This is a genomic window from Almyronema sp. (assembly GCF_052168255.1).
GTDB lineage: Bacteria > Cyanobacteriota > Cyanobacteriia > Phormidesmidales > Phormidesmidaceae > Sphaerothrix > Sphaerothrix epifaneia.
Map to the genome: position 1 here is coordinate 47,289 of NZ_JBQLZL010000064.1, position 53,640 is coordinate 100,928.

Here is a 53,640-nt window from a genome sequence, read left to right on the forward strand (position 1 = left end):
TTAAAACACTTCAATTGCGGAAAGCCGCTGACAGAAAAGCTTTGCTTCTACCCGCTGCTCCTTTCTTAGCTGTAAGTAAACGCTCAATTAACCGTTAGTTAAAGCAAAATAACCTTATTTTATCGTCCCATTAAAGCTAGGCTGATAGTCTTCTCCGTGGAAATAGGTATGTAAATACACGTAGGCTACAGCTTTTGTCTCTGTAGCTAGCCGATCTGCCTAATCCACCTAATCAATAGCCAAGAGAGGAGAAACACCGTGTCTTTTTCAAGACGTAAGTTTTTGACGATGGCAGGCGCGACTGCTGCCGGGGTTTCGATGGTTGCCCCCCTAGAAGCTTTTTATGCACGGGTTGCCCAAGGGCGTGAACTTGAGTTTGCAGGCGGCTTCAAATACGGCCCTCTGCGGCCTCGCTTACCTCAAAACACGGCGGCTTTAGCCAATACGGTTGTGGGCGACCTGCGCAACATTCCTTTACTCGAACTACCTCGCGGCTTCAGATATACCGCTTTTTCAATTACAGGCCAAACGATGAGCGACGGTACCTTAGTACCGGGCGATCACGATGGCATGGCAGCTTTCCCCGGCCCTCGCGGTACCACCATTTTGGTGCGTAACCACGAACTCAGCCCTGGTGAAGACGAGTTTGGCAACCTCAAAGGGGTAGATGCTCCGCCTGAAAAGCGCTACGCGCCTAACGCCACTGGCGGAACGACGACGCTAGTCGTCGATCGCCGTCGCCGTTTGGTGAAAGATTTTGCTTCTCTTTCGGGAACCGTCCGCAACTGTGCGGGTGGGCCTACCCCGTGGGGATCGTGGATTAGCTGCGAAGAAACCTTCTCTACCACTCCCGACAACAACGGCAACCTCATCTACCACGGCTATAACTTTGAAGTTCCGGCTGGCACCAATACTGGTTTGGTGACGCCTGTGGCGCTAACCGATATGGGTCGCTTCAGCCATGAGGCCGTAGCGGTTGATCCGCGTACAGGCTACGTTTACGAAACTGAAGACAGCGGCGATAGCTGCTTTTATCGCTTTGTGCCCAATGTCAAAGGCCAACTTGCCCAAGGTGGCAGCCTCTATGCCCTCAAAATCAAGCAGTATCCTGACGGGGTCAATACCTCTAACAACCCCAACCTAGGCGGGCAGGAAGGTTTGATTCCAGTTGGGCGCGAGTACCGGGTAGAGTGGGTAAAAATCGACAATCCTAACCCCATTCCAGAAGAAAACAGCAACGACCAGCAGGTACGCGCCCAAGGGCAAGCCAAAGGGGCGGCTGTCTTTTTCCGGGGCGAAGGTGCTTGGTATGGCAATGGGGTGATCTACTTTATTGCGACCCAAGGTGGCCCCCCTGCAGTGGATGATGCGCGGGGGAATGGTCAGGTTTGGGAATACAACCCAGCAAAAGAAACGCTGACGCTGCTTGTAGAAGCGCCGCCGTCAGGGGAGTTTTTAGATGAACCTGACAACATCACGGTGGCTCCGTTTGGCGATCTCATCCTCTGTGAAGATGGCGGTGGAGAGCAGTTTGTTGTGGGGGTTGACTTAGATGGCTTGCTCTATAAGTTCGCCCGTAACTTGATTGACAATACGGAGTTTGCAGGTGCTTGCTTCTCGCCAGATGGCAGCACCTTATTTGTCAATAGCCAAGGGCTAGGGGTGACTTATGCCATCTGGGGACCTTGGACATCGCCAGATGGCGAAGGCGGTGAAGGCGGCGAAGGCGGCGAAGGCGACAACGACGGCGAAGGCGATGAGGACTAAACCTCACCTGTCGCTTCACGCCTGCTCAAACCAGATGCTACGGTGAGATCAACGCGATCGCCGCTGTTTAAGCTTTCTCTCGGCTGGCAGAGAATCGCCTGTGGTTGCCTGGGTTAGGCGATCGCTCGTTTGTTACTTTTCTACCAGCCTTTGAGCTTGCCTCTAGCACTAAAGGTGGAAAGCCGAAGGCAGAAGGAAAGCTTTTCTGGCAGCGGCTTGCAGCCCTTGAAGTGTCCCAGCGCTGGGGGCTACAGCATAGATCCGCTCACCGCTTGTTTGCTCCGCTTAAAACGCTGTGGGTAACTCGCTTTATCCACAGCGTTAAATACAAAACTTTTAGAAAAATCTTCGTTTAGTCAGCTAGATTAGCCGTATGCAATCCGCACCTCAACCTTTATCTGCTTGGAAACAGCTCAAAACAGGCAAACTCACCTGCACAGCAGCGCTCAATCTTTTAATCAACGAGCAGGGCAAGCTCAACCTGGCAGCTTTAGATGAAGAGGTCAGCCGCCGTTTCTTTCAGCTTTTTCCGGATCGTAAGTTGCCGCCTGTAGTACCGCTATTGCTCTGGCAAAATTGCTATTACCTGGGCAGCCCGGTGGCGTTGGACGAAGAAGAAATTAACAAACTTAGCGATCGCACCCAAACCTGTATTGAGATCAGGCCGATTTCGCCTAAGTGCTACCGCGCCTGGCACCACACCCGCCACTATGACCCCAGCCAGATTTTTGCGGGGCCGCTGATCGATCCGCTGACAGGCGAACAGCTTTCAGAAGATATTTCTGAAACAACCGAGCTGTCTTTAGCCAAAGCCGATGGCCAAATCGAGCGAATTAAAACAATTATTGCCAGTGCCTTGCGTAACCGAGCCAGCGATATTCACCTGGAACCGACGCTAGAAGGGCTACGGGTGCGCTACCGCATTGATGGCGTGCTGCGCGATGTCACCAGGCTGCCGCTAGAAATTAGCCGCCGGGTAGTCGTAGCGCTCAAAGTGATGGCGGATATGGATATTTCTGATAGCCGCCGCCCCCAAGATGGCCGCATTGGTGAGCAGTATGCGGTAGATCGCGAAGCCGACTTAGGCATGGATATGCGGGTGAGTACGCTGCCTTGCGTAGGCGGTGAAAAAGCAGTTGTCCGACTTTTGCCGCGCAAAAACCCGTTTTCCACGATTGACAAGCTAGGGTTTGAGCCACAAACGCTGACGGCTTATAAAACCTGGCTGCAACAACCCCAGGGCATGATCATCTTTACGGGGCCAACCGGATCGGGAAAAACCAGCACGCTTTATACCAGTTTGCAAGAGATCGCTACCGAACACGTCAATGTGGTGACGGTTGAAGATCCGGTGGAATATGTGCTGCCGCGCATTACCCAAACCCAGGTCAACGAGGCGGCAGGAATGACGTTTGCCGCGGGTCTGCGCTCAATTTTGCGCCAAGACCCAGACATTATTATGGTGGGAGAAATTCGTGACCACGAAACGGCAGAGACGGCTGTTCGAGCAGCGCTCACTGGGCACCTGGTATTTACAACGCTGCATACTAACGACGCCGTAGGGGCTATTCCTCGGATTAAAGACATTGGCCCTGATCCAGGCTTGATTAGCGATGCGCTGTTGGGGGTAATTGCACAACGTTTGATTCGGCGGGTCTGCCCTCATTGCGCTGAGTCGTATACCCCACGGGCTGAAGATCTGGCTATTTTGGGTTTAGAGATTAAGCAGGCATACACAGCCAACTGGCAGCGGGGTCAAGGCTGCGCTCACTGTTTTCAGTCGGGCTATCTGGGGCGAGAGGCGGTGGTTGAACTGCTGGAAATTGACGATCGCATTCGTGAGCTAATTTACGAAGGCACCATCAGCCAACTACATCGCTATTTACACAAAATTGGCTTTATGTCGTTTCGGTTGGCGGCGATTGAAAAAATCTTGGCGGGTAAAACCACGGTTGAAGAAGTGATTCGGGTGCTGCCGCGTAGTGCGCTGATGCGCGGGTCTGGTAGCGAGGCGGATCTTCATTTGGTGCAAAAGTTAGGCTAGCACAGCCATCTCCCCAGATCTGTTGTAGCTAACAGATCTGGCTCACCCTATTGCTATTAATCTTCAGGCTGTCCTAGATAAAGCTCAACAAACGTCGTTGCTGCGTTTGGGTCAATTTGGTGCAGCGCATCTCGCAGTTGAATAACCATCTCCGCCCCCGGATCGCGAATTTCGTTTACCCAACGATATACATTGGCTCGACCAATTCCCATTTTCACGGCAACCTGGTTTTGACTAATGCCGTAGTCTTCTAAAACCTGCTTAAGCGCTTTTCCTGCACGTCCCATGCCCCTGATTCTGTCAGAGGCTTATAACGGCGTAAATGACACCGATTAGTCTACGGATAGTAAAGTTAGTGTAGACTAATCGGCAACATCTTGTTTGAGAGATGCAGCTTCAGCAAAGGCTAAAAGCCAGCAGCCAAAGTTTTCGAGGCTCGGTGTGCTGGCTTTAGCTCCCTAATTTCCTCAGGAGACTAACTGATTATGACTTATCAAACCCGTCTTTATCACTGGGCGATCGCGCGTTTAATTCCTCCCGTTCGCTGGGTGATTATTGGCCGTTGCCGCAATCGCTCAGACGCCGACGGTCATCTCCAGCTATTGCGACAGCGCCTTCCCCACGTTCGCTTTGAAATTGTGTTTGATCTAGCGATCGCTCCCTAACCCCTGAGGCTCTGCTGCTGACAGGTAGCAGAGCCGTCCTTTCGCCTCACCTTTTGCCATTTTTGCTGCCGCTTAGCCAAAAGCCGCTATAGTCGCTACAGTTATACCGATTCTTCAACGTAAAGGTACAGATGAGAATGCCGAAACGTCTGCAGATCAGAGACTGTTCAATTCAAAATCTAAAATCTAAAATCGAGAATTGATATTAGACTGCCGTAGCTAGGCGTTTATTATGGGCAAACTCAGCGTCAAAGTCGTGCCGTCTTCTGCTAAAAATGCGATTGTCGGTTGGTTAGGGGACGCCTTAAAAATTAAAGTGCAGGCTCCTGCCGAAAAAGGTAAAGCCAACGCTGCTGTGATCAAACTGCTGGCTGCTCAACTGGGGTTGCCCCAAGACGCTATTGAAATTGTCAGCGGCCAGACCACAGCTACCAAAGTTTTAGCCATTCACGGCTTAGAAACGGCTCAAATTGTCGCCCAACTTCAGCAGGCGATCGCCTGAGCCAGTTTTTCCCCAGGCAAGCTAGCAGTCTAGCGTTGTTTCCCGTTCCCAAGGGGTAACTTGGGCGTTGAAGTCGCGCCACTCTTGTTGCTTTAGCTGCAAATAAGACTGCACAAACCCAGTCCCCAAAGCGCGTGGCAAAACCGAGTCTTGCGCTAGCTGTTGTAAAGCCGCTTGCAAATGGGTTGGCAACGCCTTCGCCGTACCAGATGGTAACGGCTCGGTGTAGTTGTTGTTGTCACAACGAGGCCCCGGATCGCGTTTGTGTTCAATGCCGTCTAAGCCCGCTGCAATCAGCGCTGCTGGTAGCAGATAAGGGTTAGCAGCACCATCGGCCAAACGCAGCTCAAAGCGCCCCGCTTCAGGAATACGAATGGCATGGGTGCGATTGTTGCCGCTATAGCTAACTGCATTGGGCGACCAGGTAGCGCCCGATAGCGTTGCCGGGGCATTGATGCGCTTGTAGGAATTAATCGTGGGGTTGGTAAAAGCGCAAAGTGCCTGAGCAGAGTGCAGCACCCCGCCAATAAACTGGTAAGCCAGATCCGACAATCCCAATTCTCCTGCCGGATCGTGAAACAGGTTAGTGTTGCCTGCCCCATCCCAAACCGACAGGTGCATATGGCAGCCGTTGCCCGTGAGGTGGGCAAAAGGCTTTGGCATGAAAGTAGCGCGAAATCCGTGCTTTTCAGCGATCGCTTTTGTCATGTACTTAAAGAAAGCATGGCGATCGGCTGTCACCAGCGCATCCGCATACGTCCAGTTCATCTCAAACTGACCGTTGGCATCTTCGTGGTCGTTTTGGTAAGCACCCCAGCCCAGGGCTAGCATGGCGTCGCAAATCTCAGCGATCACCTCAAACCGTCGCATCAGGGCTTGTTGGTCGTAGCAGGGTTTCATTTGGCGATCGCGCGGATCTGAAAGCATTTCACCATCGGGCGATAGCAAAAAATACTCGCATTCCACTCCGGTCTTTACCCGGTAGCCTTGCTCCTGCGCCTGTTGCAGCACCCGTTTTAATACCAGCCGTGGGGTTTGCTCAATTGGGTTGCCCGCAGGCGTTACCAGATCGGCAGGTAGCCATGCCACCTCTGGTTTCCAGGGCAATTGAAATAGGCTACTGGTTTCGGGCAGCGCCAGCATATCAGCATCGGCTGGGGTCATATCTAGCCAGGTAGCAAACCCGGCAAACCCGGCACCATTCGCCGCGATCGCGTCGATTGCCTCAGTCGGCACCAGTTTGGCTCGCTGAGTGCCAAACAAATCGGTAAACGAAATGAGAAAGTAGCGAATCTCTTTCTGGCGGGCGACTTCAGACAGGATGGTTGGCATAGCAGTTTGTCTATAAATTTGTCTATAAAAGCGATAAAAGCGATTGGCTTAAGACCTGAGCCAGTCTTGCACTGACTGCCGAATAAAAGCGGCATCTTCCGGATTTTGATAGGGGTTGCCAGCCCGATGTCCCCAAATCGAGGGAATGGGGCAATACTCGGCTTGGGGTATGAGGGCGGCTTCTGCGGCGCAGTCTTCAGGGGTGAAGTAGAGATCCGTCGTCGCAGGCATTACCAGAGTTTTGGCTTGAATCGCCGCCATTGCTTGCCGATAATCGCCCTGGTAGGTCGGATTTTGGCTAATATCGCAGCGCCACCAGGTATCCAGCATGGCAATCAGGTTACGGGGATCGCGTTTGCGGTAGTTGACTTCCCAGCCCCGCCAGAGATAGTCGGCCAACGTGTCATAGCCGAGCTGAGTGTAAACCCGTTCTCGGTAATAAGCCTGCGACGCCGCCCAGCTAGCATAAATGCGGGCAAAAGTACGAAAGCCCCGTTCAGGGATGCCTGTAAAGGTTTTACCGTTCCAGGTGGGATCTGCCGTCAGCGCCGATCGCAAACTTTCCAAAAAAATTTGGTTATGTTCAGTGGTACGAGCAGTACCGCAGATAGCTACAATTCGCTGCACCCGCTCAGGATACAGTGCCCCCCAGTGGTAAGCTTGCTGCGCTCCCATCGACCAGCCATAGACCAAGGCCAGTTGCTCAACGCCAAAAACGGCTTGCAGCAAGCGCTGCTGCACCGTGACGTTATCTAAATGGGTAAAGTAAAGCCCCTGCTCAGCTAGCCCTGGTAAGTCGCCGTTGCTAGGGGAGCTAGATAGGCCATTACCCAGCATATTGGGGATGACAATAAACCAGCGGGTCGGGTCGAGAATGCCCTCAGGCTGAATCAGCCAGTCAATATCGCTGTGTTGGGCACCGTAAGAGGTGGGATAGAGAATGACATTGTCGCGATCGCGCGATAACTCCCCGTAGGTTTGATACACCACCCGAATTTGCGGCAGCGTGACGCCACACTGCAACACAAAATTTTCTGCCTGCCAACAGCTTGCCTGCCTCATGGGGCGTTGCCAAATTGAGCCACAATCTCACGATTGGCGGCAATATATCCCGGCGTTACCTGGGTTAGCCGATCGGCTAGCTGGACGTGCGCCTGAGGCAGCGCATGAAACGGAATCGAGGCATAGAGATGATGCTCGGCATGAAACGGCATATTCCACATTAAGCGTCGCAGCGGCCAGACGGTCAGCGTGGTGCGGGTATTGGTTAATGGATTGTCGTCTTGGGTGCAACCTGTGTGTTCGGCCATCAAAATGAAGCGTAGAATGGGCTGCCCTACCGCTAAAGGCAGCAGCCAGTAAGTGATAAACCAGGGGCGCTGAAAGGCAATCGAAAGGGCGATCGCGCCGCCATAAACCGCTAGCTGCCATGCGGTTGACCGCATCACCTCCTGTCTGGCGGCGGCTGAGATGTAAGGACAGTCCTCAAATTGCCCTCGCGCCGCCCGGATATGCCCCTGTACTTTGCCGATCCACCAGGGAATGCTGCTGAGCTGCCACAGGTAAGCCGCCCAGCTACTAGGAGGAGCCTCCGCTAGCTCAGGGTCTTTCCCCGGAAGTTGGGTATAGCGGTGATGCCACTTGTGGTAACGCCGATAAAACGTACTGTTGTAAAACGATAAAACCCCTGCAAACCAAGCCACGCCATCATTCAACCGCTGGCTGGCAAAAGCAGTACGATGCACGCACTCATGCAGCGTGGCAAACATTGCCGCCAAACTAAAGCCATAGACCATCAAAGCCGGAATCGCCAACCCCCAAGCCTGCTCCCGGCTCCAAGCCCAAATACTGCCACTGATGGCGATCACAGCCAAATGCCAGATCAATTGTTGCCAGCCTTTAAGATTCGATCGCCCGTTTAAATCGGCCAGAACAGATCCGGGCAAAATTGCTGAGGGTTGGGTCGGCGGGGATAATGGCGAGATTGCTGGCAGAGGGGAGGCGCTAAGCGCTTCAGGCGGCGTAGACTGCGTAGACATAGTTAGGCGTTAAGACAACTGTTTACGACAACAGTAGCGATAAAGCAGAAGATTAAGCTTTCGTGTACTGGTATATCGCTGACATTTCATCGCTCGTTGTTACACAGGCTACGATTTTTCCGGTGAATTTAGAATTGGCCTGTTGTCAGGGGGGTGTCGTCACAAGGTTAAAAACATTTCAAAGGTTGGTTGTATGGCTAGCCAGTAGCTTAGGGCAGGCGTGGCTGAAAGAGCAGCAAAATAAAGCCGAACATGGTAAAAGCAATCAAGGCCGATATAGTGAGAGAGACGACATGCCTGTACAGCCAATTGAAACCTTAGAAAGACCGGAAGCCGCCGCTGCCTCTACCCTACACGTCAGCGGGCTAAACTTTTTCTACGGCGAAAGCCACATTTTGCGTAACGTTGAGCTAACCGTCCCTCCCGGACAAATGATTTGCCTAATTGGCCGCAACGGCGTAGGCAAAACTACCCTGCTAAAAAACGTCATGGGGCTGTTGCGCCCTCGCAGCGGTGATATTCACTATCAAGGCCGCTCGATTGTCCACCTGTCTCCTGATCAGCGGGCGCGGCTTGGTATTGGCTATGTGCCTCAAGGGCGAGAAATTATTCCCCGGCTAACGGTCAAAGAAAACTTACTGATTGGACTAGAAGCCAGACGTGATCGCGTGGGCAACCTCGCCAGTCAAACTGTCCCTGAAGAAATTTACGAACTGTTTCCGGTTTTAAAAACAATGCTCTCGCGTATGGGGGGTGACCTCAGCGGCGGCCAGCAGCAGCAATTGGCGATCGCGCGCGCCCTCATGGGACAGCCCAAGCTATTGGTGCTTGACGAGCCGACCGAAGGTATTCAGCCTTCTATCATCCTAGATATTGAAGCGGCTGTGCGACGCATCATTGAGACAACCGGGATCTCGGTGCTGCTGGTGGAGCAACACCTGCACTTTGTTCGTCAGGCCGACTATTACTACGCTATGCAAAAAGGCGAAATTGTTTCTTCCGGCCCTACCAGCCACCTCAGCAACGAAGTCATTCAACAATTCCTGGCTGTTTAACGCTGCCCTGGCCTGCTCAGGTTCACCCCATCAGGCAGGTCTAGCCGCTGCCACCAGGGTTGCCACCTTTCAAGGGCTATCAGCGATTGATCCATCGCTTTTAAAGCCGCGAATGCCGCGAATAAGGTAGGGGTTCATCTGCAAACCCCTACCCCACCAGGCAGGCAAAAACCCTGCCACCCTGTGAGTTACGACTCAAACAAAGTTATGACTCAAACAAATCCAGATCGGTGACTGCGCCACGGCTGCTAGAAGAAACCAGCTTGGCATATTTCGCCAATACCCCCTGGGTATAACGGGGTGGGCGGGGTTGCCAGTTTTGTCGTCGCTGAGCCAGTTCAGCGTCTGAAACCTCAAGCTGTAGCTGCCGACCATCAGCATCGATCGTAATCGAATCGCCTTCTTTCACCAAAGCGATCGCTCCACCGACGGCTGCTTCAGGAGCCACATGACCAACAACCATGCCATAGGTGCCGCCAGAAAAACGGCCATCGGTAATCAACCCGACCGAATCGCCCAGCCCCGCGCCAATAATGGCTGATGTCGGTGCTAGCATCTCGCGCATACCCGGCCCGCCTTTTGGCCCTTCATAGCGCACAACAATCACGTCCCCGGCCTGAATTTTGCCTGCCAGAATCGCATCGAGGCAGTCTTCCTCAGAGTCAAACACACGGGCTGGCCCGGTAATGCTGCGCTTTTTGATGCCCGTTAGTTTGGCAACTGCACCCTCAGTCGCCAGATTGCCCCTGAGAATACCCAAGTGGCCTTGGGCATACATCGGCTGGTCAAAAGGCCGAATCACGTCTTGGTGGGCGGGGGGCTGGTCGGGCACCTCTGCCAGCACTTCTGCGATTGTTTGACCGCTGACGGTTAGGGCATCTCCGTGCAAAAGTCCCTGGTTGAGCAGCATTTTCATTACTTGAGGAATGCCGCCAGCCCGGTGTAAGTCGGTTGCTACGTAGCGCCCCGACGGTTTGAGGTCGCAGAAGACGGGTACTTTGGCTCGAATGGTTTCAAAATCGTCTAGCGTTAGCTCAATGCCTATAGCATGGGCGATCGCCAGTAAATGCAAGACCGAATTCGTCGAGCCACCCACCGCCATAATCACAGCGATGGCGTTTTCAAAAGCTTGACGGGTCAAAATTTGCTGAGGCAAAATTTGCCGCCGCACCGCCTCAGCCAAAACAAACGCCGACTTTTCGGTACTTTGCGCTTTTTCCTCATCTTCAGCCGCCATCGTCGAAGAATAGGGCAAGCTCATGCCCATAGCTTCAAAAGCTGACGACATCGTATTGGCGGTATACATACCACCGCAGGAACCCGCACCCGGACAGGCATGGCGCTCAACGGCTACGAGTTCGGCTTCGTCAATTTTGCCAGCGCTGTACTGACCGACGGCTTCAAAAGCGCTGACCACGGTTAAGTCCTGGCCGTTGTAGTGCCCTGGCTTGATGGTGCCCCCGTAGACAAACACGGCTGGAATGTTCATGCGGGCGATCGCAATCATCGCTCCCGGCATGTTTTTATCACAACCGCCAATGGCCAAAACCCCATCCATACTTTGACCCATACAGGCCGTTTCAATCGAATCAGCAATGACCTCCCGCGACACCAGCGAATACTTCATCCCCTCAGTGCCCATCGAAATACCATCGCTGATGGTAATCGTGCCAAACATTTGGGGCATCACCCCAGCTTCTCTTAAAGCGACTTCGGCTCGCTGAGCCAGCCCGTTAATGCCCATATTGCAGGGCGTAATCGTGCTGTAGCCATTAGCCAAGCCGACGATTGGTTTTTTGAAGTCTTCATCTTGAAACCCCACAGCCCGCAACATGGCACGGTTTGGAGTCCGCTGAACTCCTTGAGTTACAACCTGACTTCGGCGGTTATCCGACATAATGCTTATCCTTCACAGTTCACTAAGACATCCTTGGGGAGTTAATCCTAATCTTTACCCCGGCTGACTCGCTAGCCCTTGTCTGCGCCTTCAGTTCCAATACGACATTCAGCGAAAGCGATAGTGCAGACTTGATGGGCTTGCCTTTCGTTGATTGTCTGATCAGAACCGTAATAAACCTATTGAAGCAGACAATGGATTTAATAATTCGCAGCTATCTAACCGATCACTTGTATCTCTTGTTACCTCCATGAGAGAATGCTTACTCTCTTGCTGCTGTGCTTAATCAAGGCTGGGTAAGCTAAGTAACGAGAGGCAAGCACCCGTTTTCTCTTGCTAGCTCATCCAATTGGGTCAGGTTGAAGCTACCATCACCGAAGTCTCTGTAGAATTAGCAGCCACAGGTTGAAATATTTGTTGAAAGGCTGAAGCTGGCAAGAAAAATTGACGACTGAAACAACACTTATGGATGCAGAAGAACTGCTGAATCGCTATACAGCAGGAGAACGCGATTTTCGCAGCGCCAACTTGGCTAATGTCAACTTAGCTAACTGCGATTTGCCCGATATCAATCTCCGACGAGCCAATTTGCGGCAGGCGAACCTCTCCGGCGCTAACCTGGTAGGCGCTAACCTGCGAGAGGCTGTTTTGAGAGGCACCCATTTGGCTCAGGCTGTCCTGCGTTTGAGCAACCTGATTGGCGCTGATCTCACCGATGCCAACTTGCAACAAGCTGATCTCTCTGAGGCGGGTATTCGCAGCGCCAATCTAACGCGGACTCAGCTTTTCCAAGCCAACTTAAAGGAAGCCAACCTCAGCGAAGCTAATCTAGACAGTGCCGCTTTGCGAGAAGCCAATCTCAGCGAAAGCAGTTTGAGCCGAACCAAAATGCTGGGCTGCGATCTAACGGGGGCGGTTTTAGACAATGCCAATCTCACCAGCGCTCTGCTAAATGGTGCCATTTTAGAAAATGCCAGCATGGTGGATGCTGTTCTTAGCGGCGCGACCTTAGAAGGGGCTGACCTGCGCGACGTTGACCTCAGCCGCGCCCGCCTCAAGGGAGCCAACCTGGTTAACGTCAATCTCAGCCGTGCTAACTTACGCGGCGCTAACTTGAGCTGGAGTTCGCTACGGGGAGCCAATCTGCGAGGCGCTACGCTTTATCGCGCCAAACTCAACTGGTCTAATTTGAGCGGAGCGATTTTGACTGAAGCGGTCATGATCAATGCCAGCTTGACCTACACCAACTTGCGCAATGCCGACTTGAGCGGAGCGATCTTACCCGATGGCATGACCCATGAGTAAACTAGCTTTGGTGCAGTTGCTCCAAAGGCCAGTTCAACACAATTAGCGGCGGATAGCTCAGGCGCAGGTAGGCAAAGACATGGTGCTGTAACCGCCCTAAACGGTTGTTCACCTGAATCACCTCTAAGTGCATCAAAGAAGCTAGCAGCCGCGTTGGGCTACGGGTTTCGCTAGAACTGCTGCCCGTTAGGCGTAACCAGTTTGTCAGGCTGTTGGGCAGCTCAGTGCTAAAGCGAATCGGCAAGTTGGGCGTAGACATCGACTGGGCATAGGCCGCACTTAGAAAGGGAGCATAAAGGTCGGCCTCAGCGGTTTGCTGTTTGACAAAGCTGAGCAGAAGCCCTTGCAAAAATTGCCGCACATTTTGAGTTTCTTCGCCCTGCAACTCTGGCATAAAGGGAATCTGCTGTAGCGCGGGATTGATATTGTCAGGGTCGCCTACGCTTAGATGGGTGCCGCCAATCACTGCTACTAGGTACTTTGGCCCTGCTAGCTGAGAAAAGGGTCTAATTTGTTGCTTAATCGTTGGGGTGACGCCGTCGTTGGTGCTGGTCAAGATCAAGGTGGGAACCGTTACTTGCGCTAGCCCCTGGCGGCCAAACAAGTCGCCGATGATCGGATTCATCGCCACCACTTGCTGAATTCGATCATCGCTTAGATCGCCGCTATAGCGCGGCAGGTCTACCGCCGCACATTGCAGCCAATCGGCGGGGGAGAGTCCTACCGGCACGAGGTCGCTACAGGCACGCTGTAAGGCGCGAATATCGAGCGGAGCCCCTGCCAGGGCTAACCCCGTGTAGCCGCCCAGTGAGTGGCCAATGAGCGTTACCTGATCGGTGTTGAGCTTGCCCCGCAGCGCAAAGGAATGGCGATTGAGTCTGGCTAGCTCGTCTAACACAAAGCTGACGTCTTTGGGGCGATCGATAAATTCTGTGGCAGGCAGAATGCGGCTGGGTTCGCGGCTAGCTCTGGGGTCTAACTCAGTGGCAGAAAGCGCGGCTACGTTGCTACCAGGATGCTCGATCGCCACTACGGTTAAACCGTGAGAAGCCAGATGTTTGGCTACGTAAGCCAAAAAGCGGCGATCGGCTCCAAACCCATGAGAAAGCACGACCAAGGGCCCGGTGCTTTGTTCGCTCCAGTAAATATCAACTGGGACGATGCGATCGCGATCGCGATCGCGTAGCCGTAATTCCCACTGTTCAACTGTTGCTGGCCCAGGAGCCGCCGGGTCAAAAGTGCTGGGCAAAGGATCAATTTCTTCGTCAACCAGTTCGTAGTCTAAAACGCTACCCAAAGCGTGACTTTCTAACCGCGATAAGTTGAGTTGAGAAATTAGCGCGATCGCTGCACTGGCATCAACTTCAAGGTTTTCTTGGGGCAACGCTCTCAAAATACCCAGCACACTCAGCCCATCGGTACTCATTGCGGCCAAGCGAATAGCCGCCCGCAACTGGTCTACGGAGAGATCAGGGGCAATGGTTGAGAGGGTGTTGAGCAGCATTTCCCCATTAGCCGACTGCAAAATATCGTCAATAATGCGATCGCTAATGTCTGGATTAAGTGACAGCTGATTTTGCAAAACCTGCCGTACTTGAGGTGTCAACACAGTGCGATAAAGCCGGAGTCTGGGTGGCACTTCACCCGTGCGGGCAAACGCTTCTAAATCTTCTACCTCAATGGTTTGAGCAATTGGCCCAATCCGAATGGTGAGGCGGTTGAGCGCAATTCCTGGCGATCTCAAGCTCCACGCTGTCGCCAGGATGCTCCCAATCAGTAAAGAGCTACCCCATTTCCAGGCGTATTGTTTTAAGCGAAGCTGGCGGACAAACGTCTTGGCTAGAAACAAAAGCTGCACAGTTCTTTCAATCGTATAGGACTAGATGAAGTAAGCAGGCTAGTGCATCAACTCCGCTACATGAGCAAATCTAAAGCAAGCCCTATCATTACAACAATTTAATCGACGAAAATAGTAAATGTGGAGAGCCCAGCATCAAGTTTTTTATCAATTGGGACTCAATGCCATGCCTAAACACCTGATTGGCGTCATGGGGCCGGGGAACGGCGCTAGCCCCTTAGTGGAAGAGACTGCCTACGCCTTAGGGCAGCACATTGCTCGTCGAGGCTGGGTTTTGCTTACGGGGGGGCGTAATGTTGGCGTTATGGACGCGGCCAGCCGGGGTGCCCAGTCTGCGGGTGGTTTAACCGTGGGCATTTTGCCGACAGCCGACACCACCGTCCTTTCACCAGCGGTAGACATCCCGATATTGACCGATTTGGGCAACGCTAGAAACAATCTCAACGTCCTCTCTAGCCAGGTAGTGGTGGCCTGTGGTATTGGTTTGGGAACCGTTTCTGAAATCGCGTTAGCCTTGAAGGTGGGTAAGCCAGTTATTTTTATGCGTGTGCCCGCTGAAGCAGTGGCTTTTTTTGCCAGACTCTCGGTTCACTCGCTAACGGCAACTGATTCTGTCAAAACCGCGATCGCCTGGATTGACGAACAGTTGCGGCTATAATCCTCTAGCCCGGCTAACAGGGTAGGTAGAAAGCGGGCATTCCACAGTTGTCAGTTGAACGGTTGCCAGGTGAACGGTAGTGGCTGCTCTTAACGTTCTAGCTGCTTGTGCCCTAGCCGGAGAACCGTCAACCGCTCAGCCCTCGCGGCCTAAAAACGAGTAAGAGAATGAGCGCAAACACCGGGAATGCTGTCGGTATTGCCTCAGGTTGAGCCAGCGACGCCAAACAGAAATCTGGCATTCTCTGCTGATTGGAAGTTGAAAACACCGAGACGATAAGCTTAGCTGAATAAAAACTCGGCGTAACTTCTGTAATTTTTCTGGCTCACACGGCTCAAGCCGCCAGGGAAAAATGAGAGTACTGGACGCGCTCGGATGGCTTTTACATTGTTATTTTATGGTGAGGTTTCTATGGTTAATCCCAATTCTCGTGATAAAGAAGACTTTCTCTATCCGCGTAGTAAATATCGAGGCGAATTTACCCCCGGCAACTTAGCGTTTAACGCCAACCTGCAAGAGTTTGCGCAGCGGGTGGTGATTATTTGTGGTTTAGAAACAGGGGGTAAGCTTAGCCCCATTCAGGCTTACGACGAAATTAAAGGGCTTTGGAAACAGCTTAAAAGCTCTAAGCAAAACCTGCTAGATGACATGCAAGATGGCCCAGACCAGCAGTAAACGGCTGCGTAGCAAAAAGCTTTCTTGCCAAACTGTCAATACTGCAGCCGTTGAAACCTCAGAGGTCGCCGCTCAAGCCCCGGTTCAAAGGCAAACCCACCGCCGTCTTGTTGCCGCTTTTGCAGTTTCGATCGCAGTTGTCTAGCTTCAACAGGCAAAGTAATCGCTGACAATTTGCTCAATGCGCTGAGCCGCTTGACCATCCCCAAAAGGGTTGACGGCTTTAGCCATTGCTTCGTAAGCGGCAGGCTGTATTAGCAGTGCTGCCGCCGCCGCCTGAATGTGTTCGGCTTGGGTGCCCACTAACTTAGCGGTGCCAGCCGCGATCGCCTCTGGTCGTTCCGTTGTTTCTCGCAGCACCAAGACAGGTTTACCCAGGCCAGGGGCTTCTTCTTGCAAACCCCCTGAATCTGTGAGTAACAAATAGCAGCGCTGCATTGCCCCGACCAGTTCGGCGTAGTCCAGCGGTTCAGTTAAAAAGGCTCTGGGATGGTCACCCAGTAGGGCTGTTAAGGGTTCCCGCACCGTCGGGTTGCGGTGCAAAGGCAGCAACAGCGCCGTATCGGGAAACTGATTCAAAATGCTCAAAAAGCTCTGGCCGATCTGCTGCAAAGGCGCACCCCAGTTTTCGCGACGGTGGACGGTTGCTAGCAACACCCGATGCTTAGACCAATCTAGCCCCGCAATTGGGCACTCAGGCTGTTTGGCCGCCACCTGCAAAAGGGCGTCAATAACGGTGTTGCCCGTTTGGTGGATGTGCCCTACGACGCCAGCGCGTTGCAAATTTTCAACGGCAGTAGCGGTGGGGGCAAAGTGAAGCTGGGCTAGCTGCGAAATCAAACGCCGATTGGCTTCTTCCGGATAGGGGTTATAAAGGTCATCAGTTCGTAAGCCAGCCTCAACGTGGCCAACGGCAATTTTTTGATAAAAAGCGGCTAGCGTGGCTGAAAACGCGGTTGTAGTATCACCCTGCACCAGCACTAGCTGCGGCGACAACTGCTGAAAGAGCCGCTCCAGCCCTTGTAGGCTGCGGCAGGTAATATCAGTTAAACTCTGGCGCGGCTGCATGATTTCTAAATCGCCGTCTGCTTGCAGGTTGAAGAGATCCATCACCTGCTGCACCATTTCTCGGTGCTGCCCGGTCAAAATGACCTGGGTGCTAAACTGGGGGCTTTGCTGAAACTGCTGAATGACCGGAGCTAACTTAATGGCTTCCGGTCGAGTGCCGAGAGTAATACAGATACGAATGGGCGAATCAGACATAGCCTTGGAAATTCAACTCACCTATCATGGCATGTCTGGGAACCTGCTTGAGGTGGGCTGCTTGAAAAAGCGCTGACGAACCTGCTTTGATACCTAGAGGACGGTTTTTGCTCTTTGCAGACAGCCCTGTTTGCTGTCCTTGTTTACTTCAGGCTAATTGCTATGCCCACTGCGATCGCTTTAGATCAAGCCAGCCTCAATACATTGGATCTTACCCCTGCTCAAACGGTATTAGACCCTTTATTGTCTGACTTAGATCCAGTCCATCAGGCCATTAATCTCCGCTTTGAAATTCACTATCCGCGTGATCCAAGCGATCCGCGTGAACTCTCAGAAATTCCAGAAGTGCGGCTTTGGTTTATTCGCCTAGATACAATTTATCCCTGGCTACCGCTGATTTTAGATTGGGAAGCAGGCGAACTGGGGCGCTACGCAGCCATGCTGGTTCCTCATCAGTTTAGCCCCCGCGAAGGCATTCGCTACAACCCGGAAGCTTTGGAAATTTTCGTCATGCAAAAAATTTTTGTGATTACTCGCTGGTTAAAAGAGCAGGGAATTGAAGGCCACACTAGGCTCAAGTTTATGACTCAGATGCTTGGCTACGAGCTAGATGACGCCTTTTTTGAGTTTGTCGCCTAAACACATCAGCGATCGCGCGACGCTGCAAATCCCTGGTAGCGGCGTCCGCGCCACTGGGTGGGCGTTTGAGTGGAAGAGAGATAAATGCGATAAACCGCCAGTAGGTCAGCCAGCGGCGATAGCCAAAAAGCCCACTTAGCCTGGGCTTGGCTGAAGTCATAGGAAGCGGCGATGGCAAAATTTAAGGCTATTCGTATCAATATCAGACTGAGATTAAGACCCAATGCGATCGCCAAAACGGGCGATCGCAGATCTAAGCACCAGCTTGCCATCAGCAGCGGGAGCAGCAGCCAGGGTAAGCCCTGCACGGCTGAGAGAAACCACAAATCACCCCACTTTTGCGCCGCTGAAGCCGCGTCTTTTAAGTCCAGCGATCGGCCCCATTCTCGCCAGGTTTCGGCGGCTCCTTCATACATACGCACCTTGAGCAAGTGAGCGCCATCGAGAAAGCCAACTTTGGCACCGTGAGCAGCAGCCTGTCGTGCCAGCGTCACATCGTCACAAAAAGAACGGCGGGCACTGCTGTAGCCCCCCATTTCAACTAACAGCGATTGCCGACAGAGAAAACACTGGCCGTTAGCCATCACTCGTTCAGGCGGCGTTAACCCATTACCAGCAGGCCCAAAGCGATAGATGAGTGTCATCAACAGCGCTGGCTGTAGCCACAACTCGCCAGCGTGCTTGAGGATAAAACGAGGCGCAAGAGAGACTAAATCGTAGCCCTGCGTTTCAGCCGTCCGCACCAAAGCCGCCACCAGACCCGGTTGCGGGTAGGTATCAGCATCAATGCCCAAAATCCAGCGACTGGCGGCATCGCTATGCAAAAAGCCAGTTTGTAGCGCCCAAGGCCGACCTACCCAATCAGGCGGCAGCGCCGCATCCCTCAGTAACCGTACCCTCGGATCTTTAGCCGCCACCGACTTAACCAGGTCTGGTGTGCCATCATCCGAGTGGCTATCGACAACTAAGATCTCTCGGACTTCGTAGGTTTGCTGCCCTAACCCGGCCAAACACGGCCCAACCCGGCCAACCTCATTCAGCGTCGGCACAATGACGCTAACGGTGCCCAGCAAATCTAGCGTAGGCCGTTGGGGTTGCAGCGGTGGCTGGCGAGTTGGCCCCTGCATTAGCCGAGCTAACAGTAAAGCCACGGCTGGAAGCTGGTAAGCCAAAACCAGCAGCGCTCCAGCGCTCAAAGCGATCACCCCATCAAAGTCAGGCTGCAAAATCAACAATTGTCCAAACTATTTGTGGGGAATTGCCCCTACGGGCGGAGAAATTTCATCGTCTTGAGTAAAGGCTTGCATCTGGCTACCCTGCCACGGGGTTAGTTCGGGTGTCACCATAAACCAGCACAGCACCGCCGGAATGGCCCCTGCTGCTAGCCCCAACAAGACGGGTACGGTAATGCCAGAACCCAAACTCATCAGCATTGCAAAGGCAAAATTAGCCAAATAAACAGCCAAGGGCGTTGTTAGCTGCGATCGCGTTAAACGCTGTACGGGTTGTTGTCCTCGCCAGAGAAAAGCCGCCACGCTCATAAACAAAGCGCCAGTGCCCAACCAGCCTGCAAAGTTTTGATAAGGCATACCAAAGAAAGCCCCTGGCCGATGCCAAAACCAAAAGGGCATTGCCGTTTGACTCATGGCGGGATCTAAAACAAAATCCCACGAGGTCAGCAACCCTGCCCCCAGCAAAATACTGCCGACCTGCCAAACCCCGGTGGGTAGCCACAGACCATCGCGCAGTCGCTGCTGGCAAGACAAGCCAGAACGGGCTAGCAAGTAAGCTGAAAAGCCTAAGTAAAACCAGGATAGAGGAATGGTAAAGGGAACTAACCCAGCAATTTTGTAACCTAAACCATTGAGATAGCTGTAATGCCCAAAGGGAAAACCAGTGCTCGTGCCAAGCAGTTCGCTACTGAGGGAAATTGTCAACGCTGGAATCATAAAGCCCAGTAAAGTCCGCAATCCCAACAACCGATAGCCATACAAGCCAACGGCGATCGCGCCTAAAACGATATAAACAACGCCCCCGCCTGCCATACTCCAGCGAAACATCAGTGGGCCTGCTGGAATATTGGCTAAAAACTCAGGATGAGGCATCACCCAAAGCAGTCCAGCCAAGCCAAACGCCATAGAGACAATATGCCCCCACAAGCAAAACCGCTCAATTGCCATTAATCGATTCATTACAATTTCCCGCATCACACTGCACTGAGGCTAGCTTTTGTCCGTAACACTTTTTGTCAGAGAAAAGGCATTTCTGAGATCGTGCCTCAAATTATAAGTTTTGTAAACAGTTGATGAAGTTTCCGGTGGGTTGGCAGAAGCCGTTAAGGTCTGATTCAGCCTCTTAAGGGGTAAGGCGAAGGCAGCGCTAAGAATTTTAGCGGCATTTCCCCATCGTTCTATAGACTCTTTATCAGGAATCTCTGTGTAATTTCAGCCCAGTGAGGAAGTTCGGTGAGTGTAGGAATTGCTTTTTTGATGGGTGTGATCGTCATCCTTGTCGGGGTGGCGATCGCGATTGAGTCTCAATATCGGCGGCGACCCGGAAATGCGCTGGCGTTTGTCGCAGGTCAGTGGAATTTAGAAACTTACTCCCCCAATCACTATGTCATTGTCGGCGAACCGCAGCTAGTGAATCAAACGCGATCGCTCGAAATCATGGTACCGGAGGTTGAGGTTGAAGCCACGCTGCTCTCCGGCAATTCCTTAGAGGCGGTAAAGCTGCAAACCCGCCTGATACCTCGTCATCCCGACGCCCCTGCCCGTGCCGACAACTACTGGTTTGGCTACATCGTCAAAGTAGGCAAAACGACGCAGATGGAAATTACCGTCGATATCCAGGGGCCAGATCTGACTCGGCTCAAAGCCCTATGGCTGCGCGTTCATTATGTCACTTACGGCCCTCAAGGGCGCATTCCTAAAACAGGTCATGTGATTGTGCCACTCCAGTTTCCTGACCCGGAAGCGGCCAAAAACTGGCGCAGTACCGAAGTTGCTGAGCGCCTACCCGTTGCCACCCACCTGCTCACCCATTTAGACGATCCGGTAGCGGTGGTAAAGCGTTACGTCATGCCCCACGCCAAAGCCGGAGACATTGTTACTATAGGAGAGACACCTGTTGCCATCATGCAGGGGCGCTGGCGGCATCCGTCAACGGTAAAACCGGGCTGGGTGGCGCGGCGGTTGTGCTATTACTTTATGCCAACTTCTAGCTTGGCAACGGCCTGCGGTATGCAAACTCTGGTAGATATCGTTGGCCCGTGGCGGGTTGTCTATGCTTTTGTTGCCGGGGCGATCGCCAAGCAAGTTTTGGGTAAACCCGGTATGTTTTATCAGCTTGCCGGAGAACAAGCCCGACTGATTGACGATGTTACTGGCACGCTCCCCCCTTACGATCAATTTATCGTCCTGGGGCCAAGCCAGCCAGAGCAGGTAGTTACCGCTATTTTGCAGGAAACAGGACTAGAAGCCGCCATTGTAGACGTCAACGACTTGAAAGCAGTTAAGATATTGGCATCGACTCCGGGTGTTGATCCAGAAGCCCTCAGCCAAGCTTTGATTGATAACCCAGCCGGTAATGCTGATGAGCAAACCCCCTTAGTGCTGATTCGACCCAAAATTTAGGAATAATTATTCGGGCTGATACTCTTTAGCCCCCAGCCACTCCGCATCTGGTCGCATCGCCGCCCTTAGTTCTCTCACCCTAACGCACCTTATGCCTGCACACTCTCAAAATGTCGTCATTCGCCCCATTCAGTATCGAGATTTGGATGCTTTGGCGGCGTGTGGCGAAGGCACACTAGAATCGGGTGACCCAGTCGATGCCGCTGAGATTAGTCAATTTTTGGCTCAAGTACGGCAGTGGTATGGGCCTCTCAAGTTTTTGAGCTTGTTTCCTAATCCGCTGCAAAAGCTACTTTCGGTATACGTCGCCGAGCGAGAAGGCAAAATCTGCGGCATGATTCAAGTTTCGCCTTTTAATCACACTCGCAGCACTTGGGAAATTCAGCGCATTGCTATCAACGGGGCGGTTGGCTCCAGTTTTACGGTTGTTGGCTCACAGCTTTTGCGCTACTGCTTTGAAAAGCTGTGGGAAGCCCGCACCTGGTTAACCGAAGTTAACGTTAACAACAAGTCAGCCCTGGCGCTTTATCGCCAAAATGGGTTTCAGCCGCTAGCGCAGGTCACTTACTGGTCAATTGCCTCGGAGGTGTTGAGCGAACTCGCTACCCGCGAACCTGACCTCCCCAACTTGTTGCCTGTTAGCAACGCCGACGCCCAACTGCTCTATCAGCTAGATACGGCTGCCATGCCGCCGCTGGTGAGGCAGGTCTTTGACCACCAAATTCAGGACTTTAAGACCAACCCAGTGCAGTCTATGACTCAAGGCATGAGTCAGTGGATGAACCGCGCCGAAGTAATCAGCGCCTATGTATTTGAGCCACAGCGTAAAGCGGCAATTGGCCGTTTTGAGTTACGTGCTTGCCGGGATGGTTCTCGGCCTCACTCGGCACAGCTTATTGTTCATCCCGCCTATACTTGGCTTTACCCGGAACTACTGACACAGATGGCGCAAGTGCTGCGGGCATATCCCAGCAACGAGTTGCACCTGTCCTCCCGCGACTATCAGCCAGAACGAGAAGAGGTTTTTGCTCAGGTGGGGGCGGTGCAAATTGAGCATGGTTTAATGATGTCGCGTTCAGTTTGGCACAAGCTGCGAGAATCTAAAGCCATTTCTTTAGAAGGGTTGCAGCTACCGGATGTTTTACAAGGGTTGCAGCCTTCTGGTAAGCCTGTGCCTGGGCGAATTTCCTGGGCGGCTGACCAAGCTTTTCACGCTGACGCCAATCGCAGTCAGTACCGGGCAGCAAAGCCGGGACAGGCTAAAGAACATTCGAGTGAGTCTGATCGCCTTGCTAACTCCAGCGAAGCTGGACTTGGCGATCGCCGTCCGTTAGATTCAGCAGATTAAGGATGGCAGCACCGCTCCCCTAGCAGCGTATGATCAAGGCGGATGGGGGCGATTGTTTTTGGGGTCTATGGTTTCAGCACTGGGGCTAGATATTGGTCGGAAGCGGATTGGGGTAGCTGGCTGCGATCGCACGGGTCTGGTTGCTTCTGGGCTGACGACTCTAGAGTGCCGTTCGCTTGAAGAGGTGATTGCGCGCTTGCGGCAGCTTGTTCAAGAACGCTCAGTTGAAATTTTAGTTGTTGGTGTACCGTATTCAATGGATGGTAAGCTGGGCTTTCAAGCCAAACAGGTGCAAAAGGTTGCCCACCGCCTAGCTCGAACCCTGCATCTACCTGTCGAGTTTGTAGATGAACGACTTAGCTCCTTTCAAGCTGAACAGCTAATTTTAGCTGAACGTCGCTCTCCCTCTCGCCACAAGGCGCTCATTGATCGCAAGGCGGCAGCTATTATTTTGCAGCAGTGGCTCGATCACCGTCGAATGGCTGCGAAATAGCCAGTTGTTTAAGATTTGGGCCAGCGAGGAGTATTTTTCATGGCGGATGAAGCGAACGAAATGCGGGATGCCGAGGTCATTCTAGCTGATGAGGCTGGGCGATCGCTGCCCTGCTTCATTGAACAAACAATTCCTATTGAAGATCAGGAGTATTTGCTGCTCATACCCGTTGATGCCCCCATTGAGATTTTCATGTGGCAGGCTGACCCCGACAGCGACGATGAAGACGAGGTGTTAGTAGACGTGGATGAAGCGGACATTGATAGTTTGTTTGCCACCGCTAGGGCTGTCTTAGCCGAGCAAGATCTGATTTTGCAACGCACTGCCCTTACCCTCACCGCTGCGGGTAATTTGCCTGAGCCTAACGATGAAGACTGCTTCACGCTAGAAGTCGATGAAGGCCCAGATCCGCAAACGGAAGAATTTCAGATTTTGGCCACCTTTTTTCAAGACGACCAGGAATATACCCTCTGCACGCCGCTAGAACCGCTGTTATTTTTTGCCAAAGAAAATGCGGTTGGCGACATTGAACTGGTTACGCCTGAAGAGTTTCAGCAAGTTCGCTTACAAATTGAGGACAAACTGTTCGACGTTTTGGATTAGAATATCGGCGTTGAAAGTCAGGGTATGAAGGCGCCAGCGCAATTTCTAGAGGACTCATTAGGTACCGCTATGAAATCACGGGTCTGGAAAGGGCTGTTTTATTTACTCTTGCTGCCCGCCGCGATCGCCTTTAGTGGCTGGCAAGGTTGGTCTTGGTGGAGTTGGGCCACCGATCCGGTGGAACCTTTTTCGGCGGCGGAGAGCAGCAGCGAGGGGTTAACCTCTTCGGTGCAAATTGAAATTCCTTTAGGCACCTCTAGCCAACAAATTGGCCGTGATTTAGAGGCAGCGGGTGTGATTCGCTCTTCTACCGCCTGGGATTTGTGGACGCGCTGGCAGCTCTTTCGCCAACCCGAAGGCGGCTATCAGGCGGGCACCTACGTTCTCTCCCCGGCTCAATCCTTACAAGATATTGCCAACATCCTTTGGTCTGGGGATGTGGTAACCCGTAGCTTTACCATTCCTGAAGGCTGGAACCGAGAGCAAATTGCCAGCGCTTTAGCTGCGGAAGGCTTTTTCACGGCTGAAGAGTTTTTGCAGCTTACTGAAACGATTCCAGTCGAGCGATATCCCTGGCTGCCTGAGCAAATTCCCCATGTAGAGGGCTTTTTATTTCCAGATACCTATCAAATCCCGGCAGAGCAGGTTACCCCTGAAGCCATTATGTTTTTAATGCTCGATCGCTTTGAAAATACGGCTTTACCGATCTATCAGGCTCAAGCGCCAGCGATGGAGTTGCTCGACTGGGTAACGTTGGCTAGCATTGTGGAGAAAGAAGCTGTTATTCCAGAAGAGCGGTCGCTAATTGCTGGTGTCTTTAGCAATCGATTAGCGGCGGGTATCCCGCTGGGGGCTGACCCGACTGTAGAGTACGGCTTGGGCATTCGTCAGACCCCTGAGAATCCATTAACGCTGTCTCAAGTTCAAACCCCTAACGCTTACAATACTTATCTCAATGCCGGGTTGCCGCCAACTCCCATTGCCAATCCAGGCTTGGCGAGTTTGGAAGCCAGCCTTAACCCCGCTGAGACAGATTACTTGTATTTTGTTGCCCGCTATGACGGTACGCACGTCTTTAGCCGGACGCTACAAGAACACGAAGCGGCTCAGGCTCAAATTCGAGATGAAATTGATCGGCCAGAGGATTCACCCTCGACTAACTAACCCGCCAGTAAAAGTGGTATAAGATTACCGCTACCTTTTTAAGAAAACCCTTTACTCCCCGGATGTAATGTTTTGGATACAGTGGTTACAGCCCGATCTGGTGCTGGGCGGGCCGGTTTTTCAGATCACGCCTGCTCTGATTAAAGACTACAATTTGCAAGGTCTGGTGTTAGACGTGGATGAAACGCTGGTGCCGTTTAACGAAGCCCAGGCCACCGTTGAGCTACAGCAATGGATTGAGCAGCTTAAACCGCTGGTGAGTTTGTGGCTGGTAAGCAATAACATGAACAGCTATCGCATTCGCCGCATTGCTGAAGCGCTGGAAGTGCCTTATATTACCGGGGCTGGTAAGCCTTCGCGCCGCAAACTCAGAAAGGCTACTGCAGCTATGAACTTGCCGATTGGCCGCATTGCAATGGTGGGCGATCGCTTGTTCACAGACGTTTTGGCTGGAAATCGGCTGGGCATGTTTACTATTTTGGTGGAGCCGATGGTCAATCCCGCCCGAAAAATGCGCCAGCATCCCATTCGTACCTGTGAAGTCTGGATTTCTCAGCTTCTCGGCATTTCGCTTAAAGCGCCTTAGTCTCAAAAGGGATAATGGCGATCGCGGCTGGATTTTTGATACCTTTCTTTACTTTTGTCTAATCGCCTAAACATAAAGAAAACATTATGAAACATAACCTCGCTAACAGGGGGGTAGGAGAATATAACTATTCAACGGGATCGGCTTTTATAAAGATCCTGGAGTTTCAATACAATTTTATAAACTCATAGGGCGTTGGCTTTGCGAAGCTAGCGCCTTTGTTAATGTCAGTCACTATGCCTTCGTCTCAGACTTTAGTTGTCAAAATTGGCACTTCTAGCCTCACCCAAACCCCCAGCGGGCACCTAGCCCTCTCTACCATTGCGAGCCTGGTGGAAACTTTGAGTTCGCTGCGTCAGCAAGGGCATCGAGTGATTTTGGTTTCTTCTGGGGCGGTAGGCGTTGGCTGCGCGCGACTGGGGTTAACTGAGCGCCCACGCTCAATTTCAATGAAGCAGGCGGTAGCCGCTGTCGGACAGGGACGGTTGATGCGGGTTTATGACGATCTGTTTACCACGTTGGGGCAACCGATTGCCCAAGTGTTGCTAACGCGTAGCGACTTGGTGCAGCGATCGCGCTATGTTAACAGTTACCGTACCTTTCGCCAGCTTCTGCAGTTGGGCGTGATTCCTATCGTCAATGAAAACGATACGGTGGCTGTAGACGAGCTTAAGTTTGGCGACAACGATACGCTTTCGGCGCAGGTTGCTAGCCTGGTCAACGCTGACTGGCTATTTTTGCTCACCGATGTAGATCGGCTGTACTCGGCAGATCCGCGATCGAACCCGGATGCTCGCCCAATTAGCCTAGTAGATAAAGTGGCACAATTGGCTGAGTTACAGGTTGAAGTGGGCGATCGCGGTACTCACTGGGGTACAGGCGGAATGGTGACCAAAATTGAAGCCGCCCGCATTGCCACAACGGCTGGAATTCGCACCGTTATCACCGACGGCAAAACACCACCCAATCTCACCCGAATTTTACAAGGGGAAGACCTGGGTACCCACTTTGCCCCTCAGCCTCCGCTGGCCAACGCCCGCAAACGCTGGATTGCCCACGGCTTAGTGCCAGCCGGACGGTTGTATCTAGATGAAGGAGCCGTTAAAGCAATTGTGCAGGCGGGGCGATCGCTGCTGGCGGCGGGTATTACTGAACTCGAAGGTGAATTTCAGCCTCAAGATGCCGTACAGCTTTGCGATCGCACGGGTAAGGAAATTGCTCGCGGCTTAGTCAATTACAGCCACAACGAACTGCAAAAAATTCGGGGAAAACGCTCTGATCAAATTGCGGCCATTCTGGGTTACGAAGGGGCAGAAACAGTTGTTCACCGCGACAACTTGGTGCTGAGTCTGGCCTAAAAAGGCTGTAGCTGCCGTTGTTGGGCATCCCTTGCTAACGGCGTTAAACGGCTTCTTCTTGAGCGCCTAAATACACCTCAATCACGCGGGGGTCGTTTTGAACTTCGCCCATCGTACCTTCGCAGAGGACGCTGCCTTCATGCAGCACCGTCACCTGCCGCGCAATCTGCCGCACAAACTCCATGTCATGTTCAATTACCACAATGGAGTGGCTTTGTGCCAGCGACAGCAGCAGTTCGCCAGTTTTTGCCGTTTCTTCGTCTGTTAACCCAGCAACGGGTTCATCGACCAACAGCAGGTCGGGCGACTGAGCTACCAACATGCCAATTTCTAGCCACTGCTTTTCACCGTGCGACAGCAAAGCGGCTGGAATGTCGGCTTTGGTTGCTAGGCCAATTGTTTCTAACAAACCACCGACGGTACGACGCTCGGCGCTGGGCAACTTTTGGAACAAAGTAGCAAAGACATTTTTACTGCGATTGCAGGATAGTTCCAAATTTTCGCGCGGGGTGAGATTGAGGTAAACTCGCGGGGTTTGAAACTTACGGCCAATCCCTAAGCGAGAAATTTCGTGTTCAGACCGCTTACTCAGGTCTTTGCCTTTGAACCGAGCTTTGCCTTCAGTGGGCTGAACTTTGCCCGTAATCACATCTAGAAAAGTCGTTTTACCCGCGCCGTTGGGGCCAATAATCACCCGCAGTTCGCCCTCGTCCATGCTGAAGTTGAGGTTATTGAGGGCTTTGAAGCCGTCAAAGCTGACGGTCACGTTTTCAATGTCTAAAATCTTTGCGCTCACGATTTTATCCACAAATTAGGTGAAGCAAAAATAGCCACTTAGCGTTTGTCGATCGCTTCTCGCTTTTCTTCTCGCACGTTAGGGTCTAGCTCTAACAAAGGCGGAGTCACCACCGATCGCGATGGCCCTAACCAGGCTCGCACGCGATTGCCTAAACGATAGCGTAGCCAGCCAACCAGACCATCCGGCAAGGCTGTTACAACCAGCAAAAAGAGCGCGCCTTGAAAAAACAGCCAGACTTCAGGAAAATTTTCGCTGAGCAGCGTTCGCGCTAGGTTGACTAAGACGGCTCCTAAAATTGCCCCGACTAGGGTGGCTCGTCCGCCCACGGCTACCCAAATAACCATCTCAATCGAAAAGGCAATATCCATATACTGTGGCGAAACGATGCCAGACTGCACCGTATAAAGGGCACCCGCAATCCCCGCGATCGCCCCAGAAACGGCAAACACCAGCACCTTAAAACTGGTGGGGTCGTAGCCCGAAAAGCGTACCCGGTTTTCATCGTCGCGAATGGCAACCAACATGCGACCAAAGCGACCACTGGTTAACCAGCGACACAGGGCATACATTAAAGCCAGAAAAACAACCGTCAGCACGTAAAACGTAAACTGCATTTCGGCGCTGCCCACCTGATTGCCCCAAAAGGTGCTGGTGTCGGTTTTGAGACCGTTGGTGCCGTTGATTAATTTTTGCTGACCGTTGAAAAAGTTGAAAAAGACCACCAGGGCTGCCTGGGTCAAAATCGAAAAGTATACGCCGCGAATGCGATTACGAAACACCAGGTAGCCTAGCATGCCAGCCACTAGGCTGGGAATCAGTACCAAAGCCACTAAGGTAAAGGGCAGCGAGTAAAACGGTTGCCAAAACCAGGGCAACTCGGTTACCCCATAGAGGCTAAAGAAATCGGGTAGTTGACCCTCTGCCAGCGTATTGAGTTGCAGATACATGGCAAAAGCATAGCCGCCCAGGGCAAAAAAGATGCCATGCCCCAAGCTCAGCAACCCGGTAAAGCCCCAAATTAGGTCGATGCCGAGGGCAACAATGGCCAGTGCCAGAAATCGCCCCAACAGCCCCAAGCGAAAGCCTGAGATCACGGCTGGCACAATCAGAATTAAAATCAGCGCGATCGCGACGACCATACCTGCTTCTACTAACAGGCGACGCTTTGTCAAATGGCCCCGTCTGGGGCGAGTCAAGATATCGGTTGCCATGTTTACTCCTACGCCTCAACCGTTCGTCCCTTTTGGGGAAACATGCCTGCGGGCTTGATTTGCAGGAAAGCAATAATCAGAGCAAAAACCATCACCTTGGCCATGCTGGTGGTAGCAAAAAAGGTAAAAAAGTCCACCAGCGGCTGCATGCCTGCAAACGGGGTCAATATGAGCGCCAGCGTCCCCGAACCCACTAGGTACGTGATAATGCCAATCACCATGGCTGCCACGATGCTGCCAACCAGCTTACCAACGCCGCCAACCACTACCACCATAAAAGCATCGACGATGTAGTTAGAGCCAAGGTTAGGCCCCACCGAACCGAGCAGCGTCACCGCGCAACCGGCTATTCCCGCCAGCCCAGAACCCAAGGCAAAGGTTAACGCATCTACACGCTCTGTTGGAATGCCCAAACAGGCGCTCATGCTGCGATTCTGCGTCACTGAACGAATTCGCAAGCCCCAGGCCGATCGCTGCAAGAACCAATACACACCCACCAGGCAAACAACCGTCAGCACAATAATGAACAGCCGCGCGTAGGGAAACTGTAGCGTATTGCCAAGGGCTAACCCACCGCGCAACCAGACAGGCGGCGTAACATCGACGTTACGAGCGCTAAACCAAGGACGCGTTAGCGCCGTTCCGGCATTTTGATTGATCAAGATACCCGCAATGAGGGCGATCGCTGCTGATAGCAACAGCAAAACAGCCGACATCCAATTGGCGACCTGCTGCTGACGGCGTTGAAGTAGCCAGCGTCCGCCAAAAAACAAGCCGCAAAAGAGTATTAGCCCTATCACCATAGCCCAACTGACGCTACGGACAAACTGCCGCAAGATGAGGCTGACCCCCCAAGTTGCCAGCAACGTCTCTAGCGGTCGCCCATAAAGATAGCGAATCACGCCTCGCTCTAGCGCCAAGCCAACCAAAGCAGCCACCAGAAAAGACAGCGGCAAAGCCACAAAAATGTAGAAGTTTAGCGCCGATTCGCCCATGGTTCGGAAGCCATTTTGCACCACATAGGTGGTGTAGGCACCCAGCATCATCAACTCACCATGAGCCAGGTTGATAACACCCATCAGACCAAAGACAATTGCTAGACCCAGAGCCACAATCAACAGCACTGCGCCAATACTAATCCCGTTAAACAGGCCACCAATTAAGCCTTCAAGTAACACAACTTTTAACCCAGTCAACTACTTGGCAGGAAAATGCTTCCTAACGAGCTTAGGAATAAGCTTTAACCCGAAGAACCTCTAACTTACAAGAAAGGGAACCTAGAGAAGGTCATGAAAGACACTTTCTAGATTCCCTTAGCTTCGTTTGACTAAGCTATCTAGAAAACTAAATAGCGGTTAAGCTCCTTCGGTTTGGTACTTGCCACCTTTGGCTGGATCAGACCAGTCACAGGCAAAGCCTTTAGTATCAGGAACATACTGGTTCCAGGGCACCGGATCGATGGGGCCTTCGGTAGACCAAACGATCTCAAACAGACCGTCGTCGCGCACTTCGCCAATTCGCACCGTCTTCGACAGGTGGTGATTCGGATTCATGGTCACTAAGCCTTCAGGCGCTTCAAAGGTTTGACCATAGGCTGCTTCGCGCACAGCCGGAATATCAGTGGTGCCCGCTTGTTCAACGGCTTGCTTCCAGATGTAGACCATGATGTAAGCCGCTTCCATCGGATCATTGGTGACGCGATCGTCGCCGTACTCTGACTGGAAGTCTGCTACCCACTGGGTGTTCTGAGGGTTGTCTACGGTCATGAAGTAGTTCCAGGCTGCGTAGTGGCCAATGAGGAACTCGCTACCAATCTGACGAACTTCTTCTTCTGCAATGCTGACTGACATAACGGGGTACTTGTCAGGGGTCAAGCCAGCGCCTTGAAGCTGCTTAAAGAAGGCAACGTTGCTATCTCCGTTTAAGCTGTTGAAGATGACGCCACCATCGGGCAGGGCTGCTCTGATTTTGGTGATGATGGGGGTAACTTCGGTGTTCCCTAGGGGCAGATAGTCTTCACCGACAATTTCGCCACCGAGGGCAGCTACCTGCTCTTTGATGATGGTGTTGGCTGTACGAGGGAAAACATAGTCAGAGCCAACCAGGAAGAACTGTTCGCCCTTGTTTTCCATCAGCCATTCAACCGCAGGCTCAATCTGCTGGTTGGGGGCTGCTCCGGTGTAGAAGATGTTCTGCGAACATTCTTGCCCTTCATACTGCACCGGGTACCACAACAAATGCTGCTTAGACTCAAAGACGGGCAGTACTGCTTTGCGGCTGGCTGAAGTCCAACAGCCAAAAACGGTTGCTACTTGGTCTTGATCAATCAACTTTTCTGCTTTTTCGGCAAAAGTTGGCCAATCAGAAGCGCCGTCTTCGACGATCGCTTCGATTTGTCTGCCCAGAACGCCACCCGCTTCGTTAATTTCTTTGATTGCCAGCTGTTCAGCTTCAACTACAGTGGTTTCACTGATAGCCATGGTGCCGCTGAGGGAGTGCAAAATACCCACCTTGATGGTGTCACCGCTTGCGGCCGATGACTGCTCACTATCAGGGGTTGACGCTTCAGTTCCGTCTGGGGTTGTTTCGCCCCCACCGCAGGCCTTGAGCAAAATGCTTGTGCCTAGCGTTGCGGAACCATAGAGTAAAAACTTCCGTCTGTTGAAATTCGCTGCCATATTTGACCCTTCACTCCTCTGACTTAACCAGCCTTTGAAAGCAGTTGCAACGGTTAGTGATATTAGAATTAGCGAAGCCAAATAATTGTATCTTGTGATACCAAAAAACGCTGGTATCAGGGTTTTTGTCGTATTTGCAACTACCTTAGGCCGTAGAAAATACGGAAAAACTAATTTTTGCGGTTAATTTACGGGGGCGATCGCCTACCGCATAGCAGCCGCTAGCGGTTACACAAGCTTATAAATCAGCCGTTTCAGCCGTTTCGACAAAGCCATGAAATTGAATAAACTCGACAATGGTTTTTAGACCCTGACCAAGCTTAAGATTTGTGAATACAAAGGGGCGATCGCCTCGCATCCGTTTGGCATCTCGCTCCATAACGCTCAAGTCAGCCCCAACCATAGGCGCAAGGTCGATTTTGTTGATAACCAGCAAGTCTGATTTGGTGATTCCTGGCCCACCTTTGCGCGGAATTTTTTCACCTGCGGCAACGTCAATGACATAAATCGTTAAATCTACCAGTTCGGGGCTAAAGGTAGAAGCCAGATTATCTCCCCCGCTTTCGACCAAGATCAAATCTAAGGAATTGAATCGAGCTTCGAGCGCCTCAATGGCCACCAGGTTAATTGAGGCGTCTTCTCGAATGGCGGTATGAGGACACCCCCCGGTTTCGACGCCAACAATGCGATCGCGATCTAAAGCGGCACTTTTGACCAAAAACTGAGCGTCTTCTTGGGTGTAAATATCGTTGGTAACGACGGCAATCTGATAGCGATCGCGCATCGCTTTACACAGCGCATCTACCAGAGCTGTTTTGCCAGAACCAACCGGGCCAGCAATGCCCACACGGAAAGGGGTCATGGGTGTCTTGATGAGGGGTTAAAGGTTAATGGTTAGGGGTGAAGGAGGCGTTGTCAAGAGGCAGCCTAGGGGAAGGTAGCGCCGCCAAAGCGATCGCTTTTTACGGCAGCAAGCGAGGTACGGCTTCCCTGCCTCTATTGCCTCAGTCGTTATGACCTAAACAACCGACTGTAGAGAGTTTCGTGTTGCATACTGGCGATCGCCCAACCCCAACTGCTAGTGGCTAAATTCTCATCTTCAAGCTGCGCAATGCTGTGGGCGGCGGCTTCTAAGCTAGGGCAAAGGTTGAGTAGAATTTGTTGGCCTGCCGTTTGCCCCAGGGGAACTAGTTTGACGGCTGCGGTCACCAGGTTGTTAGCCCAGCTTTGCAGGTAGCCTAAAAGGGCGGCTTCTGGTTCAATTTGCCAATAAGCGGCGGCGATGGCAAAGGCGGCAGCAAAGTTGCAGTGGGGCAGGCAAACAGCGATCGCTGGCTCAAGTTCGGGGTGCAAACTCTGTAGCAGGCGACTTAACGAACGCCCCATCTGCCAGCTTTGCGCCCGAAGTTCAGCCGTATCGCGAGCCGCCGAGAGCCACTGGTTCCAATATTGCAAAGCAGCGCGATCGCCATCGCCCATAGCAGCCTGACACCGCAGCAAGACAGCAGCTTCTAGCCGTACGCCCCCCCGGCGAAGCTCTTGCTCCAGCCAGTGAGAAACGGCGTCAGCATTCGGCAATGTGCCCTGCTGCACCAGCGTCTCTAGCCCCTCTGAATAGCTGTAAGCACCGACGGGTAACGCTGGACTGGCAAGCTGCAGCAACCTCAGCAACGCTGCCTTAGGCATCATGAGAATGACTTTGGTAAGCGCCTACTTCGGGTTCAAAGGGGGCGGTTTCGTTCATCACCTGCAAACCTAGCTGCTGTAGCATTGCGGCCAGTACCTGATCTTCAGCTAGCCGCAAATACGTGGGCGTGATTTCTAGCGGGACGTGGCGATTACCCAGATGATAAGCCGCTCGCAACAAATCTAACGGTGTAGTACCCATGACGGTCAGGATGGGTTCTGGTTTGGCGACAATCTGTACTAGCGCGTCCAGATTGCCCTCATGGAGCAGGTCACCCCCGCGCAAATGGGTGCCGCGCGGCAAATTCAGGTAGACGGCTTCACCATTGTCTGCAGTAAAGCGATGACGCGATCGCGATCGCTCTTCTGCAGTTAACGACAATCTAAAGTCAGGTAAGCGATTGACTTCATCCGATAAACGACACTTGAGAACGAGCACAATAGCCAATTGCTGTTACTTAAGGACTGGCAACGATTGTAACGCTACCGTCGGCTTTTCTGTGTTTTGAAGCGTCATTAAGTTTAATAGAAACCTGCGAAACCGGGATAACTTCTTCTGAAGAAGACATTACCCCTACCATGACAGTTGTTCTTCTGTCATAGGCTGTGCGAAGGACAATGCCTCCAGGCTGAGGGTTTTAACATGCCCTCCAAACGGAATCAGGGTCAATCCTTGTTTCTTTAGCTAGGTTTCCCGCTTATGAATTCGATTATTCCTGTTTCAGATTTTTTCCAAGCCCTTGATTTGGAAAATAAAAAACCTTCCAAACAAACCAAATCGCTGTTACTAAAAGCTGTGATTGAAGCTTTAAGCGATGGAATTTTAATTCTTTCGCTTGCAGGAAAAGTTCTTCATGCCAATCATTGTGCGGCTAAGCTGTGTCGATATTTACAACAAACAGAAGGGTGTACGCAGTCAGTTCCTAAAGCTATCTGGCACCTCTGCGAATCTTTAATTGAAAGCCGGGAATTGTTTCCTAACAAAGTTTTTGTGATTGAAGACAGTCTGCAAGCTGCCAATCACATTACCATTCGGGTTCGCGTCCAGTGGATTGAGTTTGAAGCAGCCGGACAATCTTGCCTTTTGGTCACGCTAGAAGACTGCAAAAAGCTGGCAGAACTGGCCGCGATCGCCGAAGCTCAGCGTTTTCAACTGACACCGCGTGAAGCAGAAGTTTGGCAGCTAAAGCGTTCAAATTACAACTATGAAGAAATTGCTGCCCAGCTTTACATTTCGGTGAATACGGTCAAAAAACACATCAAAAATATCTACGCTAAGCGGACGCAGACGTTAGATCAAGAGCGTTACCCAGACAGTTAGCGTCGTGGGTTAGTCGGTGGCGATTTGGGGCTTTAATCGCTAACAGCAGCTAAGCGGCTCTTTTACAGCCGACTGCGCCGCTCAAATCAAGCTAAGATCGCAGATAAGCCCATCCCCGGTTGAACGTGTTGAACGGTTGGTTAGCTTTCATTCACAATTTGGAGACAGAGCCTCACATTTAATGTTGCCTAGGGACGAATTACTCAAACAAGTTGAAAATCGCCAGACGTTAGCCCGCGTGATCGACCAAGCAGAGCAGGCTATTCGCACCTGGGAAGTGGTCGTGACTGACTTTCTTTCACCGCCAGAACTGGCTGAAGCCCAAACAATATTTCAACGCCTCACCGATGTTCATTTGTTGGCCTGGGGGGGCTATCCGCAAGCTGAGCGTCAAAGGCTAGCGATCGCCCGGACTGATTTTCCGCTAGAGACAACCCAGGTTCCCTTGGCGGTGATCAATATGGCTGGTAATTTTCTCTTCGATCCAGCCACTCACCGCGACTTTTTGGGAGCTATGCTGGGTACGGGTTTGGTACGAGACAAAGTGGGCGACATCCTCGTCTTGGGTGAACGGGGGGCACAGGCGATCGTTGTGCCGGAACTGGTAGAATTTCTGGCGACAAATCTGACTCAGGTGCGATCGGTGCCGATAAAAACTCAGCAGATTGAGTTTTCTCAACTTAAAGTCAGAGAACCCAAGAAGAAAGAGATGACAACGGTAGAAGCCTCTTTACGCTTGGATGCAGTCGCTTCGGCGGGCTTTGGCATGTCTCGTAGCAAAATGGCAGATATGATTGATGCTGGCGACGTGCGCGTGAATTGGAAGGCGATCACGCAGGCAAGCTACGCGCTGAAGTCAGGAGATTTGGTCGCGATTCGCGGCAAAGGGCGGCTACAGATTGGTGAGATTGGCGTTACTAAAAAGCAACGTTATCGGATTGATTTGACCCGCTTTGTCTAATTTTTTAAGCTTGAAAGCGCGTTTGGTTTGATGTCCCTACTTGTGGTAGAGGCTAGATGGGCAACAGCGATTTATAAGGGAACAACGTGTTACGGTTCATGACCCTTAAAATTTATGCCAGACGGCTTTTTACTCAGTCGCGTACTGTTGAAATTTAACAACGATTCAGAAGATCTGCGCGAGGAAATTTCCGCGATCGCCCGCACCCCTGACGGCAGCTTATGGGTTGGTTCTGATGAATTCACTACCATTGAGCGTCTTTCACCGTTGGGTGATTGCATCTATGGCGATCACAAATCTTTTCAACTCAGCGATTTTGTCGATCTGTTTGATCCAGACTCCGAAGTCGATATCGAAGGTTTAGACTACGCAGATGGCTATCTCTGGATCATTGGTTCCCATAGTTTGAAGCGCAACAAAACTAAAGGCAAAAAGATTAAAAAAGATATTCGTCGCCTATCAGAAGTCGAAAAAGATCCCAATCGCTATCTGCTGGCTCGCATTCCCGTCATCAATGGCGAGCCTGTTAACTCTTTTGCTCGCTCAGATGCCCCTGCCGATCAGCTTTCATCGGCCATGTTGCAGAAGACAGAAGACAGCAATGCCCTGATGAATGCACTAGCTACCGACGAACATTTGGGGCCATTTTTAGCGATGAATCTGCCTTCAAAAGATAACGGCTTAGATATTGAAGGGCTAGCCGTTTACGGCAATCAGGTTTTTTTAGGGCTACGGGGACCTGTGCTGCGCGGCTGGGCCATCATTTTAGAAGTTGAGTTAGAAGAAGCCGAGACGGGGGTTCTAACCCTGAAGGACTTGGGCAAAGGTGCGCTCTATCGCAAGCACTTTGTCGATCTCAACGGCCTGGGGGTGAGAGAGCTGTGCTTGTACAAAGGCGATTTAATTATTCTGGCAGGGCCAACGATGGATCTTGAAGGCGCTATGCAGGTGTTCCGGCTGCAGGATGTCCTCGATCACAGCCAAAACACACTTTGGGATCAAGACTCTGGAGCTTTGCGGGTAATCTTCAACCTGCCGTTTACCATCGGTTCTGACCACGCTGAAGGCTTAGCGCTCTTTTCTTGTTTGGGGCACGAAGATGGTCTGTTAGTGGTTTATGATTCTCCCGACCCGGCTCGAATTCCAACTGAAAAGTCTTTATTTGCGGATGTCTTCCGGTTGAGCGATTAGTCAATCTGATGTAGTCGCCTTTATCCGTTTGTTTCTAACTAAGAGAAACTGCTCGATGATAAATCGCCAGACATCTCATTTTTTTCAGTTTTGTCGGCGTCGGTGTTATTTTCCTCTGCAACAGGAACTTGCTTAGGCCAGGTAAAATGAAACGCTGTGCCTTGTTCTAGCTGCGACTCTAGCCAGATTTGGCCACCCTCAGCTTCAACAATTTTTTTCACAATTGACAAGCCAATACCTGTACTTTCCGTTGTGTCTAGCTTTTTGTTGAAGCTTTTGAAAATGCTGAACACTTTGTCGTGGTTTTCGGGTGCAATGCCAGGGCCATCGTCAGAAACGATAAACTCATAAAATTCTGCTTGAGAATTGACCTGAATTTGAATGTAGCCATTCGATCGCTTGTGATGCTTAATGCTGTTGCTAATCAGATTGGAAAAGACCTGTTGCAGTAGTAACGGTTGAGCAAACAAAATAGGCATATGGGCATCGACTGAAATGACAAACTCTGGTGGAGGGGCGATTGAATCAATCACTTCGGCTAGCAGTCTGCCAGAATCAACGGCTTGAGCTGGCATTTCGGCTCGTCCGGCTCGCGAGTATTGCAGCAGTCCGTCAATCATGTTTTGCATGCGAAGGATACGACTCTGAAGCAAAGCAATCTGTTTTTGCACCTCCTTGGAGGGCTGTTCGCCGAGGTCTTCTATAATCCAGTCTGATAAATTGGCGATCGCCCGTAGAGGTGCTTTCAGGTCATGAGACACCACATAGGCAAACTGATCTAGCTCTTTGTTGCGGTGTTTTAATAGCTTGGTCGTTCGCAAGAGTTTTTGATTAAGCTGCAACAGCTCACTTGCCCGAAACTGAAGGGTTTGTTCAGCCTGCTGCCGCTCTGCCGCTTCTTTTTCTAGCTGCTCGTTGGTTTGTTGCAATTCCAACGTACGCAGCTCGACTCGCCGTTCTAAATCAGCGTTGAGGGCTTGAATGGTGGCTTCCGCCCGCTTGCGATCGGCAATTTCCGCTTGTAAGGCTTTGTTGGTGGTTCTGAGCTGTTCTGGACTTGGTAGGGTGAGCGCTACCGGAATCAGCGGCATCATCACTACCGCTGTCAGCACCGAGACGCCTGCCGTCACAGCTTTGGTCAAGCCAGAAAGCCAGTAAGTTGGGTGCCAAAGTGTCCAGATGGACATCAAGTGGGTGGTGCCACAAGAAACAATAAAAAGGCTAAAAAGAATAAACAGCCAGGGAAAAGGTATATCGCGCCGCTGCCGCACAAAGTAAACCAGCATCAGCGGAATAGAATAATAAGCCAGCGCAATCAAAGCATCTGACAACACATGCAGCCAGACCAGACCGGGCTGCCAAAGATAACAATGTCCGTGGGGAATAAACGAGCTAGACGAAAGCAAGCCACCTAAACCCAAAAGCAAACTGTTCATAAATTAACCTAGTGGCATTCAAAGGCCCTGTTTACAAGTGATTAAAAATAATTGAAAAGGATAGTTTGGCTGCCAACCAGCTAGCGATAATTTTGCGCCCCTTAGGAGAAACAAAAATGACACCAGCCGCAAAAACCGACTGCCCTGACTTGGCAGGTTAAACCTGGCAAACGCGGCTAGTGAGCTTCAGACGCTACCTTTTTAACCGGAGGATGCTGCTGCAAAACTTGTTTGAGGTAGTGCCCTGTATAGGAGTTAGGGTGAGCGGCGATCGCTTCTGGTGTTCCTTCGGCAATGACTTCGCCACCGCGATCGCCCCCTTCTGGGCCTAAATCAATAATCCAGTCGGCTGAGCGAATGACGTCGAGATTATGCTCAATCATAATCACCGAATTGCCCTTATCAACCAGCCGTTGTACGACATCAAGCAGCTTATGAACGTCATAAAACGACAGACCAGTTGTGGGTTCATCAATTAGATAAAGCGTTTTGCCGGTTGAGCGGCGAGCCAACTCAGAGGCTAGCTTCATCCGTTGAGCTTCACCCCCCGAAAGGGTTGGCGCTGTTTGCCCCAAGCGCACATAGCCCAAACCAACATCAACCATTGTCTGCAGGCGGCTAATGGCCTTCGGAATATTCTGGAAAAAGTCAGCGGCTTCCTCCGCTGTCATATCTAGCACTTGGGCAATCGTCTTGTCTTTATACTTAACCTGCAAAGTTTCACGGTTGTAGCGGGCACCTTTACAGACCTCGCACTGCACATAGACATCGGGTAAAAAGTTCATCTCAATAACGTTGACCCCCTGCCCACCACAGGCTTCGCAACGCCCCCCTTTAACGTTAAAAGAAAACTGCCCAGGCTTATAGCCCCGCGCCTTGGCTTCAATCGTTTCGGCAAACAGCTCACGAATAACGTCAAATACCCCGGTATAGGTTGCTGGGTTAGATCGCGGCGTTCGGCCAATAGGAGACTGGTCAATCACAATGGCTTTATCCAGCGCTTTTAGCCCTTTGATATCCTCCATTTCTTTTGGCTGGGGCACTTTGCGGCCAAAGTGATGTTGCAGAGCCGGGTGTAGCAGCTCGTTGACCAACGTAGACTTGCCAGAGCCAGAAACGCCTGTAACGCAAACCAGCATTCCTAAGGGGATGTCAACGCTCAGGTTTTTGAGATTGTTGCGGTAAGCCTGTTGGATTTGGAGCTTGCGGCCATTGCCGGGGCGGCGTTCAGCCGGAGTGTCAATTTTGAGGCGACCCGAAAGATAGGCTCCCGTGAGTGAATCTGTTGCCGCCAACAGGGCTGACAAATCGCCTTGCGCCACGATACTACCGCCATGAATGCCAGCACCGGGGCCAATATCGACTAGGTGATCTGCTGCTCGAATGGTGTCTTCATCGTGTTCGACCACAATTAAGGTATTGCCCAGGTTACGCAATTTGTGCAGGGTTTGCAGCAGGCGATCGTTGTCTCGCTGATGTAGACCAATGCTGGGTTCGTCGAGGACGTAGAGTACCCCTGTCAGCCCTGAGCCAATTTGAGTGGCTAGGCGAATACGCTGGGCTTCACCACCCGATAGGGTCATAGCCGTGCGATCGAGTGTCAGGTAATCTAAGCCCACATCTAGTAAAAATTGCAGTCTGGCACAAATTTCTTTGAGAACTAAGTCGCCAATTTGCATTTGGCGGTGAGACAGCAGCGGCGGCGCTCCCTGGTCGCCCACTAGGGCTTTAATCCGGCTGAGGCAGTCGCGAATCGAAACGCTGGTCAGGTCGTGAATGTTATAGAGGCCAATGCGGACGCCCAGGGATTCGGGTTTTAGGCGGGTACCCTGACAAACTTCGCAGGTTTGGTTGACTAAGTATTTTTCTAACTTTTGTTTGTACACCTCGGAATTGGTTTCGCGATACTGCCGCTCTAGCATCGGCAAAACACCTTCGTAACGACGGTGGTAGCCGCGCTGTTCTCGGTAGCGGGAGTCGGTTTCGATATAAATTTTTTCGTCAGAGCCATGCAAAATAATCTGCTGCTGGTCTGGGGTAAGCTGTTCCCAAGCTGTTTGTAATTCAAAGCCAAATGCCTGCCCGACGCTGTAAAGCAAGGAAAAGTAATAGGTGTTGTCTTTTTCAGACCAAGGTGCGATCGCAGCATAGACAGGCAACGTCGGATCGGGGATCACCAGTTCGGCAGAAAACGTGCGCAGGCTACCCAGTCCATGACAATGGGGGCAAGCTCCATAGGGAGAGTTGAAAGAAAACAGACGTGGCGAGAGTTCTTCCATCACAGCCCCATGTTCGGGGCAGGCAAAGTTCTCAGAAAAAACCAGTTCACTGGGAGTGCGATATTCGGCGGTCACTTCAGCGGCGATCGCGCTCGACGCTTGATCGGCAGGTAGCCGATCAGAGAGAGACATCACCTTTTCCGCCGACTGCGCCGCATTTTCGACCAGTTCTATAATGGCAATTCCTTCTGACCGACGCAGACAGGTCGCTAGCGAATCGGCTAGACGCTCTTGCAGGCCGTCTTTTTTAACCAGGCGATCGACAACTACCTCAATATTGTGCTTGTAGTTTTTGTCTAGTTCAATGTTGTCGCTCAAATCGCGAACATCACCATCTACCCGCACCCGGACAAATCCTTCCGCAGCTAGGGCTGACAGCAGCTTTTTATGAGTCCCTTTTTTGCCCCGAACAACCGGAGCCAAAATTTGAAAACGGGTGCGATCGGGCAGCGCCATCACCTGATCGATCATTTGGTCAATGGTTTGAGGCGCAATAGAGCGATCGCAGATGGGGCAGTGCGGCTCCCCCGCGCGGCCAAACAGCAGTCGCAGATAGTCGTAAATTTCTGTGACGGTTCCTACGGTAGAGCGAGGGTTATGGGAAGTTGACTTCTGGTCGATCGAAATGGCAGGACTTAACCCTTCGATCGCATCGACATCGGGTTTATCAACCTGTCCTAAAAATTGGCGGGCGTAGGCACTGAGCGATTCTACATAGCGGCGCTGTCCCTCAGCAAAAATTGTGTCAAAAGCCAGCGACGATTTGCCCGATCCAGATACACCCGTAAAGACAATCAGGCGATTGCGGGGTAGCTCTAAATTGATATTTTTTAGGTTGTGCTGCCGCGCCCCTCGAATGCGAATAATATCTTCCTGAGCCAAAACAGCAGGCGAGTGCCCATTCCGTCCATTTTGAGTTTGAGCGGCTTGAACTGTAGAAATGGGATCGCTTTGAGACATAAAGAAAGGGCTGGCTAAACGGCGCACACCTCCTCATGATAGTAAAGCGTTTCAGCCTCTGGGGTAGCACCGAACCAAATCTGGCCAAACTGTTCTCTATGCTGACTGGGGAGCAACATCACTGGCGGCGATCGCTTTTCTAGCTCTCAGCTTTGGGGAGTGGGTATCGTCTCCGTTCGCCATTTTTTTCAGGAGGCGTTGTCGGGCTTGCAACGTTGCTTGCAAGTCTGGTTTGATTTGAATGGCTCGATTATAAGCGGCGATCGCTCGTTGGCTGTCTTTGAGCTGCTCTAAAACTTTGCCTTGTTGGTGCCAAGCCCAGTAATTGTGAGGCTGGAGTTTAACCACACGACCATACGCCAAAGCCGCTTTTTGATATTTACCAACTTTTTCTAAAACGTGCGCCAGCTTAAACCAGGCAACGTGATCTTCAGGCTGTAGCTTTACCACGCGGCTATAAGAAAGGGCTGCCTCCCAATCCTGACCCAAGTTTTCTAAGGCCATACCCTGCATTAGCCACGCCAAAGCATCTTCAGGATTTTCTTGAATGGCTCGTTCGCAGGCGGCGATCGCCTCTTCGTAGTGCTGTAGTTGATAGAGATGGTCAACCCGCTTGAGCTGCAGCAAAATGGCTTTGCGGCGCTCTTTGGCTGACTGAAAATCGGGCTTGAGCTGAATAGCGCGGTTATAAGCTTGAATAGCCTCTTCTAGATCTTGTAGCTTTTCTAAAATCTGACCGCGATCGTGCCATACCCAATAATTTTCAGGCTGAATTCGAGCTACTTCTTCATAAGCCGCTAGTGCCCCCTCATAGCGTTCTAGGGCTTCTAGGGCTTTCCCTCGCTTCAACCAGGCTAAATAATCATCGGGTCGCAGTTGTAGCACCCGGTCGTAAGCCACAATGGCCTCTTCAAAGTGCTGCAAATTCTCTAGTGCTAGCCCTTGCTTAAACCACACTTCATAGTTTTTGCTTTCAGATTGCAGCACTTTTTCGTAGCAGGCTAGAGCTTCGTGATAGCGATTTTGGCTAAAAAGCTCATCGCCTCGTTCTAACCAGGCTATATTTTCGCCCAGGGCAGGTAGGGTAGCGACTGGCTCTAAAGCCAACGTCTCGTTGGTTAACTCACTGAGGGCGGTCAATGCCTCTATTGCAGTGGGATAGCGCTGGCGGTAGTCATAGCGCACCATTTTGTCCAAAACTTCGGCCATTTCTGGGCTGATGGCAACTTGTTCGCGCCAGAGAACTTCGCTATTTTTGGGATCTTTACGCAGACGCTTTGGCTCAATCCCGGTCAAGGCTTGAATGGCCAACATGCCAACCGCATAAATATCACTGCTCAAACAGGGTTGTCCGGCTAGCTGCTCATTGGGCATGTAGCCCATTGAACCAATAGCAATGGTGATGCTGAGCTGGCCGTCTTCCTCAATGGGTTGGTTGCTGACCTGTTTGACTGAACCAAAGTCAATCAGAATGATTTTCTGGTCAGAGTGTCGCCGAATAAGATTAGAAGGCTTAATGTCACGATGAATAACCTGATTTTCATGTACATAAGCCAGCGTTTTCAAAATATCTTGCAACAGCTCAATCACCTGAGATTCGCTCAGCAGATTATCCGGTGTTAGCTCATCGCTCAGCAGCACCCCTTCTATATATTCTTGAACCAGATAAAATTGCTTATTTTCTTCAAAGTGGGCCAGTAAGCGAGGAATCTGATTATGACAACCCAACTGATAAAGTGCTGAAGCTTCGGTATCAAACAACCGCTGAGCCGCCTCAAAGGAAAGGCTATCTGTCACCCGGGGTTTGAGCTGTTTGACAACACATCTAGGCTGACCAGGTAGGTGCCAATCTTCTGCTAAATAGGTTTGCCCAAAACCTCCACCGCCTAAATGCGAAATGATCTGGTAACGCCCACCAAGTTTTTGGCTCAACATAGGGTGATGAGTGATAGATGCTGACTTGAGACTTCATTGAAAGCAACAAGCCATCTGCAAAGAAAGCCGTGTAGCTAAGTTCCAAATGGAAATAGCTAAATCGCGAATGTTTTACCTGAGTCCGACCTTCATCCATCCTTATAGCAGCTAACTGACTGCTTTTGGATGAGTAAAATTGTTGAGTTCGTAAGTTTATTCTGACGCGAACAGCAGGGTCGCCCCGCCAAAACTCAGTAGACTTCACGGTATGTTTAAGGCGATGTCAAATTATATTTACACCTGCTTTAATCCCGCCTGAGGGGTGTTACCCCCTTTGATGGTTTTGATTACCTAGTCGAGCTAATGAGATTAATTTATCGTTTCCATTGGGTAATGGCGGGTTGAGTTTGAGCCAAAATCTGCCCCTGAGCGATGACTGTGCGCACGACCGGACGCCGACAAATAGCCTCGTAGCGATCGCTAGCGTCGAGAATAATTATATTAGCGGGTTTGTTGACAGCTAAACCATAGGCTTCATTGAGCGATAAAGTATTGGCTCCCTGCTGAGTCACCATGTCATAACAGGCATTGATTTCGTCGGTACCCGTCATCTGGCAGACATGGACAGCCATCCAAGCTACGTCTAGCATGTTGCCAGTGCCCAAACTGTACCAGGGGTCTTGAATACAGTCGTGCCCTAAGCTGACGTTTTGTCCGGCTTGCCACAGTTCTTTGACCCGAGTGACCCCACGCCGTTTAGGATAGGTGTCGGTACGGCCTTGCAGGGTAATGTTAATCAGCGGATTGGCAATAAAGTTGATAGCTGTTCGCTGAAGAAAGCCCATAAGTTTGAGGGCGTAGGCGTTGTTATACGTGGCAAAAGCGGTGGTGTGACTAGCGGTGACCTGCCGCCCCATCCCAGTTTGAATCGCCTGGGCGACGACGACTTCTAAAAACCGTGATTGGTCGTCGTCGATTTCGTCGCAGTGAATATCGATTAGGCGATTGTATTTCTCTGCTAGTTCAAAAATGCGATGAACTGAGCGCACGCCATCTTCTCGCGTCAGTTCGTAATGAGGAATGCCCCCAACGGCATCTGCCCCCAATTTGAGAGCTTCTTCCAGCAGGGCTTCGTTGCCGGGACTGGTATAAATGCCATCTTGGGGAAAGGCCACAACTTGTAGGGTGATCCAGTCTTTGACGGCTTCGCGCACTTCCAGCAGGCTTTGTAAGGCGATCAATTTTTTTTCGCTTACGTCGGCGTGGGTACGGACGAAAAGAACCCCTTGCTCGGCCTGTTGTTTCAGCGCAGCGATCGCTCGGGCTTTGACATCTTCGCGGCTCAAATTTTGCTTGCGATCGCGCCAAATCTCAATGCCTTCAAATAAGGTGCCGCTACGATTCCAGCGGGGTTGCCCAGCCGTTAGCACCGAGTCAAGATGGATGTGAGATTCGACAAAGGGTGGGCTGACGAGTTGCCCCGCGACGTCAATTTCGGTAGGTGCCTGTGCCGGAAACTGAGGCGCGATCGCGATGATTTTGTCCTGGGCGATCGCAATATCAACCCAGTCATCTGCCGCTGCCCCTATCAATCGACATCGGCGTAAAACGATGGCAGGAGAAACCATAAGATCTAAACCCTTGATCAATCCATAACAACGCTATAGCTAAAGGCAAAAGCAGAAGGAAAGCTTTGCTACCAAAGGCTTTCAGAAATTGAAGTGTTTCAACGCCTGTGCCTACAGCTATCAACCCGCCTAAAACACTTGCTAGGTTAGCATCTGCTGACATAGGTATTGAGCAAAATCAATGCCATAGCGCCTGTGTCTTAGGAAGAGGTTATCTAAGCGCAAGCTTAGTCGGTTTATCCTTAACCCAGATTGCTCAAAACGGGCTGAATCATAAGTCGTCTGCCTAGGTTGGTTCTACCAAGCCCTGCTTTTCCCACCAGCGGTTGAGCGGGTAATAAATTGCGGGTGCCCAGAGGCTGCTTAAAATGGCTGAGCTGAGGGCTACGCGCTGGTGATATACCCAAACCTGAGAAAGAGGAGGATAAAGCGAATCGGCCTGCACTAAATTATGCAAGCTGATTTGAATAGCCGTTACTGTCTCAGCCACTACCGCCATGCCAAACACAATTAGGGCAACCGATACAATGTCTTCTTGGATGTAGCGTTGCTTCTGTAACCGCGCCGTCAAAACGCCCACCAGCATGAGTGCAAAGGCATGCGTCGGGTGGGGAGCGGTCATTCCATCTTGAAGCAGACCCAAACTCAGTCCAGCGATCGCGCCTTCAAAAGCTGTGCGCTTAACGCTCCAGGCAACGACCCACATCAATACCCAGTTAGGCCCTACCCCCAAAATTTCCATACCCGGAACTCGAGTTGGCAGCAATAGCAAACACAGCAAAACCGAACCTACGGTGACCGCACTGTTCAAAAGTCGCCGAGTCCGGAGACTGCGAGGGCTGAGAGAGCCTGAGGTAGTCATGCAAATCAAAATGAAGAGTTTTCTAAGTTTTCGGTGAGGTTGGCACCCGGTTCGTCAGTATCTAGCTTTGGCTCAAAAGGATGTACCATCACCCACTCCAGCGCACTGATAGGAGAAGACAGTTGAATAACCGCTTCTGGAGCCGGACTTTTTGTTAAATCTAAAGATTCAATCCGGCCAATGGGAACATCTTTGGGATACAGACGGCTATAGGAAGAGGTCGTCACCACATCTCCCGGTTTGACATCCGGCAGCTTATCAAAAAACTCCATCACAACCCGGTTGCTCGATTGTCCCCGCATGTAGCCCATAGCCCGACTACGACTCACCTTCACCCCCACCCGACTAGTCGGATCGCTAATCAACAAGGCCCGACTGGTATTGGGCGTGACGGAGACAATTCTGCCGACGAGTCCTCCCGGCCCAGTGACCACATACCCTACCCGGATCCCAGCCTGACTCCCTCTCGCAAGGGTCACTTGCTGCCACCAGTGGTCGGCACTACGACCAATAACAGCCGCCACTACGCCAGCTTCTAGGGTTGCATCCTGCGAATCAACTAGATCCTTGAGCGTTCGATTTTGATTTTCTAACTCAATAATGCGCTCTTGCAACTCCAGGATGTAAGCATTTTCAATCTGCTCTGGTTTTGTCAAGCCAGGTTGAAGCGGGCGTGTCATCCACTGATAGATTTCGTAAACGGCGGCACCTTGAGTCTGCCGGATAAACCAGGCAGAACCCACTGCCAGCACAATAAATCCGGTTCGTAGTGCATATCGATCCCACCAGCGACGCAGTACAAACATAGAAGCTTTGCTTACCTACCGTTACAGACTGCGAGAACGGCCACTGAAGACGCGCTCAAGCTGGTTGAAGTTCTCCAAAACTCGACCTGTGCCCAAGACGACGCAGCTGAGTGGATCGGCAGCCACATGCACAACAATGCCCGTCTCGTGGCTAATCAACGTATCTAGGCCGTGTAGCAGCGCGCCACCGCCCGCTAACATAATGCCGCGATCAATAATGTCAGCAGCTAGTTCAGGCGGCGTCCGTTCTAGCGTGCGTTTGACCGCCTCGATAATAACGGACAATGGCTCAGACATACTCTCGCGAATTTCGGGTGCTTTGATAGTGACCGTCCGGGGCAAACCAGAAAGCAGATGTAAGCCGCGAACGTCCATCATCAGCTCACCATCATCTGGAGTGGGATAAGCTGAGCCAATTTTGATTTTGATTTCTTCAGCAGTACGTTCACCAATCACGAGGTTGTGAACCTTTTTCATGTACTGCGAGATCGACTCACTAAGTTCATCTCCAGCAATACGGACGGATTCACTCAGAACTGTGCCTTGCAGACTCAGGACGGCAACTTCGGTGGTGCCCCCGCCAATGTCGATAATCATGTTGCCAGTGGGATCTGCAACAGGTAGCCCAGCCCCGATGGCAGCGGCGACGGGTTCGTCAATTAGATAAACTGTACGAGCACCCGCTTGCTCAGCAGCATCCATCACTGCTCGGCGCTCGACGCCAGTCACCCCACTGGGAATACCAATGACAATTCTGGGAGAAACCAGGGTTCGCCCTTCATGCACTTGGCGAATGAAGTGCTTGAGCATTAGCTCAGCGGTGTCAAAATCAGCAATGACGCCGTCTCGTAGAGGTCGAAGGGCTACGACATTGCCAGGGGTACGCCCTAGCATTTTCTTAGCTTCTTCACCGACGGCAAGCGGTTTTTTGTCATTCTGATCTATGGCGACGACCGAGGGTTCTTGCAGAACAACCCCCTTGCCAGACACATAAACGAGGGTATTGGCAGTTCCTAGGTCAATACCCATATCACGGGAAAAGGAGAAGCGATCAAAAAGACCCACTAGCCTACAATGCCCCCAAAACGAGCGATTTCAATAAAAAACTTCCAGCATGGTGCTTGAGAAGTTGGTCGAAGTGGATTCTATTACGTTTCGTATCGCGGCGTCTAGTCAAGGAAACTCTCTGGTCAAAAGAAACTAACCCCATCTGTGGCTGTAATTGAACAGATTGAATCCATTCACGGATAATCAAAATGATTTGCTGAGTGGCATGCATGTTAGCAAATTTTGGCTTGAGAGCCGTTATTTTAGAAGCTCGACCGCTAAGGAAAAGCCCTAAAGTTATGATCTAAACTGGGAATTGCAGAGCTGCAATTGTTTAATCAATTCATTGCTGAAAGGCGTTATCAGGGATAATTTTTGTCTTTTGAGCGTTTGTCAGTAGCTTTATTAGACTACGCACGGATAATCTTGAGTATATGACTTTGAATACCGTAACTTTGGTTGGCCGCGTGGGAGGCGATCCCGATGTGCGCTACTTTGAGTCGGGTAGTGTGAAGTGCAGTCTGACGTTGGCTGTCAACCGTCCGACTAGTCGCACTGATCAACCGGATTGGTTCAATCTAGAGCTTTGGGGTCGTACCGCTGAAATTGCGGCCAACTATGTTCGCAAGGGCAGTTTGGTCGGAATTACGGGGGCACTCAAGTTCGATCGCTGGCAAGATCGCTCTACAGGGGTTGCCCGGTCACGCCCTGTTATTAAGGTCGATCGGCTAGATTTACTTGGCTCTCGCCGAGATAATGAAGCGCCGATGGCCAGTAATTATGAGAATGATGAGTTTTGAGTGCCTTGTCCGCAAAGTGTAATCATGAAAAACCGATCGCTAATAGCGAATTTGTAGCGTTACGGTGGCTCTAACCGTTTGTTCGCCGCCGACGATTGGGGTTTGATCTGAGTTGCTGGCTTCTAGCCGTGCTTGAGCGGCGTAGGGTAGCGGTGCGGGTTGGCTGGCTTGGTTAACCTGAATGCCTACAATTTCTTCAGCCGTAAAATCTAGCGTTTCTAAGACGGCGTTGGCCTGGGTTTGCGCATCTTGGGTTGCTTCTCTTAAAGCTATTTGCTGAGCGGCAGAGAGTGCCGCATCTTCGGCAATAAACTGGAGGCTGTCGATACGGGTAGCGCCAACATCGACGAGTTCGTCTAGTAGTTGCCCTGCCTGCTCCGTTGAGAGGCGAAAGCTCACAAGATTGACAGCGCTATAGCCTGTAATGCGCTGCTGTTCGCGGCTGTAGTCGTAGACAGGGTTGAGCTGAATGCCCGTTGTCTCTAGCTTGTCTACATTGCGCGATCGCAGTAGATTGACCACAGCCGAGGAGCGGCGAGCTGCTTCTGCTTGAGCTGCAGCGGCAGTCTCAGCCTGCACTTCTACCCCCATTGTGACTTGGGTTAGCGTGGTCTGAACATCTTCGCTCCCTTCACCTGTAACCGTCAAAATCCGCATTGCTTGCTCCTGAGCCAACAAGGGATGGGGATACGCACAGCTCATAATACCCAGGCTAACCAGCGCCAGCCAAAAGGTAGGACGGGGTCTGAGAGACTTAGGCCAGACCAAACGAGTAGACTGTTTTAGCATTGAATAATCTCCAACCAGTGCTTTTAAGTAGTAAAGACATGAATAGAAATCTGTCTTTTACCGTTGTCTCATAGCCTGTTTAGGTTTCTGGTTGGGTTACAAATTTGGTAACTGCTTTTACTGAAATCGGTTTGACCGCAGAAATGGGAGGAATTAAGCGCTACGAGGCTTTTCTTCGACGATGCTGAATTCCTGACCTGACCAAGTGGGATGAGGGAAAATGCGAATTTTACCGTGGTTAGGTAGCTCGGTGCTAGGCAAGCTGTTAGCCCCGCTCATGAGAATGTATTGCTTAAGAATGTCTCGCGCCTCTTCTATGGAGCGCAAAACATAGTTAGCCATAAAGAGGTAGGGTTGAGTCCGGTATTCGTTGCGGGGTGCAGGTTCCCAAAAGGCCAGCTTGAAACTGCCCTTAGACTCAGTAATGCGGTAGTGAATGGTGTAGTCAGTATCTAGTACAAACATAGGGTTGAATGGTAAACGGGGAACGGACTTTGACTGTTGCACCCTCTCCCCAAGCTCAGCTAAGACTTTAGAACCGCTGACTTCCGTCTTTTTCTTCAGTGTGCCCAGGTAGAACTGTCTCCTAGAGCCACTTCATGGTTCGTAACCCTCACTCATTTAATTCTATCTAGGGATTCTGCTTAGACGGGTCGGATTCCGGAATTCCCAAACAACCTTTATACAATTTTTACGAAAGTTACTGATGAAAACCAATGCCGTTCGTGTTCTAGATACGTGCCAAATTGCCTATCGGCTTTTAGCGTATGCAGTTGATCCCAATAACCTGGAAGCAGAAAACATTGCTGCCAAGTTAGGTTTACCGCCTGCACAAGTGTTTAAAACGCTAGTAGCCACAGGCGATCGCACAGGCGTTTGTTTAGCCGTTATCCCCGCTGATACGCAGCTTGACCTAAAAGCTTTGGCGCGGCTTTCAGGCGATCGCAAGATTGATACGGTACCCCTCAAGCAGGTGCAACCCCTTACCGGGTATATTCGCGGGGGGGTAACCGCGCTGGCTTGTAAAAAACAATACCCTGTTTTTGTCGATGAGCGCATCCACCAATTTGATCAAATTGCTGTTTCTGCCGGAAAGCGAGGACTCATGATTCAGCTAGCGCCCTCTGACTACCTAGAGACAGTAAAAGCGAACGTGGGCGCGATCGCTCGTGAAAAAACTGCGGCTCTGTAGCTAACCCTGGCTGCTCAGCACTGTAGCTATGCTGCTACCCCTCTGCCAAGTGAAAGCCAAATTAGCCTTTTATTCCTTTATTTTTCATTCTTTAGATAAGACAAATTCTACCCGTTGAGGGAGTTGAAAATCTACAGATTTCGTAACAATTAGAACAGTAGAAAATAGTAACCCAAAAGTGCAATTCTTTAACCCAAATTCGCCATCAAAATCTTCACTAACGCAGTGTTTGCTGACAGGCTCAGCAGGGTTAGCAATTTTGTTCACCGCTCCGGTTGCCAGCGCTCAACCAGCCACAGAAACGCTGATTGCCCAAACCAATACCATCGAAACTACCAGCGCCCAAAGCGAGACGCTTTATCTCAATGAAGACCGCAGTTATGCTTACGATTTAGAAGTGGAGCGGGCGGTTACGATTGATGGGCTGTATCTACCAGTCGGTAGCCTTATTCAAGGAAGCTATCAGCCCGCAGGTGATGACGGCTTACGCTACATAGCGACTGCCGCCATTGTCGAAGGCCAAACCTATCGTCTCAATGCCACATCAGATGTGATCGACGATCAAAAAGACCCACGGGATACCTCAGGGGGGGCGATCGCAGAAGACGCGGCAATTGGAGCCGCAGGAGGCGCTGTTTTAGGCGAAATCTTAGGCGGTATTGATTTAGGTGAAGTTTTGGGCGGCGCAGCGGCGGGTGTAGCCGTAGGCAATTTAACGGCTGATCAGGTGGTAGTGGTTGAGCCGGATGAGCCAATTGTGCTCTATGCCAACTAATCTAGCAGCCATACAGCCAGAAGCACGGCTTTCAGCCATAAAAGTGTCTCAAAGCTGGTGGTTACCGCCATAGTTAGCGGTAGCCGCCAAAAGGCAGGAAACAGAACAGAAACAGAATAAAAAACGTTTTGTGAAGACTGGCAGCCCTGGAAGGGGCTCAACCGCGTGGCTACAGCTTACAGGTTTGACGTAGCGCGCCTAACGCCGCACAAAGATGAGTGGCTAGGTTACCGAGTTGGCAACGAGAAGCGCTGCTGTACCCAACATAAGGTCGCCGCCAACAGCAAGGCTGGGGTCAGCCAGTTACCCCAACGAACATACAAAGTCTGGGAGCGACGACGGTAGACTGAAGCGGCGTGAAGCATGTAGCGGTTGGGTTCTGATAGCCAGAGCGTGTGTCCGTGGGCATCCACAATGCCCGATAAGCCTGTATTGGTAACCCGGATGGCCCAGCGGTCAGTCTCAATGGCTCTCATGACATCTTGAGCATGGTCTTGAGCCATCATGTAGGGAGGGTAAGGGTCGTTGTTTGAAACCATTACTAGCAACTGCCCCCCGCCAGCCACCTGATGGCGAAAGATTTCTCCATAAGCTGATTCGTAGCAAATGCCCACAGCAACGGGGCCAAATGAGGTATTGAAGCGCTGCTGGTTGTCTCCGGGTTTCAGACTGCCTTCTAAGGAAGATAGTCGCTGGATCAAGCGACCTAAAATTGACTCAAAGGGAATATATTCTCCTAAGGGCACAAGCTTGACTTTGTTGTAGCGGCCTACGGTTTTGCCACTGCCATCGATCGCCAATAAGCTTTGAGTGAGTTGAACTGGGTTGCTGTTTTCTGCGATCGCAAAGGTGCCTAGCCAGAGCGGAACCTGGCGCTGCAACACGGCCTGGTACAGAGGATTTTGGCTAGGTACAGGCTGACGCCAGATCAGTGGCAAAGCCCCTTCTGGGGTAATCACCAGATCGACCCCTTGATTCACTAAGTTGAGATAGCCCTGGGTATACCCGGCGATCGCCTGTCTTTCTCCGGCTGGGGTAAGTTTAATCCGAGTGGGAACATTGCCTTGAATTAGCCCCGCCCGAATAAGCTGCTGGGGATTGTCAGCCGGGGCACTCCACTTTAAACCATAGCCAACTAGATAGCTTGTTAGCATCAGGCCAGTCGCTGCTAAAATCAGCAGTCGTGGTTGGGATGATGAAGCCTGCCTGCGGCTGACCCAAGCTTCGGCTAAACAGCCATTAAAGGCCACAATTACTGCGGTTACGGTAAACTGCCCCGACAACTGCCCTAAATGCAGCAACGCTAAGTTACCAGGGCTTTGGGTATAAGACAGCGAAGTCCAGTACAGGGGGCCCCAACTCCACACGGTTTCTAGGCTGCACCAGAGAGCCGTGGCGGCCAGAATGCGAAACCAGGCAGCCATTGGCAAAGACTTAGAACCGAAATATAGCCACCGCAACCCCCCAAACCAGATCATCACCAGCGCTGCCCCCCAAAGGGTAATGAACCCCCAAGCAAAGAGGGCGATCGCTAAACTGCCTATCCAGGGGATTCCCATCCAGGTGAGGGGGTGCAAATAAGTAATCCAGGACAAGGCCAAACCGTGATATCCCAGCCCCCAAAGCAGCGGATAGCGCCACAGCAGAAAGCGCGACTGGGTTTGGCTAGTCGCCGCATGGCTGGCGGAGCTGAGCAAAACAACCCAGAGAGGAACTAAAGCTAAAAAAGCTAGCGGCCATGCATTGAGAGGAGCAGGCGCTAACCCCATGAGCAAACCACTTAAAAAGATCAACAGCGATCGCTGAGAAAGCAGGTGAGCGATCGTCGATAGATAAGAACCCAATTGTATTTGAGTTTTAGCCACGCCAAATGCACTATTCGCTGAGCTTAACTCTTTTCAAGATAGGCCGAAATCAAGAACTTATAGCTAAAAGCAAAAAGCTGAAGGCAGAAGGAAAGCTTTTCTGTCAGCGGCTTGCGGCTATTTAAGTAGCTCAGCGCTGGCAACAGCTATCATCTTCGCGACCAGAATAATCCAAGTGTCAAATTGTTACGAACGTCTAGAGTCAACTCGATCCATCCACCACCGCAGATTTTTGTGAAGATACCACTCAGCCAAGATTTAGAAAAGCTCAAGCTGGGCGGAGAAGGGAAGTCATAGCCCTCTGCTTGGGTTAGGGTAATCGATAAGTCTACGGCGGCTCTGGCAGTCAGCAATGTTTACCATAGCCGAAAGTTGTTTGAAGATGGCAGTCAAAACGCCAACGACGAGGAGGTTACACGGCGGGCTGACCCTGCTGGGATTTATCGCTATCTTGTGGCTCGTCGGCCAACAGACTCGAGCAATGGGTTGGCGCAAACCGATAGTTGGGTGCGGTTCTTGACTGAAGCTATTTTACTGTCGGTAACAGGTGGTTT

General features: G+C 51.5%; 49 protein-coding genes. 23 read left to right on the plus strand and 26 right to left on the minus strand.

Annotated elements, in window-relative coordinates:
* Window positions 1-258 precede the first annotated feature (258 nt).
* On the plus strand, window positions 259-1,767 hold the full coding sequence (locus tag ACTS3T_RS14010; RefSeq protein WP_377960476.1) for an alkaline phosphatase PhoX: 1,509 nt from the start codon (window positions 259-261) through the stop codon (window positions 1,765-1,767).
* Between the two features lie 373 nt (window positions 1,768-2,140).
* Entirely contained in the window at window positions 2,141-3,811 is a 1,671-nt protein-coding gene (locus ACTS3T_RS14015; protein ID WP_377960478.1) for a GspE/PulE family protein, read from the plus strand.
* 56 nt (window positions 3,812-3,867) lie between these two features.
* Here ACTS3T_RS14015 and ACTS3T_RS14020 read toward each other — a convergent pair whose 3' ends face one another.
* Window positions 3,868-4,098, minus strand: coding sequence for a helix-turn-helix domain-containing protein (locus ACTS3T_RS14020; RefSeq protein WP_377960480.1), 231 nt, complete (start codon window positions 4,096-4,098; stop codon window positions 3,868-3,870).
* A gap of 198 nt (window positions 4,099-4,296) precedes the next feature.
* On the opposite strand from ACTS3T_RS14020, the gene ACTS3T_RS14025 reads away from it, so the two are divergent.
* Window positions 4,297-4,476, plus strand: coding sequence for a hypothetical protein (locus ACTS3T_RS14025; protein ID WP_377960482.1), 180 nt, complete (start codon window positions 4,297-4,299; stop codon window positions 4,474-4,476).
* A 232-nt stretch (window positions 4,477-4,708) separates the two neighbouring features.
* Window positions 4,709-4,978 carry a DUF167 domain-containing protein gene (locus ACTS3T_RS14030; protein WP_377960484.1) on the plus strand — a complete coding sequence of 90 codons (270 nt, stop codon included), beginning with the start codon at window positions 4,709-4,711 and terminating at the stop codon, window positions 4,976-4,978.
* A gap of 21 nt (window positions 4,979-4,999) precedes the next feature.
* Here ACTS3T_RS14030 and glnT read toward each other — a convergent pair whose 3' ends face one another.
* Genes glnT through ACTS3T_RS14045 form a run of 3 tightly spaced genes read right to left on the minus strand, consistent with a single transcriptional unit; the run spans window position 5,000 to window position 8,349 of the window.
* Window positions 5,000-6,310, minus strand: coding sequence for a type III glutamate--ammonia ligase (gene glnT / locus ACTS3T_RS14035; RefSeq protein ID WP_377960486.1), 1,311 nt, complete (start codon window positions 6,308-6,310; stop codon window positions 5,000-5,002).
* Window positions 6,311-6,358: 48 nt separating this feature from the next.
* Entirely contained in the window at window positions 6,359-7,372 is a 1,014-nt protein-coding gene (locus ACTS3T_RS14040; RefSeq protein WP_377960488.1) for an alpha/beta fold hydrolase, read from the minus strand.
* The gene (locus ACTS3T_RS14045; protein ID WP_377960490.1) at window positions 7,369-8,349 is read right to left on the minus strand and encodes a fatty acid desaturase family protein; all 981 of its coding nucleotides are present in this window, start codon (window positions 8,347-8,349) and stop codon (window positions 7,369-7,371) included. Before ACTS3T_RS14045 ends, ACTS3T_RS14040 begins: the two co-directional genes overlap by 4 nt.
* A 293-nt stretch (window positions 8,350-8,642) precedes the next feature.
* Here ACTS3T_RS14045 and urtE point away from each other — a divergent pair, with 293 nt between their 5' ends.
* Window positions 8,643-9,404 carry an urea ABC transporter ATP-binding subunit UrtE gene (gene urtE / locus ACTS3T_RS14050; protein WP_377960492.1) on the plus strand — a complete coding sequence of 254 codons (762 nt, stop codon included), beginning with the start codon at window positions 8,643-8,645 and terminating at the stop codon, window positions 9,402-9,404.
* Window positions 9,405-9,609: 205 nt separating this feature from the next.
* On the opposite strand, the gene ilvD is transcribed toward urtE, so the two are convergent.
* Window positions 9,610-11,301 carry a dihydroxy-acid dehydratase gene (ilvD, locus tag ACTS3T_RS14055; protein WP_377960494.1) on the minus strand — a complete coding sequence of 564 codons (1,692 nt, stop codon included), beginning with the start codon at window positions 11,299-11,301 and terminating at the stop codon, window positions 9,610-9,612.
* Between the two features lie 465 nt (window positions 11,302-11,766).
* Here ilvD and ACTS3T_RS14060 point away from each other — a divergent pair, with 465 nt between their 5' ends.
* Window positions 11,767-12,606, plus strand: coding sequence for a pentapeptide repeat-containing protein (locus ACTS3T_RS14060; RefSeq protein WP_377960496.1), 840 nt, complete (start codon window positions 11,767-11,769; stop codon window positions 12,604-12,606).
* Between the two features lies 1 nt (window position 12,607).
* Here ACTS3T_RS14060 and ACTS3T_RS14065 read toward each other — a convergent pair whose 3' ends face one another.
* Window positions 12,608-14,464, minus strand: coding sequence for an alpha/beta hydrolase (locus ACTS3T_RS14065; RefSeq protein ID WP_377960498.1), 1,857 nt, complete (start codon window positions 14,462-14,464; stop codon window positions 12,608-12,610).
* 166 nt (window positions 14,465-14,630) lie between these two features.
* Between ACTS3T_RS14065 and ACTS3T_RS14070 the strand changes: the two genes are divergently transcribed.
* The gene (locus ACTS3T_RS14070) at window positions 14,631-15,122 is read left to right on the plus strand and encodes a TIGR00725 family protein (RefSeq protein ID WP_377960594.1); all 492 of its coding nucleotides are present in this window, start codon (window positions 14,631-14,633) and stop codon (window positions 15,120-15,122) included.
* Between the two features lie 411 nt (window positions 15,123-15,533).
* Entirely contained in the window at window positions 15,534-15,797 is a 264-nt protein-coding gene (locus ACTS3T_RS14075; RefSeq protein WP_377960500.1) for a DUF7219 family protein, read from the plus strand.
* A gap of 147 nt (window positions 15,798-15,944) precedes the next feature.
* Here ACTS3T_RS14075 and wecB read toward each other — a convergent pair whose 3' ends face one another.
* Window positions 15,945-17,060 carry a non-hydrolyzing UDP-N-acetylglucosamine 2-epimerase gene (wecB, locus tag ACTS3T_RS14080; RefSeq protein ID WP_377960502.1) on the minus strand — a complete coding sequence of 372 codons (1,116 nt, stop codon included), beginning with the start codon at window positions 17,058-17,060 and terminating at the stop codon, window positions 15,945-15,947.
* A gap of 162 nt (window positions 17,061-17,222) precedes the next feature.
* Here wecB and ACTS3T_RS14085 point away from each other — a divergent pair, with 162 nt between their 5' ends.
* On the plus strand, window positions 17,223-17,699 hold the full coding sequence (locus ACTS3T_RS14085; RefSeq protein ID WP_377960504.1) for a CRR6 family NdhI maturation factor: 477 nt from the start codon (window positions 17,223-17,225) through the stop codon (window positions 17,697-17,699).
* A 5-nt stretch (window positions 17,700-17,704) separates the two neighbouring features.
* Here the strand turns inward: ACTS3T_RS14085 and cruG are convergent, their stop codons facing one another.
* Complete coding sequence (gene cruG / locus ACTS3T_RS14090; RefSeq protein ID WP_462935231.1) at window positions 17,705-18,931, minus strand: 2'-O-glycosyltransferase CruG; 1,227 nt, start codon at window positions 18,929-18,931, stop codon at window positions 17,705-17,707.
* Between the two features lie 12 nt (window positions 18,932-18,943).
* Complete coding sequence (cruF, locus tag ACTS3T_RS14095; protein WP_377960508.1) at window positions 18,944-19,891, minus strand: gamma-carotene 1'-hydroxylase CruF; 948 nt, start codon at window positions 19,889-19,891, stop codon at window positions 18,944-18,946.
* 297 nt (window positions 19,892-20,188) lie between these two features.
* On the opposite strand from cruF, the gene ACTS3T_RS14100 reads away from it, so the two are divergent.
* The 7 genes from ACTS3T_RS14100 to proB all read left to right on the plus strand — a co-directional run bounded on the left by ACTS3T_RS14100 (window position 20,189) and on the right by proB (window position 26,886).
* Window positions 20,189-21,334: a F420-0:Gamma-glutamyl ligase gene (locus tag ACTS3T_RS14100; protein ID WP_377960596.1), complete on the plus strand. Its 1,146-nt coding sequence runs from the start codon at window positions 20,189-20,191 to the stop codon at window positions 21,332-21,334.
* A 91-nt stretch (window positions 21,335-21,425) separates the two neighbouring features.
* Entirely contained in the window at window positions 21,426-22,682 is a 1,257-nt protein-coding gene (locus ACTS3T_RS14105; protein ID WP_377960510.1) for a GNAT family N-acetyltransferase, read from the plus strand.
* A gap of 67 nt (window positions 22,683-22,749) precedes the next feature.
* On the plus strand, window positions 22,750-23,175 hold the full coding sequence (gene ruvX, locus ACTS3T_RS14110) for a Holliday junction resolvase RuvX (RefSeq protein ID WP_377960512.1): 426 nt from the start codon (window positions 22,750-22,752) through the stop codon (window positions 23,173-23,175).
* A gap of 39 nt (window positions 23,176-23,214) precedes the next feature.
* Window positions 23,215-23,778 carry a DUF3727 domain-containing protein gene (locus ACTS3T_RS14115; RefSeq protein WP_377960514.1) on the plus strand — a complete coding sequence of 188 codons (564 nt, stop codon included), beginning with the start codon at window positions 23,215-23,217 and terminating at the stop codon, window positions 23,776-23,778.
* 69 nt (window positions 23,779-23,847) lie between these two features.
* Window positions 23,848-24,942 carry an endolytic transglycosylase MltG gene (mltG, locus tag ACTS3T_RS14120; RefSeq protein WP_377960516.1) on the plus strand — a complete coding sequence of 365 codons (1,095 nt, stop codon included), beginning with the start codon at window positions 23,848-23,850 and terminating at the stop codon, window positions 24,940-24,942.
* 67 nt (window positions 24,943-25,009) lie between these two features.
* Window positions 25,010-25,528: a YqeG family HAD IIIA-type phosphatase gene (locus tag ACTS3T_RS14125; RefSeq protein WP_377960518.1), complete on the plus strand. Its 519-nt coding sequence runs from the start codon at window positions 25,010-25,012 to the stop codon at window positions 25,526-25,528.
* A gap of 236 nt (window positions 25,529-25,764) precedes the next feature.
* On the plus strand, window positions 25,765-26,886 hold the full coding sequence (gene proB / locus ACTS3T_RS14130; protein ID WP_377960520.1) for a glutamate 5-kinase: 1,122 nt from the start codon (window positions 25,765-25,767) through the stop codon (window positions 26,884-26,886).
* Window positions 26,887-26,929: 43 nt separating this feature from the next.
* Here the strand turns inward: proB and urtD are convergent, their stop codons facing one another.
* The 7 genes from urtD to ureE all read right to left on the minus strand — a co-directional run bounded on the left by urtD (window position 26,930) and on the right by ureE (window position 33,699).
* A complete protein-coding gene (gene urtD / locus ACTS3T_RS14135) occupies window positions 26,930-27,682 on the minus strand; it encodes an urea ABC transporter ATP-binding protein UrtD (protein ID WP_377960522.1) in 753 nt (250 codons plus the stop codon).
* A gap of 38 nt (window positions 27,683-27,720) precedes the next feature.
* On the minus strand, window positions 27,721-28,896 hold the full coding sequence (gene urtC / locus ACTS3T_RS14140; RefSeq protein WP_462935224.1) for an urea ABC transporter permease subunit UrtC: 1,176 nt from the start codon (window positions 28,894-28,896) through the stop codon (window positions 27,721-27,723).
* 8 nt (window positions 28,897-28,904) lie between these two features.
* Window positions 28,905-30,074, minus strand: a complete 1,170-nt coding sequence (urtB, locus tag ACTS3T_RS14145) for an urea ABC transporter permease subunit UrtB (RefSeq protein ID WP_377960526.1) — start codon at window positions 30,072-30,074, stop codon at window positions 28,905-28,907.
* A 177-nt stretch (window positions 30,075-30,251) separates the two neighbouring features.
* Window positions 30,252-31,574 (minus strand): urea ABC transporter substrate-binding protein, encoded by a 1,323-nt coding sequence (urtA, locus tag ACTS3T_RS14150; protein ID WP_377960528.1) that lies wholly within the window; start codon window positions 31,572-31,574, stop codon window positions 30,252-30,254.
* Window positions 31,575-31,812: 238 nt separating this feature from the next.
* Window positions 31,813-32,436 (minus strand): urease accessory protein UreG, encoded by a 624-nt coding sequence (ureG, locus tag ACTS3T_RS14155; protein WP_377960530.1) that lies wholly within the window; start codon window positions 32,434-32,436, stop codon window positions 31,813-31,815.
* A gap of 149 nt (window positions 32,437-32,585) precedes the next feature.
* Window positions 32,586-33,263, minus strand: coding sequence for an urease accessory protein UreF (locus ACTS3T_RS14160; protein ID WP_377960532.1), 678 nt, complete (start codon window positions 33,261-33,263; stop codon window positions 32,586-32,588).
* Entirely contained in the window at window positions 33,253-33,699 is a 447-nt protein-coding gene (gene ureE, locus ACTS3T_RS14165) for an urease accessory protein UreE (protein WP_377960598.1), read from the minus strand. Before ureE ends, ACTS3T_RS14160 begins: the two co-directional genes overlap by 11 nt.
* Window positions 33,700-33,960: 261 nt before the next feature.
* Between ureE and ACTS3T_RS14170 the strand changes: the two genes are divergently transcribed.
* From ACTS3T_RS14170 to ACTS3T_RS14180, 3 genes are all read left to right on the plus strand, one after another.
* The gene (locus tag ACTS3T_RS14170; RefSeq protein ID WP_377960534.1) at window positions 33,961-34,581 is read left to right on the plus strand and encodes a helix-turn-helix transcriptional regulator; all 621 of its coding nucleotides are present in this window, start codon (window positions 33,961-33,963) and stop codon (window positions 34,579-34,581) included.
* Window positions 34,582-34,762: 181 nt separating this feature from the next.
* Window positions 34,763-35,542, plus strand: a complete 780-nt coding sequence (locus tag ACTS3T_RS14175) for a photosystem II S4 domain protein (protein ID WP_377960536.1) — start codon at window positions 34,763-34,765, stop codon at window positions 35,540-35,542.
* Between the two features lie 114 nt (window positions 35,543-35,656).
* Window positions 35,657-36,733 (plus strand): DUF3616 domain-containing protein, encoded by a 1,077-nt coding sequence (locus ACTS3T_RS14180; protein ID WP_377960538.1) that lies wholly within the window; start codon window positions 35,657-35,659, stop codon window positions 36,731-36,733.
* Window positions 36,734-36,771: 38 nt separating this feature from the next.
* Here ACTS3T_RS14180 and ACTS3T_RS14185 read toward each other — a convergent pair whose 3' ends face one another.
* The 7 genes from ACTS3T_RS14185 to ACTS3T_RS14215 all read right to left on the minus strand — a co-directional run bounded on the left by ACTS3T_RS14185 (window position 36,772) and on the right by ACTS3T_RS14215 (window position 47,683).
* The gene (locus ACTS3T_RS14185) at window positions 36,772-38,169 is read right to left on the minus strand and encodes a sensor histidine kinase (protein ID WP_377960540.1); all 1,398 of its coding nucleotides are present in this window, start codon (window positions 38,167-38,169) and stop codon (window positions 36,772-36,774) included.
* Window positions 38,170-38,345: 176 nt separating this feature from the next.
* Window positions 38,346-41,408 carry an excinuclease ABC subunit UvrA gene (uvrA, locus tag ACTS3T_RS14190; RefSeq protein ID WP_377960600.1) on the minus strand — a complete coding sequence of 1,021 codons (3,063 nt, stop codon included), beginning with the start codon at window positions 41,406-41,408 and terminating at the stop codon, window positions 38,346-38,348.
* Between the two features lie 96 nt (window positions 41,409-41,504).
* Complete coding sequence (locus ACTS3T_RS14195) at window positions 41,505-43,343, minus strand: tetratricopeptide repeat protein (protein ID WP_377960542.1); 1,839 nt, start codon at window positions 43,341-43,343, stop codon at window positions 41,505-41,507.
* Between the two features lie 353 nt (window positions 43,344-43,696).
* A complete protein-coding gene (codA, locus tag ACTS3T_RS14200) occupies window positions 43,697-44,950 on the minus strand; it encodes a cytosine deaminase (protein WP_377960544.1) in 1,254 nt (417 codons plus the stop codon).
* 286 nt (window positions 44,951-45,236) lie between these two features.
* A complete protein-coding gene (gene mreD, locus ACTS3T_RS14205; RefSeq protein ID WP_377960546.1) occupies window positions 45,237-45,812 on the minus strand; it encodes a rod shape-determining protein MreD in 576 nt (191 codons plus the stop codon).
* 5 nt (window positions 45,813-45,817) lie between these two features.
* The gene (mreC, locus tag ACTS3T_RS14210) at window positions 45,818-46,618 is read right to left on the minus strand and encodes a rod shape-determining protein MreC (protein WP_377960548.1); all 801 of its coding nucleotides are present in this window, start codon (window positions 46,616-46,618) and stop codon (window positions 45,818-45,820) included.
* Window positions 46,619-46,639: 21 nt separating this feature from the next.
* Complete coding sequence (locus ACTS3T_RS14215; protein ID WP_377960550.1) at window positions 46,640-47,683, minus strand: rod shape-determining protein; 1,044 nt, start codon at window positions 47,681-47,683, stop codon at window positions 46,640-46,642.
* Window positions 47,684-48,099: 416 nt separating this feature from the next.
* On the opposite strand from ACTS3T_RS14215, the gene ACTS3T_RS14220 reads away from it, so the two are divergent.
* Window positions 48,100-48,465, plus strand: a complete 366-nt coding sequence (locus ACTS3T_RS14220; protein WP_377960552.1) for a single-stranded DNA-binding protein — start codon at window positions 48,100-48,102, stop codon at window positions 48,463-48,465.
* A 39-nt stretch (window positions 48,466-48,504) separates the two neighbouring features.
* Here ACTS3T_RS14220 and ACTS3T_RS14225 read toward each other — a convergent pair whose 3' ends face one another.
* Window positions 48,505-49,254 (minus strand): SIMPL domain-containing protein, encoded by a 750-nt coding sequence (locus ACTS3T_RS14225; RefSeq protein ID WP_377960554.1) that lies wholly within the window; start codon window positions 49,252-49,254, stop codon window positions 48,505-48,507.
* A 153-nt stretch (window positions 49,255-49,407) separates the two neighbouring features.
* Window positions 49,408-49,719 (minus strand): hypothetical protein, encoded by a 312-nt coding sequence (locus ACTS3T_RS14230; protein WP_377960556.1) that lies wholly within the window; start codon window positions 49,717-49,719, stop codon window positions 49,408-49,410.
* A 241-nt stretch (window positions 49,720-49,960) separates the two neighbouring features.
* Between ACTS3T_RS14230 and ybaK the strand changes: the two genes are divergently transcribed.
* Window positions 49,961-50,446 carry a Cys-tRNA(Pro) deacylase gene (gene ybaK / locus ACTS3T_RS14235; protein ID WP_377960558.1) on the plus strand — a complete coding sequence of 162 codons (486 nt, stop codon included), beginning with the start codon at window positions 49,961-49,963 and terminating at the stop codon, window positions 50,444-50,446.
* A gap of 259 nt (window positions 50,447-50,705) precedes the next feature.
* Window positions 50,706-51,221 carry a hypothetical protein gene (locus tag ACTS3T_RS14240; protein ID WP_462935225.1) on the plus strand — a complete coding sequence of 172 codons (516 nt, stop codon included), beginning with the start codon at window positions 50,706-50,708 and terminating at the stop codon, window positions 51,219-51,221.
* A gap of 227 nt (window positions 51,222-51,448) precedes the next feature.
* Here the strand turns inward: ACTS3T_RS14240 and lnt are convergent, their stop codons facing one another.
* The gene (gene lnt, locus ACTS3T_RS14245) at window positions 51,449-53,086 is read right to left on the minus strand and encodes an apolipoprotein N-acyltransferase (protein ID WP_377960562.1); all 1,638 of its coding nucleotides are present in this window, start codon (window positions 53,084-53,086) and stop codon (window positions 51,449-51,451) included.
* 372 nt (window positions 53,087-53,458) lie between these two features.
* On the opposite strand from lnt, the gene ACTS3T_RS14250 reads away from it, so the two are divergent.
* On the plus strand, window positions 53,459-53,640 hold a 182-nt coding region (locus ACTS3T_RS14250; RefSeq protein ID WP_462935226.1), incomplete at its 3' end, for a hypothetical protein.

Bases quoted from the DNA above. Each gene is read 5' to 3' on its own strand.
- ACTS3T_RS14015 (WP_377960478.1), top strand. From the start codon at position 2,141: ATGCAATCCGCACCTCAACCTTTATCTGCTTGGAAACAGCTCAAAACA.
- ACTS3T_RS14020 (WP_377960480.1), bottom strand. From the start codon at position 4,098: ATGGGACGTGCAGGAAAAGCGCTTAAGCAGGTTTTAGAAGACTACGGC.
- ACTS3T_RS14025 (WP_377960482.1), top strand. From the start codon at position 4,297: ATGACTTATCAAACCCGTCTTTATCACTGGGCGATCGCGCGTTTAATT.
- ACTS3T_RS14030 (WP_377960484.1), top strand. From the start codon at position 4,709: ATGGGCAAACTCAGCGTCAAAGTCGTGCCGTCTTCTGCTAAAAATGCG.
- glnT (WP_377960486.1), bottom strand. From the start codon at position 6,310: ATGCCAACCATCCTGTCTGAAGTCGCCCGCCAGAAAGAGATTCGCTAC.
- ACTS3T_RS14040 (WP_377960488.1), bottom strand. From the start codon at position 7,372: ATGAGGCAGGCAAGCTGTTGGCAGGCAGAAAATTTTGTGTTGCAGTGT.
- ACTS3T_RS14045 (WP_377960490.1), bottom strand. From the start codon at position 8,349: ATGTCTACGCAGTCTACGCCGCCTGAAGCGCTTAGCGCCTCCCCTCTG.
- urtE (WP_377960492.1), top strand. From the start codon at position 8,643: ATGCCTGTACAGCCAATTGAAACCTTAGAAAGACCGGAAGCCGCCGCT.
- ilvD (WP_377960494.1), bottom strand. From the start codon at position 11,301: ATGTCGGATAACCGCCGAAGTCAGGTTGTAACTCAAGGAGTTCAGCGG.
- ACTS3T_RS14060 (WP_377960496.1), top strand. From the start codon at position 11,767: ATGGATGCAGAAGAACTGCTGAATCGCTATACAGCAGGAGAACGCGAT.
- ACTS3T_RS14070 (WP_377960594.1), top strand. From the start codon at position 14,631: ATGCCTAAACACCTGATTGGCGTCATGGGGCCGGGGAACGGCGCTAGC.
- ACTS3T_RS14075 (WP_377960500.1), top strand. From the start codon at position 15,534: ATGGTTAATCCCAATTCTCGTGATAAAGAAGACTTTCTCTATCCGCGT.
- wecB (WP_377960502.1), bottom strand. From the start codon at position 17,060: ATGTCTGATTCGCCCATTCGTATCTGTATTACTCTCGGCACTCGACCG.
- ACTS3T_RS14085 (WP_377960504.1), top strand. From the start codon at position 17,223: ATGCCCACTGCGATCGCTTTAGATCAAGCCAGCCTCAATACATTGGAT.
- cruF (WP_377960508.1), bottom strand. From the start codon at position 19,891: ATGAATCGATTAATGGCAATTGAGCGGTTTTGCTTGTGGGGGCATATT.
- ACTS3T_RS14100 (WP_377960596.1), top strand. From the start codon at position 20,189: ATGGGTGTGATCGTCATCCTTGTCGGGGTGGCGATCGCGATTGAGTCT.
- ACTS3T_RS14105 (WP_377960510.1), top strand. From the start codon at position 21,426: ATGCCTGCACACTCTCAAAATGTCGTCATTCGCCCCATTCAGTATCGA.
- ruvX (WP_377960512.1), top strand. From the start codon at position 22,750: ATGGTTTCAGCACTGGGGCTAGATATTGGTCGGAAGCGGATTGGGGTA.
- ACTS3T_RS14115 (WP_377960514.1), top strand. From the start codon at position 23,215: ATGGCGGATGAAGCGAACGAAATGCGGGATGCCGAGGTCATTCTAGCT.
- mltG (WP_377960516.1), top strand. From the start codon at position 23,848: ATGAAATCACGGGTCTGGAAAGGGCTGTTTTATTTACTCTTGCTGCCC.
- ACTS3T_RS14125 (WP_377960518.1), top strand. From the start codon at position 25,010: ATGTTTTGGATACAGTGGTTACAGCCCGATCTGGTGCTGGGCGGGCCG.
- proB (WP_377960520.1), top strand. From the start codon at position 25,765: ATGCCTTCGTCTCAGACTTTAGTTGTCAAAATTGGCACTTCTAGCCTC.
- urtC (WP_462935224.1), bottom strand. From the start codon at position 28,896: ATGGCAACCGATATCTTGACTCGCCCCAGACGGGGCCATTTGACAAAG.
- urtA (WP_377960528.1), bottom strand. From the start codon at position 31,574: ATGGCAGCGAATTTCAACAGACGGAAGTTTTTACTCTATGGTTCCGCA.
- ureG (WP_377960530.1), bottom strand. From the start codon at position 32,436: ATGACCCCTTTCCGTGTGGGCATTGCTGGCCCGGTTGGTTCTGGCAAA.
- ACTS3T_RS14160 (WP_377960532.1), bottom strand. From the start codon at position 33,263: ATGATGCCTAAGGCAGCGTTGCTGAGGTTGCTGCAGCTTGCCAGTCCA.
- ACTS3T_RS14170 (WP_377960534.1), top strand. From the start codon at position 33,961: ATGAATTCGATTATTCCTGTTTCAGATTTTTTCCAAGCCCTTGATTTG.
- ACTS3T_RS14175 (WP_377960536.1), top strand. From the start codon at position 34,763: ATGTTGCCTAGGGACGAATTACTCAAACAAGTTGAAAATCGCCAGACG.
- ACTS3T_RS14180 (WP_377960538.1), top strand. From the start codon at position 35,657: ATGCCAGACGGCTTTTTACTCAGTCGCGTACTGTTGAAATTTAACAAC.
- ACTS3T_RS14185 (WP_377960540.1), bottom strand. From the start codon at position 38,169: ATGAACAGTTTGCTTTTGGGTTTAGGTGGCTTGCTTTCGTCTAGCTCG.
- uvrA (WP_377960600.1), bottom strand. From the start codon at position 41,408: ATGTCTCAAAGCGATCCCATTTCTACAGTTCAAGCCGCTCAAACTCAA.
- ACTS3T_RS14195 (WP_377960542.1), bottom strand. From the start codon at position 43,343: ATGTTGAGCCAAAAACTTGGTGGGCGTTACCAGATCATTTCGCATTTA.
- codA (WP_377960544.1), bottom strand. From the start codon at position 44,950: ATGGTTTCTCCTGCCATCGTTTTACGCCGATGTCGATTGATAGGGGCA.
- mreD (WP_377960546.1), bottom strand. From the start codon at position 45,812: ATGACTACCTCAGGCTCTCTCAGCCCTCGCAGTCTCCGGACTCGGCGA.
- mreC (WP_377960548.1), bottom strand. From the start codon at position 46,618: ATGTTTGTACTGCGTCGCTGGTGGGATCGATATGCACTACGAACCGGA.
- ACTS3T_RS14220 (WP_377960552.1), top strand. From the start codon at position 48,100: ATGACTTTGAATACCGTAACTTTGGTTGGCCGCGTGGGAGGCGATCCC.
- ACTS3T_RS14225 (WP_377960554.1), bottom strand. From the start codon at position 49,254: ATGCTAAAACAGTCTACTCGTTTGGTCTGGCCTAAGTCTCTCAGACCC.
- ACTS3T_RS14230 (WP_377960556.1), bottom strand. From the start codon at position 49,719: ATGTTTGTACTAGATACTGACTACACCATTCACTACCGCATTACTGAG.
- ybaK (WP_377960558.1), top strand. From the start codon at position 49,961: ATGAAAACCAATGCCGTTCGTGTTCTAGATACGTGCCAAATTGCCTAT.